The following is a 57,671-nucleotide window of genomic DNA, read 5'->3' as shown; positions in this document are numbered from 1 at the left end:
TCAATATCTCAAATAGTTTACTTAGCGAAGAATTAGGCATTGATAATAGCCCAGTTCGTACACTACTTGAGTCTTATGTTAATGCTGACAACACTATTGCAAAGGAATTGCTAGGCAAGTTAGAGGCTCTTGCAATAAAGCCTTTTAAAGCTCTAAGAACTGGTGACACTGCTATAGGTTTTACGCTAGAGACATTAATTGGTATCGAGGCTAATTCAAGCAAGTTACCAGATTATAAAGGCATTGAAATTAAAGCAGGTAGAGGAGGTAAGAATCGCTCGAACTTATTTGCACAAGTAGCTAAGTGGGATATTAGTCCTTGTAAGAAAAGTGCAGAAATCTTAGATAAATATGGTTATCAACGAGAAAATGATTTTAAACTTTATTGCACAGTTAGTACCCAAAAATCAAACTCCCAAGGTCTGCATTTTAAATATGATAAAGCAAATGATCAGCTTCAAGAGTGGCACGATAATGGAGAGTTAGTTGCTATATGGCCTGGTTACGTCCTTCGCGACCGATTACTTGAAAAGCATGCTGAAACTTTTTGGATTGAGGCAGAGAGCTTTTTTATCGAAGGTATAGAACACTTTCAGTTAAAAAGTGTCATTCATACAAAACAACCAATAGCCTCTCAGCTGTTACCACTGCTAGAAAGCGGTGTTATTACAATGGACCACCTAATAAAACGTAACGGTAAAACAAATAGAGTGAGTGAAAAAGGTCCATTATTTAAAATAGATAAGAAAAACCTTGCTCTTTTGTTCCCAGAGCCTCAAAAGTATTTTTTGGTAGATTAAAGGACAAAGTATATGACTTACGTAAAAATGGAAATAACACCTGAAATATTCGAAACTGCCATAGCGCGGGCAGTTAATCTCTCACCATATCAATTGAACTTCAAACAGCACTTGCAGGATAAAGATGGTGAGATTCAAGCAAAACTCGAAGGTACGATTGGTGAGGTAGTGGTTGAAGCATGGCTAAAGAGCAACAACATTTGGTTTGAAGATAATAGAAGCAATCATACCCACGATTACTCACTTCATAATGACACTCTTGAGGTTAAAACCAAAGTGCGAAAAGTTCCACCCTCATTAGGGTATGAGTGCTCTATACCTGAGTATACTATGGATATGCAAACTGCAAAAATCTATACATTTGTTTCATTAACTCAGGTAGAAGACAAGCAGCTATCTTTAGCTAAATACCCGGAAGCTTATATCGTGGGTGTTATATCGAAAGAGCGCTTCCGAAGCATAGCTAGACATTTCAAAAAAGGTGATTTTGATCCATCAAATAATTTCACTTTTAAGAAAAGTTGCTTCAACGTTTTTATAAATCAAATGACTAGCCCTGTAGAGTTTCCTGAAATCTACAAAAACTATATTAGTGCCAAAATTAACTAAAATATTCAAATATTCGTATAGGTTTAAATCATCTGCACTGCAATTTGTCCGTTCATATTAAAAAGTCATTTTGGAGCAGAATAAGAGTCTTAAATTTCCAGAGCTTTAATTGCTTGTTTACAATGATAATTATTAGTGAAATTATAGTTGTATGTAATATACACTATTGTGGGATCTCATAATCCCTAAGGTGGTAGTGGATAAACTGTTATGGCTCTTATATTTCAGCGAATCAATTCACTTAAGGATAAAAGTTTTCAATGGAGCGACATGAAGTTCTGAGTTACATCAGAGAAAAGTCATCTAAAGATATTTATTATGAGTATCTGATAGGGCAAAGAGTTTGGTATTTCGATAATTTTTCTAGTGATGTTGATTATGATGACTTTAAAAAGTACATATCAAGAAAACTAGATATACCATTTAATAATATCTCAATTGTAGGTAGCGCTAAAACAAAATTTAGTTTTTCACCATTGAAAAACTTTAAAGAGTTCAACGATGAATCAGACTTTGACTTGATTATCGTTTCTCAAAAAGATTTTACAAGTCTTTGGAGTGCCTACCGAGAAGTATCTCAGGAAACATACTTGCATGGGTTTAACGGGAAAAGTGCAAATATTTTTAATGGATTCATTAGCGTAAAAGATGATGATCAAACCTATGGAAATATAGTACTACAGTCATGGCAAAGAAAGATATTAGATTTTAAAGCAGAGCTTCAGCTCAAATTTAATATATCTCATGAAGTAAATTATAGGATTTATGCCGATTGGGAGTCTGTACAAGATTACCATATCAAAGGCATCGTAAAATTGAAGGACAGCGCAATTGAAACTAATTGAAGCAATAGATGTTCAGCCTCAAGATATAAAGTGGCTTAGAGATTTAGAGCAAAAAGGATTATTAACAGTTGATAATTCCTTTCAGCGAAATTATGTTTGGACTAAAAAGAATCAAGTCCAACTAATAGAATCTATTTTGATGGGCTTTCCAGTACCTGAAATATACTTGTGGAAAACCGGAACAGATGAAGATACCGGTGATACTATGTATTCAATAGTTGACGGACAGCAAAGGTGTGGGGCAATATTTCAATATATTTCCAACCAATTTAAACTAAATTCTGGTTATTTAAATGAGTCTTATGAATCCTTTGAACGTATTAAAGGCACTAACTTTCGAGATTTAGAAGCTGAAGACAAAAAAGCTATTTGGTCATATATTTTTTCCGTACGTTTAATTAGAAATAGTGTTCAGCGACCTGACATCGTGAATATGTTCTTACGATTAAATAGCAATAACCTTACTCTAAACCCTCAGGAATTGAGAAATGCTGAATTTGATGGGGCATTTATTGAAGCTGTAGGAGAGTTGGCTGAATTAGAAATATGGGATAAGTACTCTTTGTTTGGGTTGTCAGATAGAAGAAGGATGAGAGATATTTCTTTTATAAGTACTTTGTTGGTTTTTATGAAACAAGGACTACAAGAAGATATTACAAATGATAATTTGAATCGTATTTATGATTTATACAATGATGAATACCCATCCAAAAATGATGATCTTGAAAAGTTTAAACAAGTATTAAACTCAATAGAATTAATCCTTGATAATAGTAAAGAAAGAGCTAGTGTTCTGAAAAGGCAGGTTCATCTATATACGTTGTTTACTGTTACTTATGAGTTGACTTTAGATAACGAGTTAACAATACAACAAATAGAGAATTATAGAAAATTCATTGATAATTATGACAATGAAGAGAACCTTACAAAGTATTTCCCTGAAATGGTATCGGAATTACTTAGCTATAAAGCATTGTCAAAAGAAGGAACTCGTCAAAAATCTAACCGTGTTGAAAGACATAGAGTAATCAAAGAAATAATAAATATAAAAACCAGTTGATAGTGAAATTAAAAATTAAAGTTGACCGTTAGTTCATGTTTGGCAAGGTTAAGCTTTACGTTGCTATTACGTTGATTGGGTTTGCTGAACTTACTGCAAAAATATACGACTGACTGTCAGATTGGAATTACTAGAATTCAATCTGACAGTTTAATTTAACCTTTTTAAATTAAACAGAAATAACTTTAAGTCTTTGTAATTTTCACAGCAGAAAAACTCTTCAATATTAATCTCACAATAAACCTCAGGTTTATCCATAGACCCTTCATTTACTCCCTTGGTAATCATATATCTAGGCGTATCTTCCTCTCTTTGCTCTATGTCAGCATAATCAACCCATAGTACATAATACTGCTCGCCTACTTTAAAATAGAAGCTAGGGCAAAGATCGTTGTGCCAACTCTTATCTATTAAGGAAGGGTGATTTTTTAAGTCAAAGCCTAGGTCAAAGTTTTGACCAAACTCCTGTTTATATAACTCCATTTTTTACTCCTAAAAATAAATACTAAAGCAGGTGCGTTTGCACCTGCTTCTATGCCGGTTAGTTATAGTGGAAAGCCTAAATCTTTTTCTGTGAGATAATAGCAATTATCTTCCTTGTTAAAGCCCACGGAGCTTGCGTATGCAGGAGCACCCTCGACAAAGTATATTTTTAGATGCGGAGCCGGGTTTTGGATGATCTCTATTTTAGCGTTACCTTGAATCAGCTGTCTGCTTGGTATATTCAAAAGCTTTGATACACTCCTTACTATAGTTACGTTGTGCCCAAGTTCTTTAATAAACTTGTCGTTGTAAATTTCTAACTCTGCTCTAACTATGCCTTTCTTTTTCCAGTCCCTTAAAGGGCCTGACCATATATTTGCTAATAGTTTAGATTCACTGTTAAATTTACTGGCTTTCCAAATTTTTACTTTATGGGAACCATCTGCATAATGAATTACTATTTCAGCTTTCTGTACTTTGACTAACCTAGATTTAAATTCATCAGCATCTAATCCACTATAACCACCATCAAATTGCTCCGTAAATGTTAGTTCAGGCTTTAGCTCAGCTGTACTTTCTTTCGAGTTTTCTACTAAATCAAGAAGGCGATTAATAGCTCTGTCAGCTGTGTCATTAAATCCCGCAGCATGTTTTTCTAATCTTTCATAAGTACACTTAAAGATCGAGAAACTAACTAAATTACTATTCATATACAAAACCCATAAATTAAATCATACTTGATGCTTTTTATGATGCCTATGCAGAAACTCCCAGTCAATCATTATTTTTATCAAATATGATTGTAAATATGGTTTTGTTATAAAGTTATGCAATAGAGGTAGTAAATGCTGTAAACTTAGACCTATTAGTTGAGGTGATAAATCGAAATTATTCACCCAGTACCCCGCACAGTACCCCATGGTGTTATGGTTTGATATAAAAGGCTTGCAAATCAAATGAGTAGAGCAGGAATACAGTGGTTCCCTGGGCACATGAATAAAGCCCGCAATGAAATTAAAGAAATAATGCCACAAATGGATGTGATCATTGAAGTGCTTGATGCGCGCATTCCCTACAGTAGTGAAAACCCGATGGTGGCAACCTTGCGTGAAGGTAAGCCGGTCATCAAAATTTTGAACAAAGCTGATTTAGCTGATCCTAAAATGACTCAAATCTGGAAAGATTATTTTGAGCAAGAAAACGGTGTTAAAGCGATTTCTTTTGGGCATGATAAAGCAGCTGAAGTACACCGTATTAATGAGCTTTGTAAAAAGCTAGTGCCGCATAAAGTGGGTGCAGATAAGCAAATTAAAGCCATGATCATGGGTATTCCTAACGTGGGTAAATCTACGTTAATTAATGTATTGGCTGGGCGTATAGTTGCAAAAACAGGTAATGAACCTGCGGTAACCAAAGCACAACAACGCATTAAGCTTGAAGACGGTATTATGCTTTACGATACGCCAGGTATGTTGTGGCCAAAAGTAGAAAACGAAAACTCAGGTTATCGCTTAGGCGCCACCGGTGCCATTCGTGATACAGCACTTGAGTATGAAGAAGTAGCAAGTTACACAGCTGAGTACCTATTGCGTGCATACCCTGAGTTATTAAAAGCGCGTTATAAAATAGATGAATTACCACAAAGTGATTGGGAATTTGTTGAAATGGCGGGGAAAAAACGCGGCTGTATTCGTGGTGGTAATCAAATAGACACATATAAAATGTCTGAAATACTAATCAACGAATTACGCGACGGTATCATTGGCCGTATTACTATGGAAACTCCGCAAATGCGTGAGGAAGAAGAAGTAATGGTTGCTGGTTTACGCGCCGCTGCAGAAGCTAAAAAAGCAGCTAAAGAAGAAGAGAAAAAACAACGCCGAGCACGCGCTCGTAAAAACCGTCGTTAATTGATTTAGTTTAATTTAACCAACTAAATTACAGACATAAAAAAAGCCCGTAAGGGCTTTTTTAGTTTCATATCTACCGTCACCGATATGAGCAATGTAGCAAGTAAAATAGTAGGGCGGTTACTCATCATCAACATCAAGGGGCGTTGCGGTTCATAACAAGTAACCATAGCTGTTTACGTGCGCCACACGTTGTTTCAGGGTCGAGAAACAAATCAATTCATTCCTTAACAAGTGGTATGCAATCCGTCTTGTTGATATTGATTATCAGTTAGATCTAACTATCTGTCAATATCTAAATGCAAATAATTCTTATTATTGGTGAGTTTGTTTTTTATTCATATATAAATCGGCTAGTTAGCACTGACATTTAATAAAAATACTTACTTTGGTTGAACAATTAAGAATAAAAAATAGATGCTTAATACTTATTAAATAATTTGATATGGATTTTTATTATAAAAGCATTGCTTGTAAAACCTTAGCCCCTAAAGATCAACAGCCTTTAATTTATGGCTAAAAATATTCGTACTTAACTGGATATTTTAAGCCACTAACGCACTTTATTTGCTGTTATACGTAAATTAATCTGCTCCACTAGTACTTTATCCTGCTTGTTTAGACGCCCTACAATGAGCAAGAAATCACTACCGTCAGTTTTTATTACTTTAATGCTTGTGTTATCAAGTTTGGTTTTACCGTATGTGGTTTCTATTTTTTCTATGTCTTTAAAGTGACTAAGATCTGATTCAAGCTTACCGTCATCGTTTTTGTAGTAACTAAAAACATAGTTCTCGGTTATTCCGTTACCGTCTTCTCGGTAATCAAATACTGCATCGCTATAAAAATAAAGTATTTCTTCGTTTTCAGGTGTTAGGCGATTACGTTTTAAAAAGTGTACTTGGTAAGGCCATAAACTATCGCCTTTTATAATTGCAGCATTGGGTAAAATATTTACTTCTTGAAGTACGCCTAGAAATAATAGAGGTGCAAACGCAAGCGAGATTAAATACTGTCTAATTCGCCAGTATGAGTTGTAATGTAGGGCTTCTTTACTTATATCGGTTTGCTCAATGTAACTAACTAGGGGCAACCATAAAAATGGCATTATACAAATCACTATGGTTGCGTATTCGTCCATACGATAAGCAAAGGCGCTGGCAAGTACCATTAGCCAGAGTGTTAAGGCAGTCCAGTTAGGCATTACTCTATTTTTGTTTAACTGTTGTTGGCTGTGCTGTGCAAGTGCGAGATACAAAGGGTAATACCATAAAAATGCAAATATACCTCGAGCAATAGGCATAATACTTGAGTTATCGCGCTCTTTAATGGCCTTAAAGTTACGATAACTCCAGTAGTTAACAAATATGCCTAAACTTAAAATACTGTAAATAATAAACTTACTTACAGATACAGCATAAAATGGACTATCTTCAAATTTAACTTTTTTTGCTGACTCTAATCGCCAATCGGCGAAGAAGAATATGAGCACTAAAATATAGCCAGCCAACACATATTTAAGCCAGCTATAACCAAAGCTATCTAGCACATCAGCTGTTGTTTGAGGCGTTTCGCTCGCCTTTGCATATTTTAGAATAGGGTAATGGGTTGCTGATATTAACTTTTTACGCTGTGCTAAATAATCATCTATTTGATCCGCTTTAATATGATCTTGTTTTGCGTAATAGTTATAGCTCAGTGTTAAAACATTATCATTAAATTCAGTAGTTGTTTTTAGATTGAAGTAGTCGTTGTCAATTTCTTCTTGATCGCTATCAAATCCCCAACCTTTTTCTGCAAAATGTAGTTTTATTGTGGTGTTAATTATATTGGGGTAGTCAAAGTAAAGTGGGTCGGTACGATTTACCTGCTTTGGTTCGTAAACGCTATTTTGTATTTCACTCGCATAAAAACTAGCTTCGTAGCCTTCGTCTGTTTTTTCCCAAAATTCACTAATTAAATACGATTCTTTGGTTATTAGATTCCCCGTTTTTTCTTGCTCACTAATTGCCATTGCTTCATTGATTGATAAGCCATTTAAAAAACCTTGGTAATACTCGAAGTAAGATTTAGCAACGCTATTTAGACCACTGCTGGCTATATTGTTTCTTCGGTTAATTGCTTCAAATTCAGCATAAGTGTACTGGGTTTCAAAACGTGATGACTCAGATACTTTTTCAGCAATAAAAAAGTTATCCTCTACAGATACATTTGTATGTACAGGTTTTTGCGCCATTGAAGTTAAAGCGCTTTCACCTTTATCAATAATTAGGGCATAGCCATAATCAGGCTGTGCTAAATATTCGAGAGTACCTCGCTGGTAGCTAACCGTAGGATCGAGCCAGTAGCGTTTTCCGTTTTGTTTAAGCGTAACAATAACGTGATTAAATACACTTGCAGAAGGTGGAAGTTCTTTTAAACGTTTGGTTTCCTCTGTATCAACTAGCGCAGGGAAGGCTTCTATATCCATCGCTTTTAATAACGAGATAAGCAGTACTGTTTTATCTTTGCAATCGCCGTATCGTAGCGAAAGCGTTTCTGAAGCTGACGTTGGTTGATGCGAGTTAGTGCCCATTTCAAGCCCTAAATATCGAACTTCGTCTTGGCTAAAGCGCAGTGCTGCTGCAATTTTATCTGATGTTTTTGTGTGTTTTGCTTTTATTTTTTTAGCTATATCCAAAATGCTGCTTGGGGTTTCTATGGCTGATTGATAAAGCGGATATGCCCAGTTAACTACCTGACCCCAATCGTCAAACTCAGAAAAGTAAACTTGTGTATATGGGTCGTACCACGTTGGGGTTTGAGAATTCTGCTCCAGTAAAGGTTCTTCAAAAAGAGTTATAGAATAATCTTTGCCATATTTATTAAGCGTTTCTTGAATATCTGCTGTGCCGTTTATTGTATTTATATGTAGAGGTGTTTGTTTACCCCAAAGTACACGCATATTTTGTTGCACTACGGGTACCGACCAGTTCAGCGTGCGTCTTGTACTAAACTTATTAGCATATATAGGGTTGCTGCCTGTCACTGTGTAGCTGTAATCGAGTATGTCGCCACTGCGCATATCATCAATAATAATATTGAGTGATAAGCTACCATTATAAATACGCTCAGCTAATTCAGATTCACTCTGTATAACCGTCATTCTCGCGCTATCAAGCTTATCAATGTGCTCATTATTTCTGATAATCGTTAAGCTATTTAGTGTTAGCGACTCGTAACTTGGATCAAAATCAAGACTAAGCTGGCTTATATAATCAACACCACTTTGATTTAAAGCTTTCATAACCAAACGCGTATAGCGTTGCTGTTTTTGTCTGCTCGGTATATAGGATTGGTTATCGAGTAACAAATAAAGTGTGCCGTCACGTACCTTGGTTATGTCGGAATGTTTGGGTTGCTCAATAATATGTGTATTAACCCAATTAGCTGGTTTATCTATTTTATATTGCTGCGCAAAAATATTATGAGAGAAAATTAATAAGGTAAGTGCAATTAGCCAAGAGCTGAGTCGAAGGAAGTTCCATTTCATTGTAGGGTCTTATAGTTGTTTTTATAAATACTATTGAAGGAATAATGTACCAAATTCAGGCTTTTTTGACAATGTGATGTTAACAAATTCATTGTTGAGCAGTTAATTAATAGTATATAAATAAACTGCTATGGTAAGTGCGAAACGCTTAACCCCCTCAAATGTTCCTAAAATGATTTTCTAGTTGTATTGCTAAATCATAATTAGCTAAGCCTACTTTATTGTGGGCTTTATTAGAGCTGCAAAAATCCTATCTATTTATTCGTACGGTAATCATTCAAACCTTTAAAAGTGTTTATAAATCAAAATATAACAGTAACTGTTTTTGCTCTTTTTGTTCATGAACTTTATGAGCAAAAAGCATATAACGATCATCAATGCACCTTACCTTCTAAATATTTAGTTAATTTCACGTTAACAATAAGCTGCGAGTTAGATAGCAGTTTGTCGTCGCTTATCTACCTGACAATAAATACATACACAAGCGTGGAGAAAATAATGAAAGCAAGTAACACACAACTCGCTTTGGCAGTTGCTGCAGCATTAGCAAGTACATCCGTTTTAGCCGATAACGATACGCAAAAACTACAAGAGGAATTAGATGCGTTACAAAAAGAAGTAAGTGCACTAAAAACAACCAGTGGTTTTAATTTAGAGTTTGGTGGACGGGTTCAGCTCGACTACAACTATTTTGATGGTGCTTACAATGCTGATAACGAGGGCTCTGGCGGGAGCAATTTTTTCCCTCGTCGTATTCGTACTTACGTTGAAAGTGAGCACGGAAATTGGGATCACAAGTTGTTACTCGAGTTTGCCGAAGGCACTGCTGAAATAGTGATGGCGCGTGTTCGCTATGCGTTTGATAACGGACTTAAAGTTAAAGCAGGTAAAATTCGCGAAGATATATCGCTAAATGCATTAACCAGTTCAAAGCACATTAATACAATTGAGCGTAGTTCGCTTGCCAATACTTTCTCCCCATTTTTTCGTTGGGGCGCTTCTGCCTATCAATATTTTAAAGACTCTGGCTTTCGTTACGCGATAGGCGTTTATAAAAATGATGCATTTGGTGCAACAGGTAGCGATGAAAACGATAAGCTTACTCTTGCTATTACTGGGCGTGCTACATGGTCGAGTACATCACCTGGCGATGTAATTCATTTAGGCGTGTGGCATTCATATCGCGATATGGGTGGCAATGAATTAGGCGCACGTTTTGCGCGTGGTGAAGTGCGCGAGACTAATACTCGCCTTGTTGATTATGCTGCTGGTGGTGTAACAAGCCCACTTGATAGTTTATCGCAAACCGGTCTTGAGTTTGCTTATCAGGCGGATTCTTTAACACTTGAGGCTGAATATGCAAGCCGCTCACTTGATGCCGCTAATAGTGCTGATTTTTTAGATGGCGAGCGCTTTGATGCTTTTCATGTATCGGCAAGTTACTTTTTAGGTGGAGAACAGCGCCAATACAAAGCGAGCTCTGCATTATTTGTACAACCTAAAAATATTAAAGATGCATGGGAGTTGGTGGCACGTGTTTCAGAAGTAGATGCTACAAGTAGCTTACAAGGCACAAAAGCGACAACTTATACATTAGGTACATCTTATTACGTAAGTAGTGATATTAAGTTTATGGGTAATCTAATTTACAGCGATGTAGAAGGTGCCGGTACTACTGCGCTGGTTGGCGACGAAGACTCTGGTATGGGCTTTAGTGCACGTATGCAGTATTTATTTTAAAGGGACACACAATGAAATTATTTAAATCATTACAAACGACCATACTTGCAGCATCGTTAGTACTTAGCAGCCCAATGGCAATGGCCGACACTCACTTTTTAATCCCTGGCGGACCTGGTGGTGGTTGGGATACAACAGCCCGTGGTATAGGCGAAGGTTTAGTTAAGTCAGGCATTGAAAATAATGCATCTTTTCAAAATATGTCTGGTGGTGGAGGCGGTCGTGCTATTGCGTATTTAATTGAGTCGGGCACTAAAAAGGGCGATATTTTAATGGTTAACTCAACGCCTATCGTATTGCGCGCGTTAAGTGGCCGAATTCCTTATAGCTATCGCGATTTAACACCTGTAGCCAGTATGATTGCAGATTATGGCGCGTTTGTAGTGCGTAACGATTCTCCATTTAAAACTTGGGAGGATGTTATTAAATCAATAAAAGAAGATCCAAGTTCGGTAAAAGTAGCGGGCGGTTCTGCTCGCGGCAGTATGGATCACTTAGTGGCGGCTCAAGCTGTTAAAGCTGCGGGTATAGATGGTCGACGCCTACGTTATATTCCTTACGATGCAGGCGGTAAAGCTAAGGCTGGGTTGCTTTCAGGCGAAGTGAATTTACTTTCTACTGGCTTAAGTGAAGCGCTTGAAGTAGCTAACGGTGGTCAAGCACGTATTTTAGCGGTTACATCGGGTGAGCCCTTACCTGATTACCCAAAAATACCCACACTTAAGTCACTAGGTTACGATATGGAATTTGTTAATTGGCGTGGTCTTTTTGCTGCACCTAATTTACCCGCTGAAAAGTTAGCACAGTACACAAAAAAACTACGTGAGTTGCAAAGTACACCTGAGTGGGAAGCTGTACGAGCTCGTAACGGTTGGCTAAATCTTTTTCAAGAAAAAGATGAGTTTATTAAGTCACTAGAAGCACAAGAAGTGCAGCTTAGAGCTGTAATGGAAGAGCTTGGCTTTATCCGCACATTGCCGTAATCGAGGTTTTAAAATGACGAATCGAGAATTAATAGGGCCAAGTTTATTCTTGGCGCTATTTACTTTATACGCTGTGGTTGCATGGCAAATTCCGCTACTACCGTTTGAAGAATACGAAACGGTTACCTCAGCGACACTTCCTAAAGTATATGCCGGGTTTGGTATTGTGGTGTGCTTACTTTCTATTGGTTCAACATTGCTTAAACCAAGAGAGAAAACTAATACTGATGATGTTCTTGAAAAGTCACACGTACTGCGCACCTTTGGTTTATTAATATTAATGGTAATTTATAGCGCGGCACTGGAGCCAATTGGTTTTTTAATTTCTACTAGTGCGTTTTTGCTTGCGGGCTTTTTTGTGATGGGCGAAAGACGTAAGGGAATTTTGCTATTTGCATCGATACCGGTTGCGGTGGTTTTTTGGTTTTTGATGACTCAAGTATTGGGTATTTACTTGGTTCCGGGCGATTTGTGGAGTTAAGTTATGTTTGATGGAATTATGCTTGGTTTGTCGACCGTGCTCGACTTTAATAATTTAATGTACGTTATAGCTGGCTGCTTGGTAGGTACTTTTATAGGTATGTTACCAGGATTGGGGCCAATTACCGCAATTGCCTTGATGATCCCAATTACTTACAGCATTGGCGCCGATTCGGGCATGATTTTAATGGCGGGTGTTTATTACGGCGCTATTTTTGGTGGCTCTACGTCATCTATTTTAATTAATGCGCCTGGCGTGGCGGGTACGGTAGCTTCCTCCTTTGATGGCTACCCGCTTGCTAAACAAGGGCATGCAGGTAAAGCATTGGCAATTGCTGCTTATTCCTCCTTTATAGGCGGAACGATTGGCGCCATATTATTAATGGTAGCTGCACCTTTATTAGCAAAAGTGTCATTGAGTTTTCAATCCCCTGATTATGTTGTGTTGATGTTTTTAGGCTTAACAGCTATTGCAGCATTTTCAAATAAAGGGCAATTTTTAAAAGCAATGATGATGACTGTGTTTGGCTTGATGCTAGCAACGGTTGGTATTGATCCATCATCAGGGACTGACCGATTTACCTTTGGGCAACCTGATTTACTCGACGGAATAAGCTTTTTACTGGTTGCTATGGCAACGTTTGCATTAGCCGAGGCGCTTGTAAATGTTGTAAAACCAGAGAAAAAAGATGCTAAAAACATTAATGACTCAGACACACCGCAAATAGGTTCAACCAAGTTAAGTAAAGCCGAGATTAAAGAGATAGCACCAGTGATTGGTCGCTCGTCTATTTTAGGTTTTATAGTGGGGGTGTTACCGGGTGCTGGTGCAACTATTGCAAGCTTTATGGCTTATGCAACAGAGCGAAATTTAGCGCCAAAAGGTTTGAAAGAAAAGTTTGGTAAAGGCTCATTACGTGGTTTAGCTGCGCCAGAGTCGGCAAATAATGCGGCGTGTACAGGATCGTTTGTTCCACTGTTAACGCTTGGTATTCCGGGCTCAGGTACTACGGCAATTATGCTAGGTGCTTTGATTGCTTACGGCATTCAACCAGGTCCAATGCTTATGCAAGAAAACCCAAGTGTATTTTGGGCGGTTATTGTAAGTATGTACTTTGGTAATATTGTACTGCTTATTTTAAATTTGCCGCTTATTCCTTACTTTGCAAAAGTATTAGCAATGCCTAAGTCGGTACTCACCGTGATGATATTGTTCTTTAGCTTAATTGGTGTTTACTTAGTGTCCTTCAATACCTTCGACTTATTTATGATGGTAGGATTTGCGGTGGTTGCGCTAGTATTGCGATTACTGTCATTTCCTATGGCACCACTATTATTAGGTTTTATATTAGGAGATATGATTGAGCGAAACTTCCGTCGTTCAATGATGATTTCTGATGGCTCATTAAGCTTTTTATGGGATCGTCCGCTAACATTGAGCATATTTGTAATTTCAATTTTAGTGCTGTTGTTTCCGTTAAAAGATTATTTAATGCAACGCCGTGCAGACAAAGTAAATGCATAATTGAGAATGAAATGAAAAACACCAACAAGCTAAATCCATTGCAAAACATGGTCACAAAACCTAAGCGATTAGAAACACGATTAATTATTTGGGTAACAGGATTGTGTGTATTGCAGGCTTTATTATTTGGCGCGTTGGTGTATCAACTTACAGCGCAAAGCTTACATAACCATATTGGTGATAAAGCATTAGCTGTGGCAAGCAGTATTGCCACACGTGCTGATGTAATTAATGCACTGAAAATACCTAGTGACTTAACCGCTATTAACATGAAAATTGAAGATTTACGACAGCTTGTAGGTGCTGATTTTATTGTTGTTGGCGATGAAAATGCGCTTCGTATTGTGCATCCAGATGAAGATAAAATTGGCAAAAAAATGGTCGGAGGCGATAGCAAAGCTGCATTAAAAGGTGAACGCTATATTTCGGTGGCCCATGGTAGCTTAGGTGAATCAATTCGTGGCAAAGTGCCGGTGTACGCAGGTAATAATGAAATAGTAGGCGTTGTATCGGTTGGTTTTTTAGTACAATCAATCGATCCGCTTATTCTCTCTCGCAGTAGTGAAATTTTAATATGGGGCTTAATACTTGTAGGTTTAAGTATACTGGCGGCTATTTATATTGGACAGCGTGTCAGAAATGCTATTTTTGGCCTGCAGCCAGATGAAATTGCACGTTTGTTTTCAGAACAAGATGCAATTTTAAATACGGTACGCAGCGGTATTATTGCACTCGACCCGGACGGAAAAGTACGAAAACTCAATCAACGCGCCTGCGAAATATTAGATAAACCAACTTCAATTCTTAATCAGAACCTCAGCTTAAACGATTTATTACCTGAACATGCAGAATTTTTATTGCGTAATCAGCGACGTAAAATAGTGGGTTTTGAATTATTTGCCGCCGATAAACGCCTTATATTATCGAGATTTTCTTTGCAAGTGCAAGGGCAGGCGGATGGTATTTTACTGAGTATGCGCCCCTCTGATGAACTTGAGTATTTAAGCCAACAACTTACTAAAGTTCAGGCTTTTGCAGAGCTTTTAAGGGTACAAACTCATGACTATTCTAATAAGCTCAACTTAATTGGTGCGTTAGTGCAAATGGGCAAAAACGAACAAGCTATAGAAATAATAGGGCAAGAAAGCCAGGGCTCTCAGGCACAAATTCATAACTTGTTAGAGCGCATACAAGACCCTGTGCTTGCTGGTTTGTTGGTGGGTAAATATCATAAAGCAAGAGAATTAAATGTTGCGCTTGAGCTTAACCCCGACAGCCTACTTGGTGTTATTGCACGTAAAGATATGCTCGAGCGAGTTGTGTCTATTTTAGGTAATCTTATAGATAATGCGATTGAGGCTGCTATTAGGTCATCGAACTCTCGCTCTGCAAAAGTACGGGTAACCGTTGATGAAACCAGCCAAACTCTCTTATTTGATGTAGAAGATACAGGCTTTGGGTTAGGTTCTGACCATGATGTTATTTTTACCCCTCAGTACAGCTCTAAATCAGGAGCAGAGCATGGTATTGGTTTATATTTAGTAAAAACAAATTTAGACTCATGCGGTGGCACGTTAGAAATTGGTGAGTCAGACCTACTTGGTGCAAGACTAAGTGTTTACATTCCAAAATAATAAGAGCATTAAACATGACGTATTCAGTAGTAATAATTGAAGACGAAGTAGAGGTAGCACAGCTATTAGCGCAGTACTTGTTATTACCAAATGGTGTCGCAGGTAGTCAAACGCCAAAGCAAAGTTTAAGGCAAGCACAGTATCAGGTAGTGGGCATTGCAGGTAATTTAAGCACGGCAACAGCCTTACTGCATGCAATTGAACCCGATTTGATTTTACTCGATATACATTTACCTGATGGTAACGGACTTGATTTATTGACCGACTTACGACGTCGAACGATTAAAAGTGAGGTTATGCTGCTCACTGCTGCAAAAGAGGTCGAAACCCTTGAAAAAGCAATGCAGTTAGGTGCATGCGACTTTTTAGTAAAACCATTAATGTTAAACCGACTTGATCAAGCACTCGCACGTTTTGAATCACGTCAGCAATGTTTTTCTGATGCAAGTGAAGTAACGCAGTCAATGGTTGATATGTTATTTGGTTCAAAGCAGCAAACCAACACGTCTGTTCGTTTACCAAAAGGGGTCGATCAACTTACCCTGCAAAAAATACATGATGCTTTTGTAGAGCACGCAACCACTGCATTTACTGCTCAGCAAATGGGCGATTTGGTCGGTGTGAGTCGCTCTACAGCACGCCGTTACTTAGAGTATTTGCTTGAATCAGGTAAGTTAACAGCGGATCAAAGTTATGGCAGTATTGGCCGTCCTGAACGTTGCTATAAAATAGCGAAGTAACTTGGTGTATCTGAAACTTAAGTATTAAACGCTATTAATTTCAATGTCTTGCGTTTTTTTTGTTATGTTTGATATTTAATAGATTCTGACGATAAAAAAAATATGTTGAATTGATTGCATTTTAAGCGGCTTGTATGGTGATGTTCGCATTAAGTGATGTTATACTCCTGCCGAATAATTTATCGACTTTATTAAGAGTAAAATTAATGGCAGATTTATCGAAGTACAGAAACATTGGTATTTTCGCGCACGTTGATGCGGGTAAAACCACGACTACTGAGCGTATCCTAAAGCTTACTGGTCAAATCCATAAAACAGGTGAGGTTCATGATGGTGAATCTACTACTGACTTCATGGAACAAGAAGCTGAGCGCGGTATTACTATCCAGTCTGCGGCTGTAAGCTGTTTCTGGAAAGATCACCGTTTTAACGTTATCGATACTCCTGGACACGTTGACTTCACAGTTGAAGTATACCGTTCACTTAAAGTATTAGATGGCGGTGTTGGTGTATTCTGTGGTTCTGGTGGTGTTGAACCACAATCAGAAACTAACTGGCGCTATGCTAACGAATCAGAAGTTGCACGTATTATCTTTGTAAATAAATTAGACCGTATGGGTGCTGATTTTTACCGTGTAACTGAGCAAGTACGTAAAGTACTTGGCGCAACTCCACTAATCATGACTTTACCAATCGGTATCGAAGATGAGTTTGTTGGTGTTGTAGATGTTTTAACTAAAAAAGCGTACGTATGGGATGACACTGGTCTTCCAGAAAACTACGAAATCACTGACGTTCCTGCAGACATGGTAGAAAAAACTGATGAATACCATGAAATGCTTATCGAAACTGCTGTAGAGCAAGACGATGACCTTATGGAAGCGTACATGGAAGGTGAAGTACCTTCTATCGAAGATATCAAGCGTTGTATCCGTAAAGGTACTCGTGACCTTGCTTTCTTCCCTACGTTCTGTGGTTCTGCTTTCAAAAACAAAGGCATGCAACTAATCCTTGATGCTGTTGTTGACTACTTACCTGCTCCAACAGAAGTTGATCCTCAACCTCTTATGGATGAAGAAGGTAACGAAAATGGCGAATTCGCAATCGTATCTGCTGACGAACCTTTCAAGGCGCTAGCATTTAAGATAATGGATGACCGTTTTGGTGCATTAACTTTCGTACGTATCTACTCAGGTAAGCTTAATAAGGGTGACACTATCCTAAATGCGTTTACTGGTAAAACTGAGCGTGTTGGCCGTATGGTTGAGATGCAAGCAGATGACCGTAACGAATTAACTAGCGCACAAGCTGGTGACATCATTGCTATCGTAGGCATGAAAAATGTGCAAACTGGTCACACTCTATGTGATCCTAAGCACCCAGTAACACTTGAGCCAATGGTATTCCCAACTCCAGTAATCTCGATTGCTGTACAGCCTAAAGATAAAGGCGGTAATGAGAAAATGGGTGTTGCTATCGGTAAAATGGTTGCAGAAGATCCATCTTTCCAAGTTGAGACTGATGAAGATTCAGGCGAAACTATCCTTAAAGGTATGGGTGAGCTTCACTTAGATATCAAAGTTGATATCCTTAAGCGTACTTACGGTGTAGACCTTATCGTTGGTCAACCACAGGTTGCTTACCGTGAAACTATCACTCGTGAAATCGAAGATAGCTACACGCATAAGAAACAATCTGGTGGTTCTGGTCAGTTCGGTAAAATCGACTACCGCATCAAGCCAGGCGAAGTTGCTTCAGGCTTCACGTTTAAATCATCAGTTGTTGGTGGTAACGTACCTAAAGAATTCTGGCCTGCAGTTGAGAAAGGCTTTAAGTCAATGATGGGCGAAGGTGTTCTAGCTGGCTTCCCAGTATTAGACGTTGAAGTTGAACTTTTTGACGGTGGTTTCCATGCCGTGGATTCATCTGCAATCGCGTTCGAAATCGCTGCTAAAGGTGCTTTCCGCCAATCGATCCCTAAAGCGGGCGCACAACTTCTTGAGCCAATCATGAAAGTTGACGTGTTCACTCCAGAAGATCACGTTGGTGATGTAATCGGTGACCTTAACCGTCGTCGTGGTATGCTAAGCGACCAAGAAGCTGGTTTAACTGGCGTTCGCATTAAAGCTGACGTTCCGTTATCAGAAATGTTCGGTTACATTGGTTCACTACGTACAATGACATCTGGTCGTGGTCAGTTCTCTATGGAGTTCTCACACTACGCACCATGTCCACAAAACGTAGCTGACACAGTAATCGCTGCAGAAAAAGAGAAAAAAGCTGCTAAGTAATTAGTTTCTTAACTCTTTAAAAAAACCCGCACATGTTGCGGGTTTTTTATTGCCTATAATTTGGTTTTATTTTTTTAGTTATTTATAACTACTTTTTATTATTAATTAGTCCTATATAACTAATTAATAAAAAGGTACTAGAGAGTAATTTATTTATATTGTTACAAAGCAGGGATTTGTTATACACGTCTATGCACAGAGCGTTATATCAATAGTGAGGAAATTACTGTTGTATCATTTAGCTCGTTTTTTCTTTTCACTATTTTTAAGTAGAACTGGAGAATGGTAAGGTTTTTCATTTTTATAACTGGCAACTTGATGATGAAACGCAATCAGTTATTTCTAAAATGTACTGTAATAAGTTAGCTAGAAAAATAGAAAATATTAGCGGCAAATGCAGCGCATGATTTTTTAATTTAGATAGAAAAAAGGAGCAATTAATTGCTCCTTTTTTGTTTTTATTTTATAACGCGCTAATTAAACTTTTTTATAGCCTTAGCTTTTAGCGCTCTCATCTTTAGCCTGCGTGGCTTTTTAAAAGATTGTATAGGCATTGATACCATATGCTCTTGTGGCAGTGCCGGAATTGTTTGTGGGTAAGTTCCTTCCTCTGGCACGGAAATCTCTTTTAGATGTACTTTAAGCGCCTCTAGAGTTGAGTCGTTATCAACTTCACTAGGGCAAATAAATATACCTAACTTTCTTAGTTGTACGCCGAGTTTGATACTACTGGTATAACGGATAATTGGAGCACCTAATACTAAGCCTAATAATATAGGTGATAGCCACCAAAAGAAGACAGGTGTGAAGTAGTAGGCTGTGCTACCCCATGCTATAGCCACAATAGTAGAGAATAACGTATAACCAAACGCTTCTTTCCACGGAACCATACGACCTTCGCGCGGTTGTGCATCCCACTTCACTTTTTTACCTAAAAATACGCAAAGTACAAAGTAAGCATGAAATACCATCATTAATGGTGCAACAATAATAGCAAATACAGTTTCAATAATTGAACCTAGGATTAACTTAATTGAACCACCAAAGCGTTTGTTTCTATGTATTAGGGTGACTATTACGCCCATTAATTTAGGCATTAATAAAATAACAATAGTTAAATACAAGAGTGAATCAATAAGATCGGTTTTAGCTATTTGCCATGTAGGAAATAATTGATAAACACGGTTAAAGTACACATCACTATTTAATGCGCGCGTTACTGCATCAATAGTACTTAGCGCTAGCATTGAGAGCCAAATTAGTGATGAAATATAAGCGGTTGCACCTAATAGAAAGTGCAGCTTACTCATTAATTTTAATTTAGATGACGATAGTAAACCTAAGTGCTGAATATTACCCTGTACCCAGCGTCTATCGCGTACAGCATAATCGAGAATATTACTTGGTACTTCTTCGTAGCTACCTTCAATATCTGATAGTAATAGTACGTCCCAACCTGCACTATGAAGTAGTGATGCTTCTACAAAGTCATGACTTAAAATCTCACCGCCAAAAGGTGCGTTACCTTTGAGTGTTGGCAAGCCACAGCACGTTATAAATGCTTCAACTCTAATGATTGCATTATGACCCCAGTAGTTGGCTTTATCTGTTTGCCAAAATGCTGAGCCAGTAGCGAGCATTGGGCTATATAGCACTGATGCAAACTGTAAAAAACGACCAAAAAAGGTATCTTGACGAACAGGTATTGGAATCGTTTGGATCAGGCCTGCTTGTGGGTTGTTTAGCATGCTTGTAGTAAGTTCTAACATACATTTACCGGTCATTACGCTATCTGCATCAAGCACAATCATATGGTCGTAATTACTTCCCCAGCGCTCACAAAAGTCGGTTAGGTTACCTACTTTGCGGTGTTTGTTATCTTCGCGACGACGATAAAAAACATGCTTTGCTGTATCCCCTAAACGTTCGCACAATGCATGCCATGCACTTAGCTCGTTTTTAACTATTTGAGGGTCTTGTGTATCGCTTAATAAATAAAAATCAAAATTATCAAGCTGACCAGTTTCTTTTAACGATTGTAGACTTACTTCAAAGCCCGCGATAACACGGTGGGTATCTTCGTTATAAATAGGCATTACAACGGCGGTTTTCTGAGCGTTAATTGCCTCGTTATTGAACTCAATTGGTTTAATACGTTTTAACGTAAGCGGGTCAATTCGAAACAACTGTAGTACAAAGCCGATTGTGCCACTACAAAAGGCCGTTACAATCCAAGCAAATGTGATTGAGAATAATACTAAAAGAGCATACTCAAGTAGTGTCATACCGTTTGAGCTTAAAATCTCAAACATAATAGATATGCCGTAGCCAGATGTGCCAAGTGCCGCAATGGCAAATAACCATACTCTTAGTGTTTTGAATGGCATTGGAGTGCCCCTACCTTTATTACTTGATGTCATTTGGGTACCAAACATAGCTCCATACCTCGCTAATTTCTTTGTCACGTAGTTTTAACGATAAACGCATATCAACGGGTTGATCGTCCTGTGGTGCAATTTTAAAGGCTACACGCCATCCACGTGAATCCGGAAGTTTTTGTACATTCACGTCGGTTACTTCGCCTGTTGTAAGTTGAATGTCGGCATCTAGTTTTAACTGTTTAGACAGTTGATTTATTTCTGATCCAGTAAAATCAACAGTAAATTGGCGGTGGCTTTTTGGTGGTGGGTTGTCCTCACCAGGTAAAGCGGCGCTACCAATTCTTGTACGTAGTACACGTGCTTTCTCGTGCTGAGTTAAAACTGAATTAAAGGTCGTCATTTTGTAGCTTAATTTTAATGAATCTCCGGCCTTCATTGGTTTTTCTGGTACCCAGTAACTTACGATATTGTCGTTAGTTTCTGTATCAGTCGGTATTTCTACAAGCTCTACACGACCATTTCCCCACTCACCTTGTGGTTCAATCCATAGGCTAGGGCGGTCGTGGTAATGTGCTTCTGTGTCTAGATAGTTATTAAAGTCACGGTCTCGTTGAGCTAACCCAAAACCTTTTGGGTTATTGTACGAAAATGAAGTAACGCTGAGTTGTGATGGGTTGTTAAGAGGGCGCCATACCCACTTGTCATCAGCAGATTGAGTTAATAGGCCATCCGAGTCATGAACTTCAGGGCGATAGTCATCAAAAAATTTGGTGCTGTTTTCGCCGTGATAAAACATACTCGTTAATGGTGCCACACCTAGTTTTTTAATATCTTTACGCGCAAAAATCTGCATATCAACATCAACTAGCATGTTAGTTGTAGGGTCGACGCTAAATTTGTACGCACCAGAAATAGATGGACTATCCAACAATGCAAAAATGGTGATTTGTGTTTGCTCTGCCTTTGGTTTAACTAACCAAAACTCTTTGAACATTGGAAATTCTTCACCCGAATTCTCAGCAGTATCAATGGCAAGGCCTCTTGCTGATAAGCCATAAACTTGTTGAGGGCCAACGACTCTAAAATACGATGCTCCCTGAAATACCATTACTTCGTCTTTATACTCGTTAGTATTTAATGGGTAATGTAAGCGAAATCCAGCATGGCCTAGTTGAGTGCCCGCCACACTTTTAGCTATTTCTTCTTGTAGTGGTGCAGCAGTGCCATCGTATTGGTAAAAGTCGGTGCTGAAAGGTAAGCGGCTACGTTTAGAGTCGCTATCAACAGTATTTATTGTTACAGGTGTTTTATATAAAAAACCAGGGTGGAATAATTGCAGCTCGTACAGGCCTTCATCTTTCCACACCGCTTTGTCTTTTTTAAATCGAATTGAACGGTAGTCTTGATAATCAATATTATTTAGTGCTTCAAGCTCGATGTTTTTAGGTGCCACATATTCTTCGCTTGCTAACTTTTTAGCGCGAGCGCTAATTACATCAAATAAGCTACTTTGTGGAATTGCTACATCAACAGTTGCAGCAATCGCTTGGTTGCTATTGCCCCAAGTCGAAAAAATAATAAGTAGACCCAGTAGTGGTGCTGACTTTTTTTGCCATTTAGGCAAGTTTTGGGTTAGTTGTTTCATTCTCATTCCTTTATAAAAACACGACTTATTTTTACGTTTAGGGTAAATATTGATTTTGTTTTGTAAGTATCTTCTAATTTACTTAAAGCAAAATGTGAACCCTTATAAAAGTTCATATTTTTCAATAGGAAAACCAATATACGTAACTCATTGAGGTTTTTGCTGTGTAAAATTCACTCAACCTTATGTAGTTGTTACTGATTAATTACTAGAAGACTCACTAATCGTATGAACATATTACGGGGAGTTTAATGAAGCTTGTCTGAATTACATTTGTATAAAATAAAAAAGCCGCAAAAGCGGCTTTTTATATGTTTAGATTTTACTTAATTATTTCTTTTTAAATCGACGCACTATTGATAGTGGTGCTAAAAGAAGTGATAACCATAATAATGAACCTGCATCATTATCATCATCTGAGCGTAAGTTATTTACCTTAACGGCTACTTTTTCAATGTTTGATAAGTTACCAGCACTATCTTGAGCTTGTACTGTTAAAGTAATACGATTTTCGAATTCGTAATCAATCTCTCCAGCAACAATTAACTGCCCCTCATTGTTAATAGAAACGCTGTCATTATCAGATGTAATAAATTTAACAACAGGTGATTCATCGGCATTTGGATCACTAAAATCGAGCGTGCCGATAATTGTGCCAATTGCGCTGTTTTCATCGATTGCAAAAACTTGATCGGCTGCAATTACAGGTGTTTGCTCTTCAGGCGTTAAAGTAATTTCAGATTTAATGTCAATAATTACAGGGTCATGGTCTGATGCGCGGTATGCACTTTCAGAGTACAAGCTAGATTGTTGACCTTCGCTTTTAAACTCTACATTGTAATCAAGTGAAATAGGTTCATCTGCGTTGATATGCCAATCTGTTGCAGCGACAACTTTGCTAAGTAATGATTGTGTAGCTACTGCATGGTCTAAACTTCCTGCACGACCAGAAAAGCTATAAGAATAACCAAGTGTATCACCATCAATTTCAGCAACTACATTTTTGTAGCCTTTATCAGCAAATGCACGTATTGGATCTTCCATTGCGTAAGCATTCATATCGCCGACTAAAATAGTATCTTCGTCATCAACACCGGTTGGTTTGCTATCAAGCCAATCTGCGAATGCATTAGCACCTTGCGTGCGTATTTCATTCCAACAGCCTTGGCCATCACCTAAATCTGCATTATTTCCAGAAGCACTACCACAGCTTTTAGATTTAAGATGTGACACAGCAACAGTAAATACTTCATCAGTTTCTATTGATTTAAAGCTTTGTGCAATTGGAGCACGGTTACTAAAATCAAATGGAGCCTCAGTTGTAATGGCAGCAGTGCCTACTTCTTCTACTTTGTTAGCACGATAGATAAGTGCGGTAGTAATTGCATCGGTACCAATTTGATCTACGTTAAAATCAACAAATGCATAGTTGTTAGCACTATCTGCATCATTTAATGCATCTACTAAGCTAGCAATTGCACTAAATTCGCCAAAGCCATCATTCTCAATTTCCATTAAACCAACAACATCGGCCTCAATAGCGCTAATAGCACTTACAATTTTAGCTTCTTGACGAATAAATTCAGCTTCAGTATCTGCACCTCGAGATGTAGGGAACCCTCCGCCTTGGCCATCACCATTGAAGTAATTAAGTACGTTAAAGCTAGCTACACGTAAATCTGCTTCAGCATTAAGTTCAGGCGCATCTTCACGTGCATTTGTTGCAATAAACGAAGGCGCTAAAGTTGGGTGAATTCGGTAAAGACCGAAGCTATAAGCAAGTGCCCCTGTAACAGTATTAACAGTATCGCCAGTTCGTAATGTATTTTCTGCCGATAAGCCTGGAGTTGGATAAGCTGTAGGGTCTAAGTTTTGTACTGTAGAGCCATCATCTATTAAAATCTTTTTAAGTAGATTTTCAGTTTCAACTGCATTAGCAGCATCGCCAGGTAACGCAACCTGAGTACCTTGGTACAAGCGCTCTGTTGCTAATTCAACTTCACCATATCGACCAAGACCAAAGTTATTAGTCACTACTAATGGTTGCTCTAATGTGACTAACATACCTTCAAAAGCTTCTAAATCAGTTGTATTAGCTAAAGGTAAAGTGATTTTTGTAGCTGCTGCAGCTAAACCAGTGCCACACACCGCAACTTGGCTAACACTGCCAATTTGTGTTGCATCAAAATATTCTTCAACAGTACCTTGTACACGTACATGGTCGCCTACATTCACGTCAGTATCTGCAAAATATACAAATACACCTTCAGAGGTAAGTGGATTTGCATCTATATCAGCAGCCAGTGAGTTAACAAAAAAGCCTTTTAATTGTTCATCACCTTGAAAATCGGCGCTTACAACACCTTCAAGTTCTACTAATGTACCTACAAGTGGGCTAGCAGAGCCGTCACCTTGAATAGCATTTATTAGTGTTTTTTCTGCACCACAAACTAGTGGTTCAAGTGGTTCTGGCTCAGGGTCTGGCACAGGAGCGGTACCGCCGTTTCCTGTGTGTGAACCTAATCCATCAAAGGTGTCAATATCAAACTGTTCCCATTCTTCGCTAGGATCAAAAATGGCTGTCGAGTCAGTTCGGCCTGTGGTAATGCTATCTTTTCTTCGCAGCGTTTTGTTAACCGTAGTTACACCCCCTTCAGACCACTCTGAACCCGGATCAACACCAACTTGACCAAAACTATCAACAATTACACCGTCTTTAGTTAAAACAAGGGCATCATCACCGTTATAGTAGGTTACTGTGCTGGTTTCATCTGCAATATCAAGTATTGCAGCTGCTGCACTGGGGTTTGAAATAATGTAGGTGGTATTGGCGGCCAATGTTCCGGTTAAATCAATCGAGTTGCCAATCGAACTGCTACCATTTGAATAGAGTCCTAAAGTATAACCTTCAAGAGAAAGCTCCGTATCAGCATTATTATAAAGCTCGATTGCTTTATTATTACTGCTTCCCTCTATATATTCTGAAATGATTAGATCAGCGGATGCTGGTGCACTGAGACTTGCTATAACAAGTGCGAGTGGTGTTATTTTTGTTTTAAACATTTTTTTATTATTCCCGTGTATTAATCCCAAAATGGGACACCAGTTTAGAGAATAAATATGACGAAAATAATACAAAAATGTAAATGAATGTAAACAAAAGGCGGTTTAACCGCCTTTTAATAAAAAATTACTTTTTAGCTAGATATTTTGCGGCTTGCTTAGCAAAGTAGGTTAATATTCCATCGGCTCCTGCACGCTTAAATGCAAGTAAAGATTCCATTATTGTAGCCTCTTCACTTAACCAACCGTTATCAATTGCTGCTTTGTGCATTGCATACTCGCCACTTACCTGATATGCGAAAGTAGGTACACCAAATTCGTCTTTAACACGCCGTACAATATCTAAATAAGGCATACCGGGCTTTACCATAACCATATCAGCGCCTTCTTGTAAGTCTAATGCGACTTCACGTATTGCTTCATCAGAGTTTGCTGGATCCATTTGGTAAGTTTTTTTATCAGCACCTTTTAAGTTACCAGCAGAGCCTACAGCATCTCTAAATGGGCCATAGTAGCTAGATGCGTATTTAGCTGAGTAGGCCATAATTCGAGTATGAATAAACCCATCAGCTTCAAGTGCTTCGCGAATAGCGCCAATACGACCATCCATCATATCAGAAGGGGCAACAACATCAGCACCAGCTTCTGCATGGGAAAGTGCTTGTTTAACTAAAATTTCAGTAGTGACATCATTAATAACATAACCTGAATCATCAATAATACCGTCTTGGCCATGCGTAGTGAAAGGGTCAAGTGCTACATCAGTAATCACACCCAACTCAGGAAAAGCTTCTTTTAACGCTCTTACGGTGCGTTGTGCTAAGCCATCATCGTTATATGCTTCTTCGGCAAATAATGATTTTTTATCCGCAGGCGTTACTGGAAAAATAGCAACGGCAGGTACGCCAAGTTCAACGAGTTCTTTTGCTTCAACAAGCAGTAAATCAATTGATAGGCGCTCAATACCAGGCATTGATTCAATTACCTCGCGGCGATTTTTACCATCAAGTACAAATACAGGGTAAATTAAATCATTTACGCTAAGCTGGTTTTCAGCCATTAAGCGGCGAGAAAAGTCGCTGCGGCGCATTCTGCGCATGCGAGTATATGGGAAAAGGTCTAATCCTGATTGGGCCATGTTAATATGCTCCTACTGTGGTAATGGAAAAGTAATTACTTGATTACGGCCATGCTGCTTTGCGTAATAAAGTGCTTTGTCGGCGCACTCAGTAAAAATTTGAGGGTTGCTAACATCATCAGCAATACTGGTGTATACACCAGCGCTAATAGTAAATTGAATATCATTATTGGCAACCGTTACTGTACTTACTGAGATATCAGCTCGTATTTTTTCAGCTATGTCTTGTGCGCCTTCACTAGGGGTATTAGGTAATAGCACAACAAATTCTTCACCGCCATAACGGGCAACTTCATCGAGTGGTCGTTTTAAATGGTCTTTCATAAGGTCAGACACTGCTTTAATAACTTGATCGCCAATGATATGGCCGTACGTGTCGTTGATATTTTTAAATCGATCTATATCAAGCATAACAATGCTAAGCGGCGTTTGTTCTCGACGAGAGCGACGAAGCTCCATTACCAGTTTTTTATCAAAAAAGCGTCTGTTTTTTATTCCAGTCAATGCGTCTTCAGTATTTAGTAACTCAAGTGAGCGGTTTTTTTCTTCAAGCTCTCTAAGCGTCACTTGTAATTCAAAGGTGCGCTCGTCCACCTGAGATTCAAGTTCTTGGCGAGTTTTTTCTTGTAATTTTAAGCGCTCTTTAAGTAGTGTATCTTGTGCTGTGTTTTCAGCAATCAAGGTTTGTTGAGCAATCACTTCTTCATCGCGTTGTAAAATAAATAACTTCATTACGCTGTAGCATAAGCAAAAAGTGCAACCAAAAAAGCATGCAAATACAAATGCGAGCGTACTTCTGTCAAAGGCGTATAGGCCCATTACTGCAACAGTAAAATAAAGCATTACCACCAAGAAAAAAACCAATACAAGTAATAGTGCTTTGTTTGGTTTAGAGGGCGTTAAACGCACGCACATAAACGTAGTTACAATATAAAAGCCTAAAACGATTGGAGTAGTGATTAAACAAAATAATGTAACTATGTTGTTTGGAAGTAGCCAAATAAATAATAACGAAATGGCTAAAGCGTTAACTACAACTTTTTGAATAGTTAGCAGAAGAGAGGGCCTGGGATGGCAAACTTGCTTCTGCAAAGGCAAAAACAATAAAGTGATAAGCATAAGTAATATAGGGGTCATAACTTGCTGTAATGCAGGCAAATTAGGATGAACGTACCTTAAGCCAAAACCACAAAGGTAGGCTAATACACTACCTAATGTGAGAGATATAACCCCAGCATAAACAAAATAACCTTTACGTGAAAAACCATATAAAACTATGCAACTCACACCCAAAGAAAATATAAAACCAATCAATAAGCCATAGAGTAAATTGATTTTTCCTTTGTGTGCCAAATAAGCTTCTGGTTGCCACAGTGTTAAAGGGACTCGCAAGCCTGAACTATTCGCCACTTTCATTATAATAAGCGTTTCGCTATTTGCAGGGCTGAGCAGTTTAACTAATAAAGATTCACTTTTAATTGTGCGCTTATATAAGGGGTAGGCATCACCAATTTGAGTATAAGAAAGTAATTGCGAGTTATGTAATTGATATACTTGAGCGTCGTTTAGCAAAGGGTTGTTTAGTGACAATATTTGCTCAGTATTATAACTAAGTGTGTTTTTTATTTTAAATTTTATCCATACAGGACGCTGCTCTAGTCCTAAATTAAGGGGTTTTGCTGTGTTTTTTTGCCACTGTATATGGCTACTTTGTTGTGCACTTAATAGCGACGTTGGTTCAAAAGAGTAATACAGGTTATTAATGTTTTGAGAGTTAAAATCGTGTTTTATTATTACTGGGTTTGCGAAACAGCAAAAAGTGCAAAGGAATACTAATAGGCTTAAAAGTGCCTTTGCATAGGCCATTAACGATCTTCTAAACCAAAAACACGGTGAAAGTTTTCTGTAGTTTTACGGGCCACAACTTCTTCATCTATTTGATAAAGTTGTGCAACCGTTTGACAGATATAAGGAAGCAGGGCAGGTTCATTTTTACGTGATTTAGGTTTTGGTTTAACTGTTCGTGGAATTAAAAATGGTGCATCAGTTTCTATTAATAATCGATCTAGAGGAATGCTAGGCACTAGCTGTTGTAAATCTTTTCCACGCCTTTCATCACATACCCAACCCGTTATACCAATATATAGACCTAAATCTAAATATTGCTTTAGAGCTGCTGAGTTACCCGTAAAGCAGTGGAGTACACCGCGAATACTAAACTCTTTTAAAATACTTAGCATGTCGTCACTTGCATCACGTTCATGCAAGTAAACAGGTAAATCTAATTTCTCTGCAAGTGCTAATTGGCGCCTAAAAACACTACGCTGTACATCGCGAGGCGAAAAGTCGCGGTTATAATCAAGGCCACATTCACCAATAGCAATAACATGCTTATTATTTGCAAGTACAGTTAGTTGTGCTTCTAGTTCATTAGTGGCTGATTTTGCATCATGTGGGTGGATACCCGCCGTAGAATATTGAAGATGCTTTGTTGCAAGTTCAAGTGATTGCTGACTGCTTGCAATATCACAACCAATAATAAGCATATTTGTAACACCCGCCTCATTGGCACGGGTAATTACATCGTGATGCTGCTCATCAAATTGATGATTAGTTAAGTTAACTCCAGCATCAATTAATGTATATGACATTACTTAGTACGTTTAACGCGAATAGAGCGGTTTTCACCGTCAATTTTAAGTAAAAATGAGTTAAAAACACCACGGCTAATTACAATCGTATCGTTCTTTTTCAAGCGCATGCTGTCAGAGCCAATTTGACGCCATTGTTGACCGTTATCTAGCGAAATAATTAACTCGCCGTAAGCAGCTTCTTCAACTGAAGCAACCATCGCTTTAATTTCAGCGTCTTTTTCTGTCTGTGATTTTTTGTACTCTAACCCAAACTCATCAGCTGTTTTTTTCACTTCTGTTGGTGTTGTGGCTACTGCCTGAGGTACATTATTAGCTGTTGGTGGTGTGAGCGTTTTTGTTACTGATGGCTTAACCAGTGACTTACCCGCGATGGTATTATCGTAACAAAGTAAGCGGTTAAAATCGTTTTCAATAAAGCTACATGCTTGTAACGCTTGAGTATTAAACTCTGTTTGCGCAGCAAAAGTCGGTGCGCTTAATAAAACCAATAGTGAGAGTAGTTGTTTTTTCATTTTATTCCTCAGATTCTTTTTGTGGTTTAGCGGTATAAAACTTTGCTAAAATTAGACCTAGTTCAAACAGAAGAAGCATCGGAAATGCTAGCAATGTTTGTGATAATACATCAGGCGGTGTTAAAAACATCGCGACTACAAAAACACCCACGACGATATAAGGGCGCTTTTCTTTTAAGCTTTTTGTTGTTGTTGCGCCACTCCAGCATAGCAACATAATAGCCACTGGAATTTCGAAAGCGACGCCAAATGCAAAAAACAACTTTAATACAAATCCTAGATAACTACTTATGTCAGGTGCAAGGGTCATCATTTCGGGACCGGTACTTGTAAAAAATCCTAAAATAATTGGCAGGACTACAAAGTAACAAAAGGCTATACCGCCATAAAATAATATTATACTTGAGGCGAGAATAGGCATGAGCATTTTCTTTTCGTGCTGATATAAACCCGGCGCTATAAACCCCCAAACTTGATGCAATATCCATGGAATCGACGCAAATAAAGCGACAAATAAAGTAAGTTTGAAAGGTGCAAAAAAGGGAGCTGTTACATCGGTTGCAATCATGGTTGCCGTACTTGGCAAATGCGAGACTAACGGCTGTGCAACAAAAGCATAAATATCATTTGCAAAATATACTATGGCAATAAAAATAACAAAAATGCTTAGTAGCGCTTTTATTAGCCGATCACGCAACTCAATTAAATGAGCTACAAACCCTGATTTTACTTCCTCAGCCATTATTTTTTATACCATGTAGTAAGTTGACCACAAAGTGAGAAATAAATTTCACTTTTTCTCATCAAGTTGTTGGTTATTTGATGTATCAGATTGTTGTTTCTTGTAGCTGTGAGTAACTGATTCAGCCGCTTTTTGTAGCTCTGTTAGTGAGCTTTGTAACTCAGGGCTTAAATCTTTTAATTCTTGCTGTTCTGCTTTTTTAAGGTTTTCGTGCAGCTCATGGATGCGAAGCTCTTCACTTACTTCGGCTTTTACTGAGTTGGCAAGTGATTTAGCGGTTTTAACCCATTTACTCACTGTTCTAATTGCAACAGGTAAGCGCTCAGGGCCGAGCACCACTAAACCAACAATAAAAATAACAACAAGTTCCCACATGCCCATACTAATTAAACCTTATTGTTATCTTTGTTTTTTTCAGTATCGGTTGAGTTGTCAGCAGTGTTTTTTTCTGATTGTTGAATTTGCTCGGATTTCTCTTTCTCGCTCATTTGATCATCTGACATTGCTTTTTTGAAGCCCTTTACAGCGCCCCCAATATCGCCACCCATACCGCGTAGTTTTTTTGTGCCAAAAAGTAAAACTATGATCGCTAAAACAATTAATAATTGCCAAATACTAATACCACCAAAACCCATGGTTTTCTCCAATATATAAAACGGTTAAATGTTTATTTTAAATACTAATTATACGCTCACTAGCGCAAATAGCACCCAGTTTATGCGCTGCGCCATGCCGCTATAAAGCTAATAGCCGATAAGCTTATTGCAAGACTTGCAGCTATTAAATCGTGCTGTAAATAACAAAGTGTTGCCATAATCATTGTAGCACTACCAAATAAACTCAATATTAAAGGTTTATGAGATACCTTTTGTTCTTGCGGTTGAATGTGTGGTGCACGCTTTAAATTTTGGTAAATTAGATCCGGTAACTCGGGCATTTTTTCAGCCCAAAATGGCAAGTTAGCATACATTTGCTTCAGTACTGATAGCGGTCCAACTTGTTGCTTTACCCAGTCTTCTAAAAAGGGCTTAGCTGTTTTCCATAAGTCGAGTTGTGGGTATAGCTGACGCCCCAATCCTTCAACGTATAATAAAGTTTTTTGTAGTAATACTAATTGCGGCTGTACCTGCATGTTAAAACGACGTGCAGTATTAAATAGATTTACGAGTACGTGCCCAAATGAAATTTCAGCCAAAGGTTTATTAAATATAGGCTCGCAAACTGTGCGAATCGCAAATTCAAATTCTTCAATGCTAGTATCTGGTGGTACCCAACCAGAATCAACGTGTAGTTGTGCAACTTGGCGATAATCACGATTAAAAAAGGCGATAAAGTTTTCAGCTAAATAGCGTTTATCTTCTTTGCTTAACGTACCAACAATACCGCAATCAATACCGATATACATTGGGTTTTCAGGGTGCTCTCGAGAGACGAAAATATTACCCGGATGCATGTCGGCATGAAAAAAACTGTCTCTAAACACCTGCGTAAAAAACACTTCTACGCCACGCTCAGCAAGTAATTTCATATTAGTGTTTTGCGCCATAAGTGCATCGGTATCAGAGACGGGTATGCCGTAAATACGCTCCATCACCAGCACATTGCTACGGCTGTAATCACTGTAAACTGCAGGGATGTATAATGAATCAGAGCCTTCAAAATTGCGTTTTAGTTGAATGCCGTTGGCACCTTCTCGCATTAAGTCGAGCTCGTCTAGGAGTGTTTTCTTATATTCTTTAACTACTTCTACAGGACGCAGGCGTTTTGATTCGTTATGTACTTTTGCAAGTACCTTTGCGAGCTTTTCCATTAGCGCTAAATCAGCATTAATTTGCTCATAAATATTGGGTCTAATAACCTTAATTACGACATCTTGCTCAATACTCTGCTCATCAATAAGTTTTGCTGTATGTACTTGCGCTATAGATGCAGAGGCCAGTGGAGTTTGTGAAAACTCACTAAATAATTCACTTATATCGTTAATTTCGAGCGCTTTTTCTATTATTTTTTGTGCAAGTTCGCCTTCAAATGGTTGAACTTGATCTTGCAAAAACGCAAGCTCTAAAGCGATATCATGAGGGAGTAAATCACGACGAGTAGAGAGCATTTGACCAAATTTGATCCAAACAGGACCCAGCTCTTGCAATGCTAAACGTAAACGTAGCCCCGCCGGTTTTTCTTTGTGCTGATTACGCAGCCAAAATAAACTGCCACGGGCTACTTTACCAAACCAAGGTACTTTATGCTTTGGAATTAGCTCGTCTAGTCCATAGCTAAGTAACGTTTTGGTGATGTTATACAAACGTGCAGTCGACACAAAAAATCCTTAGCGGGTGTTTGAAGGTAAAAAAGAATTTAAGAGGGCGTTAATGCGTTGCTCAACGGCAGCGACTTGTCCTTTGAGTTCTCTATTTTTTTGTTTAAATTGCTCAAGTTCTAATGGATGAATAGTAATTGCGAGCTCATCTTGGCATAAACTTGTAAGCATGGTACTTATTTTAGTATTGGTTTTGCTGCTCTTTTGTTTTAGTTCTTTTAAGTGCAGGTATAACTGCTGAGCGGGTGCATCGCCAATGTATTTAGAAAGCTGTTCAGGCCAATCAATATCAATACCTGAAAATGCATTGCTATAAGTTTGCGCAATATTTAAATCGCCTTGTAAGTCGAGCTTATCTTGGCGAATTAACTGGGTAAGCATTGCAGGGTTTTTGAGCGCTAAAAGTGTGTCTATATCTGCGCTGATCATACAATCTGCGTTTTCATTGCTTTGAGCGCTGTACAAGTGTAATTGATCAGCACTATAAACGAGTTGGATGCTTTGTTGCCAATCTCTTATTTCAACCACTAAGCGCTTATGTTTAACGGCGTTTAGCTTTTGAGATAATTGTGGGTCAAGGCTAAGCGCTTGATTTAGTACACGCTCAATAAGCGAAAGTACAAAATTAGGTAACATAAAAAACTCAGATGACATTGCACCATTATTGCTTTTGGTTATTTTTTCAAGCGCCATAACTGCTAGCCTTAATATTTAAAACCACGATGCAGTGCAACAATTCCGCCTGTGAGGTTTTGGTATGTTGTTTGTTCAAAGCCCGCATCTTCCATCATCGCTTTTAATGTGTCTTGATCTGGATGCATACGAATAGACTCAGCTAAATACTTGTACGATTCACTGTCGTTAGCAACTAGCTTACCCATTGTTGGCAATAAATTAAATGAGTAAAAATCGTAAGCTTTACTAAGTACGTCATGCTCTGGTTTTGAAAACTCTAAAACAAGTAATCTGCCACCTGGCTTTAAAATACGGTACATAGAGCGTAATGCTTTGTCTTTATCGGTAACGTTACGTAAGCCAAAGGCAATAGTGATCACATCAAAGCTATTATCTGGAAATGGCAGCATTTCAGCATTCATTTGTACGTAGTCAATATTGCCTACTAAGCCAAGATTGTGTAGTTTTTCACGACCAACCTTAAGCATAGATGAATTTATATCGCCCAAAACAACTTGACCGGTCTCGCCAACTAGTTGACTAAATTTTGCCGTTAAGTCGCCAGTGCCGCCGGCTAAATCGAGTACATGATGGCCTTTACGAACACCTGAGCTTGCAATAGTTTGACGTTTCCATAAACGATGCACACCAAAAGACATTAAATCATTCATTACATCGTATTTTGCAGCTACTGAGTGAAATACATCAGCAACCATAGAAGCTTTATCGCCCTCGGCTACTGTTTTATAACCAAAATGCGTGGTCTTTTGTTCGGTTTCGTTCATGACTAATCTCTATCGTGACAATAGAGGTTAGTGTACTTTATTGTACGCAGTAGGTGCAATTTGAATATGATTTATCAGGTAATTTATTGCCCTGCAGTGTAGCTACTTTGCCCTAATGACCGCGCTTTAAAAGCCGCATGAGACGCTTTTTTAGCTAACTGGTTAAAATCATCTTCTTGTAGATGTTGAGCAATTCCTAGAGATAAGCCAATACTAGGTAACTTAATCCCTGTTTTTGAACTAACAAAGCGAAGCTTTTCGACTCCATTTCGGACTTTTTCAGCTATAACATTGGCTGTTTCTGGGTCTATATCGGCGAGTAAAACAGTAAATTGATCTTTAGCTGTGCGGCCAGGCAAGCCACTTTGAAAAACATATTTTTGGACTTGTTTAGCTACTTTATTCAAAATAACTTCACCAATTATATCACCGTAATTTTCAGTAAAGTGATCAAGGTTATCTATTTGAATCGCAATGGCGCAAATAGACTTTTTTTGATTAGTCCATACTTGAGTTTGTTGCGTTAAATAATGGCGTTTATAAAGCCCTGTTTGGCTATCAATAATATGTTGTTTACGAAGTTGATTTAGCTGCTTTTTTGTTTTTTCGTGTAGTTGTTTGGCTTTACTTAGTTCTTGCTTAAATTGCTTGTGTTGATTTAGTAATTCGGCGGTTTGATTATGAAGTACTTCAAGCGCTTGACGGCTTTGTTCTATGTTGTTCTCATCTAGTGAATGTACGCATTCGCTCACCTGACCCGCAAAGCGAATTATCTGTTTTTCAGTAGCTTGAGAGTTTTGAGAAAGTGAACTTATAACACCATCAACATTTTGAATCATGTTGACTTGCTCTGTGTGACCGGTATTTAAAAATTCAGCATGGAGCTGTTCAATTAAAACACTGTCTATATTATCTTCAACCGCAATAGCGCGGTCTAAGGCTTTGTTCAGCTCAAGGTTAGTTTGGCTAGTATAGGTATAAACAACTTGATAATTGAGCGGCGTAGGAGAAAGTGCATAGCGCTCTAAAAACACACACACTTTAGTCATCTTCTCTTGTGCAATAGCCATGGAATCATGGAACATCATTTTAAATACCAACTAAGTACGCATAAGTGCAAATTTTAAAATATCTCATTCCATGAGGCGGTTATGCGTCCGAGCTTTTTATTATTTTTTTATACAGTAATCATTATCCGCGCTATTTAAAAGCAAAAACGATAGTTAGGGAACTTAAATTTTACTTTAGCAGCCCAATCGCTGTTTTTCTCATCAATTCGGCTGGTTTTTACTTCTGTTAACGTATGTAGCATTATTTCAATATGCTAGTTTGTCTCATTTACTTGCTATTTCTTTAGCCTACGATAGTTTTATGCAATCTATTGCATCATCAAGTTAAATAATAATGAATCTTTTTTTACCAAAAACGCTTCGCCAAACGCTTCTTGGCATAACTGCTTTATGTTCGTTAAGTGCATGTCAAATAACCACACCCAATGCGGATGAGCAGTTTACTCAAGTAGCACAATCTATTGTTCAATATAGAGAAAGTATAAATCCTTATAGCAGTTCAAAAGGGGTTGATGGCTATTTACTTGCCAATTTATCGCTAGAATTTTTAGCAAAGCAGTACAAAAGTAATACTCAATTATTAGCAGACTTAGATGCCGTAGATGCAACTAAGCTTAGTGACGAAAATCAAATTAACTTAAGTATTATTCGTGCTCAGGTGCAAAATAGCGTTGACGAATATGTGTTTAATGCGCATTACATGCCGCTTACATCTGAGTATGGTTTTCACTCCGGTCTGTCGTACATCGTTAACAGTTCTCAATATAAAAAAGAGCAAGATTTAGAGACATACCTTGCACGTTTAGCACAAATCCCCCGCTTTTTTGGGCAAAATATATATTGGATGAAAAAAGGGCTCGAAACAGGTCTCACCCAACCAAAAGCAGTGTTAGAAGGATACGAAGACTCCATAAGTACTTATATTGTTGATGATGTAACTCAATCAGAATTTTATAAACCGTTTTTAGCTAACACTGCCAGTTTAAGTGAGAGTGACTTTTATGCACTTCAACAGCGAGCTAAAGTTGTTTTAAAAAATAAAGTAATACCAGCATATAAAAGCTACTTAACGTTTTTTACTGAGCAATACCAACCGGGCGCCCGCACAAGTATTGGTATTTCAGAAACCCCTAATGGCAAAGCTTTTTATAAAAACCGTGCTAAGCATTACACTACTACCGACATGACACCAAAAGAGATCCACGAGCTAGGCTTAAAAGAAGTTGCTCGCATTCGAGGTGAAATGGAAGCTGTAATAAAAGAAGTTGGTTTTAAAGGCTCATTTGCTGAGTTTATTCACTTTTTACGTACCGACCCACAGTTTTACGCAACAACACCTGAGCAACTTTTAAAAGAAGCATCTTACATTGCTAAAAAAATGGATGCACAGCTGCCTAAGTTATTTCATACCTTACCGCGTAAACCTTATGGCGTGGCACCGGTACCCGCAAGTATTGCCCCTAAATACACAACAGGTCGGTATTCTGGCTCTAATCGAGATGATGAAGCTGGATACTACTGGGTAAATACTTACGCTTTAGATAAGCGCCCTCTGTATGTTTTAGAAGCATTAACGTTGCACGAAGCAGTGCCAGGTCATCATTTACAAATATCACTTAATGCAGAGCTTGAAAATTTGCCGAGCTATCGTCGTGATGCTTACCTTTCGGCATTTGGCGAAGGTTGGGGGCTTTACTCTGAATATTTAGGTTTAGAGGCAGGCTTTTATCAAGACCCATATAGCCGTTTTGGTCGCTTAACTTATGAAATGTGGCGAGCAGCACGTTTGGTTGTTGATACAGGGATGCACATGTATGGCTGGAGCCGCGAGCGAGCTATGAACTTTATGAGCGAGAACACCGCGCTTTCGCTGCATAATGTTAAAACAGAAACTGACCGTTATATATCTTGGCCAGCTCAGGCACTGTCATACAAAATTGGTGAGTTAACTATTAAACGTTTACGTGTTGAAGCAGAGCAAGCGCTTGGACCAAATTTTGATATTCGCGAATTTCACCATCAGGTTCTTCGCCATGGTTCAGTGCCCTTGTCAGTATTAGAAACACAGGTACGTTTATATATAAAAAATGAGTTAACTAAGCTGCAAAATTAGCTTTGTAGGGCTTATAAACCTTGAACAAACAAAGGTGTTGTGTCATTTTGACCGCAACACCTTTTTTATACCACAGACCTAGTAATGTAGTTTATTTTAGCGACTCCAATCGTCAAAATATTCACATACTACGCAATAGGTATTATCTAAAAATATAGCCATCAAGGGGCCTTAGATGAGCAATTTCATTATGTTTAGTATTGACGTATTTGCGAGTATTTTTATTATCGCACTTGGGTTAATTGTGCTTACTGTTATTATTTTTTACTTTCGCGATATAACACAAACAAAACATGCTATTAGGCGTAACTACCCAGTAATTGGCCGCTTTCGATATTTTTTTGAACGCCAAGGTGAATTTTTCAGACAATACTTTTTTGCTCTCGATCGAGAAGAAATGCCATTTAACCGCGCTGAGCGCAGTTGGGTTTACCGCGCAGCAAAAGATGTCGATCGCACCGCTGCATTTGGTTCAACACAAAGCTTAGAAGTGACGGGTACGGTTATGTTTATGAACTGTGCTTTTCCTACTTTAGATGAAGAAGCACTCGACCCGAGTAATGTTACTTTAGGTCCGTATTGTAAAACACCTTACACCACTAATTCGTTATTTAATGTGTCGGGCATGAGCTTTGGTGCGCTTTCAAAGCCTGCTGTGCGCGCTTTATCAAAAGGTGCTAAATTAGCGGGTTGCTGGATGAACACAGGTGAAGGGGGCTTAAGCCCTTACCACCTTGAAGGTGGCGCCGATTTGGTATTTCAAATTGGTACAGCTAAATATGGTGCCCGAGACGAGCATGGAAACTTAAGCACCGAAAAACTTAAAGAAATAGCAGCTCACGAACAAGTCAAAATGTTCGAGCTAAAAATGAGCCAAGGTGCAAAACCAGGTAAAGGCGGTATGTTACCAGGGCGCAAAGTTAACGCCGAAATAGCTAAAATTAGGGGTATTCCAGAAGGGCAAGATTCGATTAGCCCAAATGGACACCCTGAAATAAAAAACCCAGCCGATATTCTCGATATGATTGCCACTGTGCGTAATACCACAGGAAAACCAACAGGCTTTAAAGCCGTTATTGGTGATTACACCTGGTTAGAAACGTTATTTGCAGAAATTAATCATCGTGGCATTGAGTCGGCACCCGATTTTATAACAATTGATAGTGCTGATGGTGGTACGGGGGCTGCACCGCAGCCGCTTATGGATTCGGTGGGTTTACCTCTTCGCGAAAGCTTGCCGCTTGTAGTTAATATGCTTGAAAAGCACGGGCTTCGAGATCGCGTGAAAATTATTGCATCGGGTAAATTAATCGTTCCTTCAAAGGTTGCATGGGCATTGGCGCTCGGTGCTGATTTTGTTGTATCGGCTCGTGGTCATATGTTTGCACTGGGCTGTATTCAGGCAATGCAATGTAATAAAGATACCTGTCCAACCGGGATCACTACGCATAACGAGCGTTTGCAACGCGGCTTAAATGTAGCTGATAAAGCGCAACGAGTAGCTAACTATAATAAATATATTCATTACGGAGCCGGTTTAATTGCTCACTCATGCGGTGTAACAAGTGCACGTGAGTTGGCTCGTAAGCATGTACGTATAGTGCAAGAAAGTGGGCTTTCAGAGCCGCTTGATAAAATTTATGAAAACTACAAGTAAGCTTTAACTAACTAGAAGGCGCTTATAGCGCCTTTTTTAATGCTTGTTAGTTTAATTGGCTTATTAATAAACTAAAGAATGCTTCTTTGTTGTTGCATGTTTGTGCATTTAAAATAAGTTGCTCGCCTAGTGCTAATGTTTGTTTTTGCACTGTAAGGCGCGCATTGTCATCACTAATACTATCTATATCGCTTACGTGCGCAAGCCCAATAGTGCGCCTAATTAACTCAGCACCACAGTAACCAACAGCATCTTGCAATACGTTTTTCATAAAGTATTGCGCATAGCTTACTGGCGCTAGTGATTCATCTGTTGTTTTAGTGCGTATTAATTCAAGCCATTGCTGCTCAAATAAACTATAGGTGTCTACGATACAGCTAAGTAAATGTGTTTGGTAATTACGACGTGCTACAAAGTCATCAATATGCCCTGCTTGTGCGCAGTAATTCAATAGCAAATTACCAATAAAAGAGCCAATATCGAACCCAATAGGCCCAAAAAAGCCAAACTCTGGGTCAATCATCTTTGTATTATTACAATCAACAAAAATGCTACCGCTGTGCATATCACCATGAAGTAATGTTTGCGGGTTAGATAAAAAATTAGCTTTTAGTTTTGCTATTTCTAACTTCAATGCGTTGTTTTTTTGTATTGCGTCAACTTCGTTTTGTAGTTGCTTTGGGTAGTTATTGCGTTCGTGCTCAATGTACGGATCGCTAAAAAATAAGTCTTCAGTGATTTGGCAAAGCTCAGGATTAGTAAATTGGCTAACGAGTGCTTTTTTAGTTTGCGCGGTTAAGTAAAAATCTGAATTATAAAAGCCGGTGTGGCTTAAGTAGGTCGCTACGTGCTGCGCTAATTTAGGGAATTGCTCTGCATTATTTTGTGCAGTACGCAATATTTGTAAATTACCTAAATCTTCTAAAATAGTCAGCGCTTGCATTTCACTATAATGTAAAACATTAGCAGTATAAGTAGGGCAAATAGCACCATGGTTAAGTAAAACTTGTGCTTCTATACGGGCTCTATCAAGCGTTAATGGCCACGACTCACCCACGCAACGCGCGTAAGGCAGAGCTTGCTTTAAAATAACACTATTGTTTTGCTCATCAGTAATTCTAAATACTAAATTAAGATTGCCATCACCAAACTCATATGCCGATAAGGTTTGTCCGGAATCAAAAAAATTACATTGTTTAGATTCAATTAATGTCGATACGTAATCGATAGCGCGCTGTGCATTAAAAGCAACATAGTTAGTCATGGTTTAAATCTCAAAAATCAGCTTTTAAGCATTCTATACTTTTAAATGTTTAGATGTCTACAAGTCTAACTTGAGAGTTATTCAAAGTGGTGTAAAATAACGTTACGCATTTTTAATACCTTAAGCATTATGCAAAACTTAATCGCAAGCAGTTTAAAATATGAAAACGGGTCGCTTAGTGTGCTCGACCAATATTTACTACCTCACCAGCAGGTATGGCATCAGTGCCATGATGTAGAAACCATGAAAGAGCTGATCATTAACTTAAAAGTGCGTGGAGCCCCACTTATTGGTTTAGGCGCGAGCTTGTTAGTGGCGTATTTAGCTGAGCAAGGGGTAGTGAAAAGTGAGCTTGAAAAAGCAATCAATGAACTAGAAGCCACTCGTCCAACGGCGGTTAATTTAATGCATTGTATGGCGGCATTGCGAAAAGCTTTAACGCAAAGCGATTATGTTGCCGGTATTGTTAGTACTGCTGAGCGGTTGTTTATTGAAGATATTGAGCTGTGTGAACGAATGGCAAATCGTGGTGCCGAGCTTATAAATAGTGGCGACAACATATTAACTCATTGTAATACAGGGGCGCTTGCAACCGCTGGTATTGGTACTGCACTGGGTGTTATTTACAAAGCGCAGCAAAAACATGGCAACGTACATGTGTGGGTTGATGAAACACGACCATTATTACAAGGCGGCCGCTTAACGGCCTTTGAGCTTGAGCGCTGGGAAATACCGTACACATTAATTTGCGATAATATGGCGGCAAGTTTAATGGCTGCAGGTAAGGTGGATAAAATAGTAGTAGGCGCTGATCGTATTGCTGCCAATGGTGATTTTGCTAATAAAGTGGGCACCTATAATTTAGCCGTACTTGCGTATTTTCATAACATTCCATTTTATGTAGTTGCGCCTATTACCACGCTTGATACCAACACCGCGTGTGGTAATGATATAGAAATAGAGCAACGTAATCCTCAAGAAGTGCGCGGAGTTAGCGGTAGCTTTGGTGAGGCTTTATGGGCACCCACCAATGCTAATGTATATAACCCTGCATTTGATATAACGCCGGCAAAACTGGTCACAGGGTGGGTGTTAGATACAGGTGTGTATAACCAAAGTCAGGTAGAAAATGGCGATCTCATAAAGCTTAAGTAACTTCGCAATATTTTTGGTCCACGTTATGTTTATTAGTGTGGACCAAGGTTTTGAATGAATAACTTACGATAATAGCGGAAATTGCTCTGCAATAGACGAGTCAGTGCTTTTTGCTACCCAGCCCTCTTTATTGTTAAATAAGCGAATGGCGGTAAACTCAGGATCGCTTCCCATATCAAACCAATGCGGGGTAAGTTCAGGCACTGAAATTAAATCGCCTTGTTGGCAAAGTACCTGGTAAACCTTATTGCCTAAATGCAGGCAAAATAGCCCTTGGCCTTTTACAAAAAAACGCACTTCGTCTTCACTATGAGTATGTTCAAATAAAAACTTTTTGCGCAGCTCTGATGCGCCAAGACTACCTTTAGCTAGAGATATAACGTCTACTGTTTGATAGCCATTTTCGGTTTTTAACCGATCTATATCGTTTTTGTACGCACTAATAATTTGCTCGTGGGTGGTGTGCTCATTAATATTTGCATTTGCTTGCCATTGTTCAAAACGTACGTTTACTTTAGCTAGTTGCTTTGTAATATCATCAGCATTTGATGTGCTTACAAGTGCTTTGCTTGCATCGTTGTCAGCATATATTGTTAATTGACTCATACTAATTGCTCCAATTTAAATTGGCTAAAGTCATTAATATAAGGGTGTGCTTTAGTGCTTGCTTGCCCATCACGAATTAAATGTAGTGTTTTTAAGCCTGCAGCTTGCGCGGCATCAAGCTCGCCGGCTACATCACTTAAAAAGAGTATTTCTGCTGCTTTAAACGGTAACAGCTCAACAATGGTGTTATAGGCTATTTGCTCTTGTTTTGCGCCAACTTTGGTGTCAAAAAAGTCAGTAAACAAGCTGCGAATGTCACCATAATCACTGTATTTAAAAAGTAGCTGCTGCGCTTTTACTGACCCTGACGAGTACACATATAAAGCTATATCGTTGTTGTACTGAGCTTGTAAAAAATCAAATGCATCTGGGTATAAATGACCCTTAAAATCACCGTGTTCATACCCTGTTTGCCAAATTAAGCCTTGTAACTGCTTAAGTGGAGTGATTTTTTTATCTTCATCAATCCAGGTAAGTAAAGTGCTAATGACCTCTTCAATATCGGCGTTTGGTTTTTCGATAAGGGCTTTTACGGCACTAATTTGCTCAGCTACATCTGGCTTATTAGCATTGGCACGTACAAAGGTAGGTAACTGTTTTGCTGCGTAAGGAAACAACACCTCTTTAACAAACGAGATACGGGTTATTGTGCCTTCGATGTCGGTTAAAATGGCTTTAATCATTTAGTTACTCCCGCTTGAATACCTATTATTTTTAGGCGCTCTAGTTCGCAGCGAAATAAAAACTCTAAGGCTTCTAGGTGGCGACGAACTTCATCAATATTACGTCCTACTGCATATAAACCATGACCACGTATCAGTACGCCATGCTCTATAGGCGTGTGTAAATGATGGTCACTGACCAGTAGGCTTAATCGGTCAATATCTTGATCGTTATCGAAAATAGGAATGCTCAGCGTTTCTAAATGCGAAGTAAAGCCGCTCAGTGCTTTTTGCATTTCATAGCCTGTTAAATCAAGCTGATGCCCTTGGGTAATTTGCGACAGTACGGTAGCGGCTACAGAGTGAGTATGCAAAACACACTGCGCATCAGGTATAAGCTGATACAAACTTAGATGTAATTGTGTTTCTGCCGATGGTTTTACAGCTCCTGCTAGGCGCTCGCCTTGATGATCTAATTGCAAAAAATGCTCTTGCGTCAGTGAGCCTTTATCGTGCCCACTAGCTGTAACAACAAAGCCAGTGCTAGTACGAGCTGAAAAGTTTCCGCCTGTTGCGGGTACCCAGCCTTTTTGGCTAACCCATTTTCCGGCTTCAATAAGTTGTGAAATAGCGGTATTGTTTTGCATACATTCCTCACTAATGAGCGTAAAGTTAATTGTTTTTAGACGGCTATACTTCTGTTTTAAGCAATGATAGCATCGCTTTAAGCGCAAAACCATCATTAAGGGCATCACGTGTTTGAAAGTAAATTACCAAATTTAGGCGTTAGTATATTTAGCCAAATGAGCGGGTTGGCTAATGAGTTTTCGGCAATTAATCTCTCTCAAGGCTTTCCTGAGTTTGATGCTCCTGATCTTTTAAAAACGCAGTTAAATTATTATGTGCAGCAGGGCGTTAATCAATATTCACCTTCAAGTGGTGTACCACGATTACAGCAACAAATTGCTGATTTAGCAAAGCGCAAATATGCAGCTGATATAAACGCAGCTGATCAAGTGACTGTTACCTCGGGTGCAACAGAGGCATTGTTTGTGGCTATTCAAACAATTGTACGCCCAAATGATGAAGTGATTGTATTTGACCCTGCATATGACTCTTACCAACCGGCAATTGAACTCGCTGGTGGAAAGTCGGTACACATTGCTTTAAGTGCGCCAAATTACACTATTGATTGGCAAGTAGTAAGCCAAGCTATTACTAAAAATACCCGTGCAATTATTATTAATACGCCTCATAACCCAAGCGGTAAAATATTACAGCCACAAGATATAAAAGCGCTTAAAGAGTTAGTTGGTACTCACAATTTGTATGTAATAAGCGATGAGGTATATGAGCACATTACGTTTGATGAACAACCGCATTTAAGCGTATTACGCGATGATGAATTATTTGCCAAAAGCTTTGTTGTATCGAGTTTTGGTAAAACGTTTCACAGCACGGGCTGGAAAATGGGGTACTGTATTGCACCTGCCGATTTAGCTGTCGAATTTAGAAAAATTCATCAGTACGTTACGTTTTCAAGTTTTACCCCCGCACAGCATGCGCTTGCCGATATGCTCGAGCAGCAAGGTGAGCATATAGATGAGCTAAGCGGGTTTTATCAGCAAAAACGCGACTTATTAGCGAGTCATTTAAGTAACAGCCGTTTTAAAATTTTACCTAGCCAAGGCACTTACTTTTTATTGTTAGATTACAGCGATGTATCGGATTTAAACGATGTTGAATTTTGCCATTGGTTAGTTGAGCAAGCCGGTGTTGCGGCTATTCCGTTAAGTGTTTTTTATCAAAATCCACCAACCGACAAAGTAATTCGTTTATGCTTTGCTAAAAACGACAACACTCTCATAGAGGCTGCGCAAATATTATGTCAACTTTAACCATTACAGCATTGCAAAGCTCGCTTTATTGGCTTGATAAAGATGCTAATTTAGCCATGTTTAATAAGCAGCTTGAAGCAATTACGCATCAGCCCGATCTTATTTTATTGCCCGAAACATTCTCGACTGGCTTTGCCATTAATTTAGATTGTGCAGAGCCTGAAAACGGTAAAGTACTGACGTGGTTAAAGGCGCAGGCTCATAAACATGATGCGGTTATTGCGGGTTCGGTACTTGTTGCACAAGGCGATAAAAAAGCGAATCGGTTTTATTGGGTAAAACCCGATGGTGAGGTGAGTTATTACGATAAGCGCCATTTATTTCGCTTAGGCAGCGAGGGCGATTATGTTGTAGCAGGGCAAGCGCGCAAAGTTTTTGAAATCAATGGTTTTAAACTATTACCGCAAGTATGCTATGACCTGCGCTTTCCGGTATTTCAACGTAATAATAACGACTACGATGTAATGATAAACGTAGCAAATTGGCCTGCTGTACGCCGCCATATTTGGGATACGTTACTTATGGCGCGTGCAATGGAAAACCTGTGTTACGTAGTAGGTGTTAATCGCGTGGGGGAAGACGGTAATGGTGTGGCGCACAATGGCGGTACCGCAGTATACGACTTCAAAGGCGATGCGTTAACTAAAGCGCAAGATAACACTGAGCAACTAGTTACTATAACACTTGAAAAAGCGCCACTGGATGAGTTTAAAGCAGCGTTTCCTGCCTATTTAGATGCAGACTCTTTTACATTAATATAAACACGTTAATTTAGCGCAGAGCCAATAAAGTGTTAAAATAGTCGCTGATATTTTTGTTGGCGGCTAATGTACATTATGAACACTTTAATCACTCCTGTAATTTTAGCAGGTGGCATAGGCTCTCGCTTGTGGCCGCTTTCTCGCCAAGCAATGCCTAAACAATTTTTACCACTACTAAATGAAAACATGTCATTGCTACAAAGTACGTTGGCGCGTGTTTCTAATGAGTTGTTTGATAATGCTATTTTAGTGTGTAACGAGCAGCACCGATTTATTGCCGCCGAGCAGGCTGAAAGCTCAATTCCTACTGCATTATTACTCGAACCTAAAGGTAAAAATACCGCGCCTGCCATCGCATTAGCCGCCCACTATGCGCTGCAAAATGGGATTACCGGCCCGCTATTAGTGATGCCTGCCGATCATCATATTAAAAACTTTGATGTATTAACGGCTAAGCTCCCTGAAGCAGTAAAACTTGCTGAGCAAGGAAAGCTAGTGACATTTTCGATTACTCCTACAGAGCCTCATACTGGCTATGGTTATATAAAACAAGGCGCGGCTATTGTTGGAACGGGTTGTTACGATGTTGCACAATTTAAAGAAAAGCCTGACGTAGATACAGCGAACCGCTATTTAGCTCAAGGTGGTTATAGCTGGAATAGCGGGATGTTTTTATTTACCCCTGCAGCCTATCTAAAAGAGCTCGAACGGTTTGCGCCAAAAATAGCAACGAGTGTCGCTGCAGCGGCGCAATTTACTAAAGATTTAGGGTTTACCCGCCCAAGCAACAGTGCGCTTGAACACTGCCCAAGCGATTCAATTGATTACGCCATTTTAGAGCGCAGTAATAACGCAGTTGTTATGCCTGTTGATTTAAAATGGAGTGATGTAGGTAGTTTTTCATCCCTTGATGCGCTTACAAAAAAAGACAAAAACGGTAATAGTTTAAACGCTAATTATATTGCTCAAAAAAGTATTAATAACTTAGTTATTAACGAGGCTGAACACACTCTTGCCACGCTTGGAGTAAGCAATTTAGCAATTATTCATACTCATGATGCCACGTTAATTGCAAACCAAAATGAGCTAGATTCTTTGCCTTTGTTGCTTAAGCAAATTGCTACAACACAGGCCGATAAACTTAATCATCATCAAGTGGTTTTTCGCCCATGGGGGAATTACCGTACTTTGGTTGAAGGCACAGGCTTTAAAGTTAAAAAAATTACTGTTAATAGCGGTGCTAAGCTTTCGACGCAGCGCCATCAGCATCGCGCTGAACATTGGGTGGTGGTTTCGGGTATTGCAAATGTATGTATTGATGAGCAAGCGTATACGCTAACGCATGACCAATCGTGTTATATCGCGGCTAAGCAAATTCATAGCTTGGCTAATAATCAAAAAGAGCCGTTAATTGTTATTGAAGTGCAAACCGGTGCTGTACTTGATGAAAGCGATATAGAGCGATTTGATGATAAATATGGAAGGGGTTAAAAATAAAATTCATGCCAAAAAGGACGTTTCAATATTAATGAGTAAAGTCATTTATAAAATCACACCTGACGTGAATCATTATCGAGTCATATTTCCTGATGATGAAACTTTATGTGAATCTGAGTTATGGAAACCTAATACTTCTACAAAAGAGTCTACACTGATAAATTTTAGTGCCCATTATAATAATGAAAAAGAGACGCCGATAGGTGATATGACAGCAATAAATTTACAGGGTCTTGCTATAAGGGATCATGTAGCAAATGAATTGGCAGAGATTTTTGAAGATTCGGGAGAGTTACTGCCTTTCCATGTCGGTGATGATAATTGGTACTTTTATAATGTCACTCGAAAAATAGAGGGTATATTAAATGTTGAGATGAGTACTTTTATGCTGCCAAGTTTAAATATCGGATTACAAAAAGCGGTGTTCAAAAAAGAAAAACTACCAAAGCTTAGCTGCATATTTAAAATGCCAGAAGACCGATTTGAAGGCACTTACGTTTTTGACTCTCGTGTAAATGATAAAGATATTACTTTAAACCTATTTTGTGCCTTGCAAGCCCATGGCTTTACTGGGCTTAGCTTTGAAGAGGTTGCGAGGTTTGATTAACCTAAAGTAAAATTTAAAAAACTTAAACGCTTTTTTAATTTCACTCTAACTGTCCTCGCACAAACTTTAAATATTGCTCTAAGCTGCGTTGCCACAGATCTAGCGCTTCATCAAGCATATCGTTATGTGGCTTTTTATCGAGTAAACGGCGCTCTATTTTTTTAAGCTCAATACCATAGCGATTAAAACCAAGTTGCAGAGCGGTACTTGCTTGGCGATGTAAAAGCTTAATGCATTGCTCTGGTTGTTGGTCAATAAGCTTTTGACAGCGAGTTAGCTTGTTGCGGGCTGAAAGCACAAATTCATTATAAATTGAAGACACTTCATCTTCACTAAATGAGCTGGTGAGTGTTTCGGCCGCTGTTTTGTCATACAAGGTATCAATAAGCTCTACTGCAATGCTCGCAGTTTGATTAGATTGAGAGTCACTAAGTGCTTGGCGAAGCTTTTCATGCTTAATAGGCTTGCCTACAATGTCTTTTATTCCTAATTCTAAATACTCTTTTACTTCGTCAGGGCTAAGGCTTGCAGTAAATGCGAGTACTGGCGTTCGTTGATTTTTATGATCAATGCGTTTTAGACGTTTAAGTACTTCTTGGCCTGTTAAATCAGGTAGGTTCATATCAAGCAAAACAACATCGAAGTGGTGAGCTTGCATGAGCTCTATGGCACTTTTCCCATCTTTTGCGAGCTTAATTTTGTGTTCATCGTCGGCCATAAATTCTATAGCAATTTTTTGATTTAAATCTAAATCTTCAACCAGTAATACATCAAGACCTGTTAAGTAATCTTTAGTTTGATGGCGCTGCTCTACAAGGCTTAATTCACCTAAAGTAAAAGTAACGGTAAAGCTAAATACACTACCAGTACCAAGCTGGCTGGCTATTTCGAGTCGGCTACTGAGCTTTTCAAGCAGGCGGCTAGTAATAGCTAAACCAAGGCCGGTTCCGCCTTTTTCTTTTCCTGCGCTACTTTGTACATAAGGTTCTGTTAAGTAGGCTATCTCGTCATTTTCTATACCTGGTCCTGAATCTTTGACACTAATTTTTATCGTGTGCTCAAGTTGTTTTTCTAATACTAAATCAACCTGAATTTTAACGGTTCCGTGATCTGTAAATTTAATAGCGTTACCGACTAAATTAATAATTATTTGTCTAAGTTTTTGTTGGTCGCAGTAATAACAGGCTTGCTCAGGAATATTATAGATAAGCTCAAATTTTAGCTGCTTTTGCTCGGCCATTGGGCTTAGTAATAAACATAAATTATTAAGCCATGTTTTAAATTCTACATCTTCTTCGTAAAGCGCTTCGTCACTCTGATCTAGGCTCGCGTAATCAAGGACCTTATCTACCAACAAGTTAAGTGATTCGGCAGAATTTATAATTGCCTCGCAATAGGCTTTATTGCGGGTATCACTTGTTTGGTTCATAACAAGTTGGGCACTGCCTAAAATACCGTTTAGTGGGGTGCGAATTTCGTGGCTTATTGTTGATAAAAAGAGCCCGCGAATTTCTAAATCTTTTTGTGCTTTATCGGCGAGTTTATTGAGGTGCTGCTCTCTGCGCTCATTACATAATAACGCCATACCTGCAGCATAAAACATGGGTGCAATTACGCCATTTAAAAATAGCAAAGAGCTAAACCAGCCGTTTACTAAAAGATTTTTTTGTTCAATGTTATCCATAAATAACGAGCGGCCAATAAAGCTCAAAGCAACAAGCGTTAAAATGGTTATGTATACAATGCTGCCATTAGGGTAGGGTTTGCGCGCGTACTTAATAAATATAAAGAGTAAAAAGCCGGCTTCTGCTATGTGCTGTATATCGGATGCAATCACTCTTTCGTGTAAAGATGGGTCAAAAAAGGTGTAATAGCCAAGCATTACAGTGCAAAAAGCAGTTACTGAGCAAAGTAATTTAAAACCAATACCGTGATAATTTAAAAACTGACTGAGCGATAAACAATGCACTATTGATGCGGCAAACATCATGCTACTAGCAGCGCTAATAATCACTAAATTATGTGTATCACCAACAAGCGTAAAACCAATAACAGAGCCTAATAGCAATATGGGATAGAAAATGCATAGCAGCGTGCCCGATATTTGTTTGTTTGTTCGCCATGTTAAAAAGTTAAGTAAGGTCATTACAACCATGATGGCGATGCTGGCAAAATAAAGAGTGAAAGAGTCGAGCATTAATATTCCAGCAAAGTAGTTTTAAACTAAGATTATCAAAAGTATACACTTATACCAATTATCAAAACAGATTACTTAGGCAATCAAATTGGTATTAAATAAGTGTGTAACACATACAAAAACAGACACCTAAGTGTCTGTTTTTAATTTTAAACTAAATATATGATTAACGAATTTCATCAGGGATATTTTGTTGTGCCCAAGATAGGAGCTCAATACGGTTACGACATTTAGTTTTTCTAAATGCGCTATATAAATGTGTTTTAACTGTGTGTGGACTGATACTTAAATCTTCAGCGATTTCTTTATTCTTCGAACCTTTACTCATTAGTGAGATTATTGCTTTTTCTCGCTTAGTAAGTTTAACAGGCTCAATATCCCCTTCGGTTAGTTTATGCAGCGCATCTTTATTAAATTGCAGCATACGATTTAATGCATTACACATAATATCGCGACGGTACCAAAGCTGATCTTCAAGTAGTAAACGAATACCTTTCATTAATACATCGGCGTTATCTGTTGTGTAAAATACGCCACGAATACCGCTCAACAATGCACGATTAGCAAGCTCAGGGTTCTCGTCTAGATTAAATAATATGATATCGCATTTAATACGTAGGTTTACTAGTTGTTCTTTTAGTTTTCCCCATGCATCCTTGCTAGATGTTTCGATAAACAAAAGTCGAGTCCCTTCAGGTATATCTAAAATATTAGTACCCGTGGTTACGTCAAGGCCTTGCGTTTTTAACAAAGGTTCTAAAACGTTAATACCAATAGTGTTAATTGGCTCTTGATCTAATAACAAAAAGGCTGAACTGCTCATGTTTTTATACTCTTTTATAAAGCTGACTGTTTAAGTTTATCACGACTTCCGCACCTTTTGTATTAGAAAGTCGCTGAAGCACTCAATAACAAATACGATTTTACGATTATTTAAACATAAAATGTTGCAAATAAGTAACTGTTTATTCTTTATAACCATGAAAAATCATAACATTTGTAACTAATTGGTTGAGCAGAATAGTTAGATAAAAATTTTTAATTAATTTACTTTTTTTACATTTTGGTAAGGTGGCCATCCCATTTCTTTACCGCCAAGCATATGTAAATGTATGTGATAAACGGTTTGTCCACCATGTTCGTTACAGTTCATGACCACGCGGTATCCGTCCTCAGCAAAATTGTGCTGCTTAGCTAATTTTGCCGCAACAACGTATAAATTGCCTACTAAATGTGAGTTTTCAGGATTTATATCATTTATAGTAGCAATTGCTTTTTTGGGGATAATTAACACATGAAATGGCGCTTGTGGATTTATATCTTTAAATGCGAGGGTGTCTTCATCTTCGTAGACAATGTCGGCCGGAATTTCACGATTAATTATTTTGGTAAAAATAGTCTCTTGGCTCATAGTGTGTTCCTAATTAAGTGTTATGAATTTTAAGCTCACTAATGACAAACTTTCAAAGCAGTGTCAAACTGAAATCAAATAAAGGAGTTAATATGCTTAAACCAATTTTAATAAGTAGTGCAGTTGCATTACTACTTAGTTTTTCGGCTAATGCTGAAAACATTCACTTTCCAGAAGAAATTGTACCACTACAAGTGGGCGATAAAATGCTAGAAAGCTCTTTGTTTAGCCGTATTGATGATGTAGAGCTTGCGCCAGGAACTTACCAGCTTAGGCTAAAATATACCGATTTATATGAAGATGATTATGACACGCATGAAGTTGTGGAGTCGGAACCATTTTGGGTAAGTGTAACTGTTGAAGCAGGTAAAGATTATACCTTAGTGTTTAATCGTGCTGAAAATGCAGTATCTGCAAAAGTATTTGCAGAAGCACCACAAGTTAGTTTAAAAGCAAAAAGTAGCGCTGTTGCTAAGCCTTTAAGTGTTATTTCTAACACGCAGCTAGCAAGCAATAAACCGGTAATGCAAAATACAATGCCTGCAGGACCTTCTCGTCCTAGTCAGCCAATAAAGCCGATAGCACCAATTACAGGTAAAGGCATGCCAAGTGCGCCGCAAATGCTTGATTTTTGGTGGCAACAAGCCACAACTGCAGAGCGTAAAGCTTTTTTAGAAAAAGTGACAAAGTAGAAAAATAGCAAAACAAAAGGGCCAAATTTGGCCCTTTTTAGTTTCTAGTTAACGCTATTTATTCAAATAATGCGTCAATAGTACCTTGTGCAAGAGGGTGGTAACCCGGGCGTGCTTTTAAGTACACGCTTTGTGCCCACTCTTTTTTACCGTTAGTGATAAGGGATTTATATAACGGTACAATTAACTTACGACGGCCAATGCCTGATAAGTGCTTATCAAGTGCAGGGTAAATTGGTTGATAACCATTTCCTACTGCTAGCATAAACCAAGCAAATGCACGTTCAGCATTAGTTGACTGTGTTAGGTTAAATTCTGAGTCAAGCTCTACCATGTGCTCTTGGCTTAAATCACGTGGTAAGTTATTTAAAAAGTGTAGCCACTCATGCACAGACCAATCAGCTGTTGGCAGTTGAGCTGCAGTTGTGTCGCCTTTTAGCCATGCTGCTGTTGCAGTATCTACTTTATCAAATGCATCAGAAGTAGGGTTTGGCGCATCATTTGGTAATCCAGGTTCAAAAATCCATTCGTTTACTTTATCCATGCTTACAACACCAGGATACTTTTCAATTAAGTTAGCTTTTAAGTAAGTAACAAATTGCGCGGTAGTAAGTGATTTAAACGAAAACTCTTTAAAGTACGCTTTTACAAACGGGTCAAACTTATCGCGACCATATTTGTTTTCTAGGTAAATTAAAAATAATTGACCTTTAGTGTAAGGCACTGAGCTGAATGCATCGTCTGGGTCGCGGCCGTTAAGTTTTAAATTAAGGCGTGTATCTGGTGCATCAATTGTTTTAAGTTGTGCGCGTAAAGACGCTGAATCAAGTGCTTGTTCCATAACCGCACGGTCACGGCCAAATACTTCTTCCATAATGCGGTTTTCAACGTACGAGGTAAAACCTTCGTTTAACCATAAATCTTCCCACGTTGCGTTAGTTACTAAGTTACCTGACCAAGAATGAGCAAGCTCATGAGCAATAAGGTTAACTAAGCTTTTATCACCGGCAACAACCGTTGGAGTAATAAATGATAAGCGTGGGTTTTCCATGCCACCAAACGGAAAACTTGGTGGTAGCATTAATAAGTCGTAGCGACCCCATGCATATTCGCCGTACATCGCGTTTGTTTTATCGATCATGGCTTGGGTGTCGTCAAATTCAGCAACTGAGGCATCTAAAATTGTCGGTTCAGCAAATATGCCTGTTTGATGCGACATTGCTTTAAATTCTAAGTTACCTGCGCCAATAGCAATTAGGTAAGGTGAAATTGCTTGTGGCATATCAAAAATGTAGTCGCCATCTTTATAAAGCGCATCTTTGTTATCGGCACTCATTACAGCACGTATATCTTTTGGTGTATGAATTCGTGCAGAGTAAGTTACACGCATTGCGGGTGTATCTTGCACTGGGATCCAACTACGTGCATGAATTGCTTGCGATTGGCTGTACATAAATGGATGCGTTTTACTTGCCGTTTGCTCTGGTGTTAACCATTGCAGGCCTGAAGCTTCTGGACGACTGTTGTAATAAATACGAACTACTTCAGCTTGGTTTTTAAACACAATAGTAAGCTTTGAACCTTTAACGTCATCTCGCTTAGCTAAATCAAAAGTCGCTTTTTTCCAGTTACCGCTTTGATCTTTGTACATTACTTTATCAATGTCTAAGTCGCGGGTATCAAGTACGAGAGTTCTACTTTTGCTGTTGTTCCACTGAAGAGTATGCTCTACAAAACCTTCTAATTGCTTGTCGGCAAAATCGACATCTAAATCAAGGTTTAAGTGAGTAGTAACAACATCATCAAGGTTAGCATACGAGTTTTGGTCAATCGCATTAGCCATTGCTTGCGAACACATACCCGCCATAGCGAGGCTTAAAAAAAGAGGTTTAATTTTCATCATTACTCTGAACACAAATAAAAAAGTGCTGGTTTTATATCACGATTGGCACGGTGGGTTGAGTGATTTTTACAATCTAGTGCCACATTTGCGACGATGAGGTAAACTATTGCGATTAGTTACCGGTATTTTTAGAGAGCTTTGTGGCGCATTCATTACACTCCTTACATACATTCGCATTAAACAGCCAATGCCAAAATTTTGTTGAAATTACTCAGCTTGAGCAACTTAAAACGCAAAGTTTTAGTACACCGTTTTGTTTGCTAGGCGAGGGCAGTAATACCGTATTTTTAAATGACTACATGGGTACGGTTATAAAAATAGCCTTAAAAGGGATTAAAATTACTGATCGTGAGAACGACACACTAATAACTATTGCCGCAGGCGAAAACTGGCATCAACTAGTCAGTTATTTATTAGAGAAAAATATACCAGGGCTTGAAAATCTAGCACTTATACCGGGCACAGTGGGTGCATCGCCGGTACAAAATATTGGTGCTTATGGCGTTGAGATAGCTAAATTTATTGAGTTGGTAGAATACTTTGATATAACCACTAAAACTATGCACTCACTAAATAACGAGCAATGTGAATTTGCTTACAGAGACTCAATATTTAAACATGCCCTTAAAAATAAAGCGGTGATCACGCAAGTGCATTTAGCGCTTCCAAAAAAGTGGCAACCAGTATTAAGTTATGGCCCCCTGCAGCAGCTCTCAAGCATTACCCCGCAAGCAGTATTCGATCAGGTTATAAAAACGCGCAATAGCAAATTACCTAACCCATATACACTTGCCAATGCGGGTAGCTTTTTTAAAAACCCAATAATTACTAACCAGCAGTTAGCTGAGCTATTAAAGCAGTTTGCAGATTTACCTCATTACGAATATGGGCAAAGCCATCACAAGGTCGCAGCAGGTTGGCTAATCGATAAAAGTGGTTTAAAAGGGCACCGCGAGGCCGGTGTAGAAGTGCATGAACAACAAGCGCTAGTGCTTGTTAATCACGGAAATAGTGAAGGTAGTGACCTAATAAAAATGATTAAACACATTCAGCAAGTGGTTTATATGCGCTACAACATTATGCTTGAGCACGAAGTACGTTTGATAGATTCGTGCAGCGAATGTCATATTAACGCGGAGCCTGAGCAATGAAAGCACCTGATGGAAACAAACTCGCTATTTTAAATGCACTCAACCAAGGAGGCTTTGTATCTGGGCAAGCCTTGGGTGAAAAGCTAGGAATTAGCCGAGCTGCGGTTAGTAAACATATTAAAACGTTACAAGAAATGGGCTTGGATATTTTTAAAGTGACTGGCAAAGGCTATTGTTTGAATAGTCAGGTGGGCCTTTTAAATAAAACGCAAATTGATCAACACTACAAAGCGCTAGGTGATAATACGGCCAATGTAGAAGTACACCCTATTATAGATTCGACCAACAGTGAGCTTATGCGCCGTATACAGGCTAAAACAGCGCTTGAGTCTGGCACTGTTATTGTTGCTGAAATGCAGCAAGCAGGGCGCGGCCGACGCGGCCGTGTTTGGCAATCCCCATTCGGCGCTAATTTGTATTACAGTTACTTTTGGCGTTTAGATGACGGGCTTCAAGCTGCAATGGGTGTATCAATTGCAGTAGGCCTTGCAGTTTATGATGCAATTAAAGCTTTATACCAAATTGAGGTAGAGCTTAAATGGCCTAACGATATTTATATAAATAAGCAAAAGCTTGCAGGTGTATTAGTTGAGCTCGACGGACAGCCGCAAGGTCCTTGTCAGCTTGTGATTGGTATAGGTATCAACTTACAAATGCCAGACAGCTTTAGCCAACATATAGATCAAGCGTGGACCGACTTAAATCAACATACTCAAAAGCTTGATAAAAACCAACTTGTGGCTTCTCTTACTCATCATTTGGAGCAGCGTTTAGCGCAGTATCGTCAAACGGGTTTGCAAGCTATGTATGAGCAATGGAATTCGCTCAATGCGTTTGCTGGTGAATATGTTGAACTAAACACAGGGCACCGAAGTTGGCGTGGAATATGTGAAGGTATTGACGCACAAGGTGGAATACGAATTCGCCAAGACGGGGAAGTAAAAAGTTATTACGGCGGGGAAGTCTCCCTTAGAAAGGCGCAATTATGAGATTATTGATCGACGTAGGAAATACATCATTAAAAGCTGTGTTGTGGCATAACGAGCAAGCACAACCGGCAGATATAAATAACCTGCCTTGGTTACAAATAACCGAAGTGATTTATGCATGTGTAGGGCGCAGTGATTTACTAAACGATATTCTCGCGCAAGCGGCTAGCAATAATATTATTTGTTTTGAAGCCAAGGTAACCAAAACGCTTGGAGATCTTGTATGCGCTTACGAGCATGTAGCTAACTTAGGCATAGACAGGTGGCTTGCGCTTATTGCTGGATTTACGTTATATCCAAACACAGCATGCATTGTTGTTGATGCGGGAACTGCGACAACAATTGATGTGCTTAGTAGTGAAGGGTTGCATTTAGGTGGCTGGATTTTACCTGGGCTTGATTTAATGACCTCATCACTTACACAAAATACTCAACGTGTTTTTGATGATGGTAAAACTCCATTTACCAATGAACTGGGTAAAAATACGCCTAATGGTTTAAAAAATGGTGCTTTAGTGGCAACCATTGGAGCAATTGAGCAAGCTAAGTTGCACTTAACGGATAAAAAAACAGAGCAAAAAGTACAAATAATTTTTGCTGGTGGCTATGGCTTGCTTTTACAACAGCAATTTGAGGGAAGTATTTTTGATTCATTACTCGTAATGAAGGGGTTAAATTACTGGCACCAGCTAAGCAAAACAACATAAAAAAGTGCAAAAAACGTGTTTTCGCGTGAATATTGAGCATTTAAACTAAAAATTTACACTTTTTTTAATTTTATAGTTGCATCCCAATAAACCTTACTCTAATATCTCGCCCCGTACTAAAGCAGTGCCGACTTAGCTCAGCTGGTAGAGCAACTGACTTGTAATCAGTAGGTCAACCGTTCGACTCGGTTAGTCGGCACCACTTTCCTTTTACCGGAAGTGAATTAGTAGAGAATTATCGTGGAGGGGTTCCCGAGCGGCCAAAGGGATCAGACTGTAAATCTGACGGCTCAGCCTTCGCTGGTTCGAATCCAGCTCCCTCCACCACTTTATTCTTGACGGTTAGAGGTAGTTTAAGAACAGATTTTTATGCGGGCATCGTATAATGGCTATTACCTCAGCCTTCCAAGCTGATGATGCGGGTTCGATTCCCGCTGCCCGCTCCAGTTCTTGTGTTGCTGATATAGCTCAGTTGGTAGAGCGCACCCTTGGTAAGGGTGAGGTCGGCAGTTCGACTCTGCCTATCAGCACCAGTCCTAAGAATCTCCTTGATTACTTCCTTTATCTGTCAGAAAATACTATTTGAAAAAGATTAACTTAATCTACCTTTGGTGGATTATTTTCATATGTAATTTAGATACACAAAACTGATAGGTTCCGTCATGGCAAAAGAAAAGTTTGAACGCGTAAAACCGCACGTAAACGTTGGTACAATCGGCCACGTTGACCACGGTAAAACTACACTAACTGCAGCAATCACTAACGTACTTGCAAAAGTATACGGCGG

Annotated in this window: 49 protein-coding genes and 4 tRNA genes (1 of these 53 running past the window's edge); 28 read left to right on the top strand and 25 right to left on the bottom strand. The window is 38.8% G+C overall.

Going from position 1 to position 57,671, the window contains the following annotated elements; genetic code table 11:
* The 4 genes from H5116_RS14425 to H5116_RS14410 all read left to right on the top strand — a co-directional run.
* Positions 1-800, top strand: partial view of an MvaI/BcnI family restriction endonuclease gene (locus H5116_RS14425; protein ID WP_182716488.1) — the 3' portion only. Its footprint begins 643 nt before the window's first position; the window shows 800 of its 1,443 coding nt (coding positions 644-1,443); its start codon lies beyond the left edge, outside the window; the stop codon is at positions 798-800.
* A 12-nt stretch (positions 801-812) separates the two neighbouring features.
* Positions 813-1,409, top strand: a complete 597-nt coding sequence (locus H5116_RS14420; protein WP_182716487.1) for a hypothetical protein — start codon at positions 813-815, stop codon at positions 1,407-1,409.
* Between the two features lie 260 nt (positions 1,410-1,669).
* Positions 1,670-2,254: a hypothetical protein gene (locus H5116_RS14415; RefSeq protein WP_182716486.1), complete on the top strand. Its 585-nt coding sequence runs from the start codon at positions 1,670-1,672 to the stop codon at positions 2,252-2,254.
* The gene (locus H5116_RS14410; protein WP_182716485.1) at positions 2,241-3,314 is read left to right on the top strand and encodes a DUF262 domain-containing protein; all 1,074 of its coding nucleotides are present in this window, start codon (positions 2,241-2,243) and stop codon (positions 3,312-3,314) included. Before H5116_RS14415 ends, H5116_RS14410 begins: the two co-directional genes overlap by 14 nt.
* A 150-nt stretch (positions 3,315-3,464) precedes the next feature.
* Here the strand turns inward: H5116_RS14410 and H5116_RS14405 are convergent, their stop codons facing one another.
* A complete protein-coding gene (locus H5116_RS14405; protein WP_182716484.1) occupies positions 3,465-3,797 on the bottom strand; it encodes a hypothetical protein in 333 nt (110 codons plus the stop codon).
* A 62-nt stretch (positions 3,798-3,859) separates the two neighbouring features.
* Positions 3,860-4,507 carry a hypothetical protein gene (locus H5116_RS14400; RefSeq protein ID WP_182716483.1) on the bottom strand — a complete coding sequence of 216 codons (648 nt, stop codon included), beginning with the start codon at positions 4,505-4,507 and terminating at the stop codon, positions 3,860-3,862.
* A gap of 246 nt (positions 4,508-4,753) precedes the next feature.
* Between H5116_RS14400 and ylqF the strand changes: the two genes are divergently transcribed.
* Complete coding sequence (gene ylqF, locus H5116_RS14395) at positions 4,754-5,707, top strand: ribosome biogenesis GTPase YlqF (RefSeq protein WP_024595146.1); 954 nt, start codon at positions 4,754-4,756, stop codon at positions 5,705-5,707.
* 553 nt (positions 5,708-6,260) lie between these two features.
* On the opposite strand, the gene H5116_RS14390 is transcribed toward ylqF, so the two are convergent.
* Positions 6,261-9,239, bottom strand: a complete 2,979-nt coding sequence (locus H5116_RS14390; protein ID WP_182716482.1) for a DUF3857 domain-containing transglutaminase family protein — start codon at positions 9,237-9,239, stop codon at positions 6,261-6,263.
* Between the two features lie 498 nt (positions 9,240-9,737).
* On the opposite strand from H5116_RS14390, the gene H5116_RS14385 reads away from it, so the two are divergent.
* The 7 genes from H5116_RS14385 to fusA all read left to right on the top strand — a co-directional run bounded on the left by H5116_RS14385 (position 9,738) and on the right by fusA (position 18,632).
* Positions 9,738-10,979 (top strand): OprO/OprP family phosphate-selective porin, encoded by a 1,242-nt coding sequence (locus H5116_RS14385; protein ID WP_182716481.1) that lies wholly within the window; start codon positions 9,738-9,740, stop codon positions 10,977-10,979.
* 11 nt (positions 10,980-10,990) lie between these two features.
* Positions 10,991-11,962, top strand: coding sequence for a tripartite tricarboxylate transporter substrate binding protein (locus tag H5116_RS14380; RefSeq protein ID WP_008136527.1), 972 nt, complete (start codon positions 10,991-10,993; stop codon positions 11,960-11,962).
* Positions 11,963-11,975: 13 nt separating this feature from the next.
* Positions 11,976-12,443: a tripartite tricarboxylate transporter TctB family protein gene (locus H5116_RS14375; RefSeq protein ID WP_008136528.1), complete on the top strand. Its 468-nt coding sequence runs from the start codon at positions 11,976-11,978 to the stop codon at positions 12,441-12,443.
* A 3-nt stretch (positions 12,444-12,446) separates the two neighbouring features.
* The gene (locus H5116_RS14370) at positions 12,447-13,967 is read left to right on the top strand and encodes a tripartite tricarboxylate transporter permease (protein ID WP_008136529.1); all 1,521 of its coding nucleotides are present in this window, start codon (positions 12,447-12,449) and stop codon (positions 13,965-13,967) included.
* Between the two features lie 11 nt (positions 13,968-13,978).
* Positions 13,979-15,601, top strand: a complete 1,623-nt coding sequence (locus tag H5116_RS14365) for a sensor histidine kinase (RefSeq protein ID WP_024597083.1) — start codon at positions 13,979-13,981, stop codon at positions 15,599-15,601.
* Between the two features lie 14 nt (positions 15,602-15,615).
* Positions 15,616-16,341 (top strand): response regulator, encoded by a 726-nt coding sequence (locus H5116_RS14360; RefSeq protein ID WP_008136531.1) that lies wholly within the window; start codon positions 15,616-15,618, stop codon positions 16,339-16,341.
* Between the two features lie 206 nt (positions 16,342-16,547).
* Entirely contained in the window at positions 16,548-18,632 is a 2,085-nt protein-coding gene (gene fusA / locus H5116_RS14355) for an elongation factor G (protein WP_004334977.1), read from the top strand.
* 473 nt (positions 18,633-19,105) lie between these two features.
* On the opposite strand, the gene mdoH is transcribed toward fusA, so the two are convergent.
* The 14 genes from mdoH to H5116_RS14285 all read right to left on the bottom strand — a co-directional run bounded on the left by mdoH (position 19,106) and on the right by H5116_RS14285 (position 35,614).
* Positions 19,106-21,067: a glucans biosynthesis glucosyltransferase MdoH gene (mdoH, locus tag H5116_RS14350; RefSeq protein WP_182716480.1), complete on the bottom strand. Its 1,962-nt coding sequence runs from the start codon at positions 21,065-21,067 to the stop codon at positions 19,106-19,108.
* Entirely contained in the window at positions 21,039-22,658 is a 1,620-nt protein-coding gene (locus H5116_RS14345; RefSeq protein WP_182693856.1) for a glucan biosynthesis protein, read from the bottom strand. Before H5116_RS14345 ends, mdoH begins: the two co-directional genes overlap by 29 nt.
* 330 nt (positions 22,659-22,988) lie before the next feature.
* Entirely contained in the window at positions 22,989-25,721 is a 2,733-nt protein-coding gene (locus tag H5116_RS14340; protein ID WP_182716479.1) for an ExeM/NucH family extracellular endonuclease, read from the bottom strand.
* A 127-nt stretch (positions 25,722-25,848) separates the two neighbouring features.
* Positions 25,849-26,859, bottom strand: coding sequence for a porphobilinogen synthase (hemB, locus tag H5116_RS14335; RefSeq protein ID WP_024597079.1), 1,011 nt, complete (start codon positions 26,857-26,859; stop codon positions 25,849-25,851).
* 12 nt (positions 26,860-26,871) lie between these two features.
* Positions 26,872-28,725: a diguanylate cyclase gene (locus H5116_RS14330; RefSeq protein ID WP_182716478.1), complete on the bottom strand. Its 1,854-nt coding sequence runs from the start codon at positions 28,723-28,725 to the stop codon at positions 26,872-26,874.
* Positions 28,725-29,510 carry a TatD family hydrolase gene (locus H5116_RS14325; protein WP_154903832.1) on the bottom strand — a complete coding sequence of 262 codons (786 nt, stop codon included), beginning with the start codon at positions 29,508-29,510 and terminating at the stop codon, positions 28,725-28,727. The genes H5116_RS14330 and H5116_RS14325 overlap by 1 nt, the downstream gene beginning before the upstream one ends.
* Entirely contained in the window at positions 29,510-30,025 is a 516-nt protein-coding gene (locus H5116_RS14320; protein ID WP_138489908.1) for a hypothetical protein, read from the bottom strand. Before H5116_RS14320 ends, H5116_RS14325 begins: the two co-directional genes overlap by 1 nt.
* Position 30,026: 1 nt before the next feature.
* Positions 30,027-30,767: a twin-arginine translocase subunit TatC gene (gene tatC, locus H5116_RS14315; protein WP_004334958.1), complete on the bottom strand. Its 741-nt coding sequence runs from the start codon at positions 30,765-30,767 to the stop codon at positions 30,027-30,029.
* Positions 30,768-30,815: 48 nt separating this feature from the next.
* A complete protein-coding gene (gene tatB, locus H5116_RS14310; protein ID WP_024597077.1) occupies positions 30,816-31,148 on the bottom strand; it encodes a Sec-independent protein translocase protein TatB in 333 nt (110 codons plus the stop codon).
* Positions 31,149-31,153: 5 nt separating this feature from the next.
* Positions 31,154-31,402 (bottom strand): Sec-independent protein translocase subunit TatA, encoded by a 249-nt coding sequence (tatA, locus tag H5116_RS14305; protein ID WP_004334954.1) that lies wholly within the window; start codon positions 31,400-31,402, stop codon positions 31,154-31,156.
* 80 nt (positions 31,403-31,482) lie between these two features.
* On the bottom strand, positions 31,483-33,084 hold the full coding sequence (ubiB, locus tag H5116_RS14300; RefSeq protein ID WP_165744800.1) for a ubiquinone biosynthesis regulatory protein kinase UbiB: 1,602 nt from the start codon (positions 33,082-33,084) through the stop codon (positions 31,483-31,485).
* Between the two features lie 9 nt (positions 33,085-33,093).
* On the bottom strand, positions 33,094-33,777 hold the full coding sequence (locus tag H5116_RS14295) for an SCP2 domain-containing protein (protein ID WP_182716477.1): 684 nt from the start codon (positions 33,775-33,777) through the stop codon (positions 33,094-33,096).
* Between the two features lie 11 nt (positions 33,778-33,788).
* The gene (gene ubiE / locus H5116_RS14290; RefSeq protein ID WP_024597074.1) at positions 33,789-34,544 is read right to left on the bottom strand and encodes a bifunctional demethylmenaquinone methyltransferase/2-methoxy-6-polyprenyl-1,4-benzoquinol methylase UbiE; all 756 of its coding nucleotides are present in this window, start codon (positions 34,542-34,544) and stop codon (positions 33,789-33,791) included.
* A gap of 83 nt (positions 34,545-34,627) precedes the next feature.
* Positions 34,628-35,614, bottom strand: coding sequence for a GGDEF domain-containing protein (locus H5116_RS14285; protein ID WP_004334947.1), 987 nt, complete (start codon positions 35,612-35,614; stop codon positions 34,628-34,630).
* A 334-nt stretch (positions 35,615-35,948) separates the two neighbouring features.
* Between H5116_RS14285 and H5116_RS14280 the strand changes: the two genes are divergently transcribed.
* Complete coding sequence (locus H5116_RS14280; RefSeq protein WP_182716476.1) at positions 35,949-37,727, top strand: DUF885 family protein; 1,779 nt, start codon at positions 35,949-35,951, stop codon at positions 37,725-37,727.
* 175 nt (positions 37,728-37,902) lie between these two features.
* Positions 37,903-39,384, top strand: coding sequence for an FMN-binding glutamate synthase family protein (locus H5116_RS14275; protein ID WP_024597071.1), 1,482 nt, complete (start codon positions 37,903-37,905; stop codon positions 39,382-39,384).
* Between the two features lie 46 nt (positions 39,385-39,430).
* Here the strand turns inward: H5116_RS14275 and mtnK are convergent, their stop codons facing one another.
* Entirely contained in the window at positions 39,431-40,648 is a 1,218-nt protein-coding gene (gene mtnK / locus H5116_RS14270) for an S-methyl-5-thioribose kinase (RefSeq protein ID WP_182716475.1), read from the bottom strand.
* 129 nt (positions 40,649-40,777) lie between these two features.
* On the opposite strand from mtnK, the gene mtnA reads away from it, so the two are divergent.
* Positions 40,778-41,803 (top strand): S-methyl-5-thioribose-1-phosphate isomerase, encoded by a 1,026-nt coding sequence (mtnA, locus tag H5116_RS14265; RefSeq protein WP_182716474.1) that lies wholly within the window; start codon positions 40,778-40,780, stop codon positions 41,801-41,803.
* A gap of 63 nt (positions 41,804-41,866) precedes the next feature.
* Here mtnA and H5116_RS14260 read toward each other — a convergent pair whose 3' ends face one another.
* The 3 genes from H5116_RS14260 to H5116_RS14250 are packed head-to-tail and all read right to left on the bottom strand — an operon-like array spanning position 41,867 to position 43,718.
* A complete protein-coding gene (locus H5116_RS14260; protein WP_182716473.1) occupies positions 41,867-42,409 on the bottom strand; it encodes an acireductone dioxygenase in 543 nt (180 codons plus the stop codon).
* Positions 42,406-43,092 carry an acireductone synthase gene (gene mtnC, locus H5116_RS14255; RefSeq protein ID WP_182694156.1) on the bottom strand — a complete coding sequence of 229 codons (687 nt, stop codon included), beginning with the start codon at positions 43,090-43,092 and terminating at the stop codon, positions 42,406-42,408. Before mtnC ends, H5116_RS14260 begins: the two co-directional genes overlap by 4 nt.
* Positions 43,089-43,718: a methylthioribulose 1-phosphate dehydratase gene (locus H5116_RS14250; RefSeq protein WP_024597067.1), complete on the bottom strand. Its 630-nt coding sequence runs from the start codon at positions 43,716-43,718 to the stop codon at positions 43,089-43,091. Before H5116_RS14250 ends, mtnC begins: the two co-directional genes overlap by 4 nt.
* Positions 43,719-43,826: 108 nt before the next feature.
* Between H5116_RS14250 and H5116_RS14245 the strand changes: the two genes are divergently transcribed.
* From H5116_RS14245 to H5116_RS14230, 4 genes are all read left to right on the top strand, one after another.
* Complete coding sequence (locus H5116_RS14245; protein WP_182672410.1) at positions 43,827-44,969, top strand: methionine aminotransferase; 1,143 nt, start codon at positions 43,827-43,829, stop codon at positions 44,967-44,969.
* Positions 44,957-45,730 (top strand): amidohydrolase, encoded by a 774-nt coding sequence (locus H5116_RS14240; protein ID WP_182716472.1) that lies wholly within the window; start codon positions 44,957-44,959, stop codon positions 45,728-45,730. Before H5116_RS14245 ends, H5116_RS14240 begins: the two co-directional genes overlap by 13 nt.
* A gap of 75 nt (positions 45,731-45,805) precedes the next feature.
* Entirely contained in the window at positions 45,806-47,221 is a 1,416-nt protein-coding gene (locus H5116_RS14235) for a mannose-1-phosphate guanylyltransferase/mannose-6-phosphate isomerase (protein WP_182716471.1), read from the top strand.
* Positions 47,199-47,834 (top strand): hypothetical protein, encoded by a 636-nt coding sequence (locus H5116_RS14230; protein ID WP_259395907.1) that lies wholly within the window; start codon positions 47,199-47,201, stop codon positions 47,832-47,834. Before H5116_RS14235 ends, H5116_RS14230 begins: the two co-directional genes overlap by 23 nt.
* Before the next feature lie 40 nt (positions 47,835-47,874).
* Here H5116_RS14230 and H5116_RS14225 read toward each other — a convergent pair whose 3' ends face one another.
* The 3 genes from H5116_RS14225 to H5116_RS14215 form a co-directional block, all read right to left on the bottom strand.
* Positions 47,875-50,031 carry a response regulator gene (locus H5116_RS14225; RefSeq protein ID WP_154903838.1) on the bottom strand — a complete coding sequence of 719 codons (2,157 nt, stop codon included), beginning with the start codon at positions 50,029-50,031 and terminating at the stop codon, positions 47,875-47,877.
* 166 nt (positions 50,032-50,197) lie between these two features.
* A complete protein-coding gene (locus H5116_RS14220; RefSeq protein WP_004334929.1) occupies positions 50,198-50,854 on the bottom strand; it encodes a response regulator transcription factor in 657 nt (218 codons plus the stop codon).
* 219 nt (positions 50,855-51,073) lie between these two features.
* The gene (locus tag H5116_RS14215; RefSeq protein ID WP_004334923.1) at positions 51,074-51,442 is read right to left on the bottom strand and encodes a histidine triad nucleotide-binding protein; all 369 of its coding nucleotides are present in this window, start codon (positions 51,440-51,442) and stop codon (positions 51,074-51,076) included.
* A gap of 92 nt (positions 51,443-51,534) precedes the next feature.
* Between H5116_RS14215 and H5116_RS14210 the strand changes: the two genes are divergently transcribed.
* A complete protein-coding gene (locus tag H5116_RS14210) occupies positions 51,535-52,134 on the top strand; it encodes a DUF2057 domain-containing protein (RefSeq protein ID WP_004334921.1) in 600 nt (199 codons plus the stop codon).
* Between the two features lie 58 nt (positions 52,135-52,192).
* Here H5116_RS14210 and H5116_RS14205 read toward each other — a convergent pair whose 3' ends face one another.
* Positions 52,193-54,034: a M1 family metallopeptidase gene (locus H5116_RS14205; RefSeq protein ID WP_182675545.1), complete on the bottom strand. Its 1,842-nt coding sequence runs from the start codon at positions 54,032-54,034 to the stop codon at positions 52,193-52,195.
* Positions 54,035-54,177: 143 nt separating this feature from the next.
* Here H5116_RS14205 and murB point away from each other — a divergent pair, with 143 nt between their 5' ends.
* From murB to H5116_RS14165, 8 genes are all read left to right on the top strand, one after another.
* Positions 54,178-55,188, top strand: a complete 1,011-nt coding sequence (gene murB, locus H5116_RS14200) for a UDP-N-acetylmuramate dehydrogenase (RefSeq protein WP_024599731.1) — start codon at positions 54,178-54,180, stop codon at positions 55,186-55,188.
* Positions 55,185-56,177, top strand: a complete 993-nt coding sequence (gene birA / locus H5116_RS14195; protein WP_182716470.1) for a bifunctional biotin--[acetyl-CoA-carboxylase] ligase/biotin operon repressor BirA — start codon at positions 55,185-55,187, stop codon at positions 56,175-56,177. Before murB ends, birA begins: the two co-directional genes overlap by 4 nt.
* Positions 56,174-56,884 (top strand): type III pantothenate kinase, encoded by a 711-nt coding sequence (locus H5116_RS14190; protein WP_182716469.1) that lies wholly within the window; start codon positions 56,174-56,176, stop codon positions 56,882-56,884. Before birA ends, H5116_RS14190 begins: the two co-directional genes overlap by 4 nt.
* Positions 56,885-57,010: 126 nt before the next feature.
* Positions 57,011-57,086, top strand: a tRNA-Thr gene (locus H5116_RS14185).
* A 40-nt stretch (positions 57,087-57,126) separates the two neighbouring features.
* Positions 57,127-57,211 (top strand) — tRNA-Tyr (locus H5116_RS14180).
* A gap of 44 nt (positions 57,212-57,255) precedes the next feature.
* Positions 57,256-57,330 (top strand) — tRNA-Gly (locus H5116_RS14175).
* 11 nt (positions 57,331-57,341) lie between these two features.
* A tRNA-Thr gene (locus H5116_RS14170) sits at positions 57,342-57,417 on the top strand.
* Positions 57,418-57,546: 129 nt separating this feature from the next.
* A partial coding sequence (locus H5116_RS14165) for a GTP-binding protein (protein ID WP_033023824.1) occupies positions 57,547-57,671 on the top strand: 125 nt, incomplete at its 3' end.

It is taken from the genome of Pseudoalteromonas sp. SG45-2 (assembly GCF_014164115.1).
GTDB lineage: Bacteria > Pseudomonadota > Gammaproteobacteria > Enterobacterales > Alteromonadaceae > Pseudoalteromonas > Pseudoalteromonas distincta.
The sequence above is the reverse complement of the archived record's forward strand: the minus strand, read 5'-3'. Positions and strand labels throughout refer to the sequence as shown.

What these genes read in the sequence shown, in the direction of transcription:
- fusA (WP_004334977.1), top strand. Translation starts at nt 16,548, where the DNA reads ATGGCAGATTTATCGAAGTACAGAAACATTGGTATTTTCGCGCACGTT.
- H5116_RS14400 (WP_182716483.1), bottom strand. Translation starts at nt 4,507, where the DNA reads ATGAATAGTAATTTAGTTAGTTTCTCGATCTTTAAGTGTACTTATGAA.
- tatB (WP_024597077.1), bottom strand. Translation starts at nt 31,148, where the DNA reads ATGGGCATGTGGGAACTTGTTGTTATTTTTATTGTTGGTTTAGTGGTG.
- H5116_RS14210 (WP_004334921.1), top strand. Translation starts at nt 51,535, where the DNA reads ATGCTTAAACCAATTTTAATAAGTAGTGCAGTTGCATTACTACTTAGT.
- ubiE (WP_024597074.1), bottom strand. Translation starts at nt 34,544, where the DNA reads ATGAACGAAACCGAACAAAAGACCACGCATTTTGGTTATAAAACAGTA.
- H5116_RS14240 (WP_182716472.1), top strand. Translation starts at nt 44,957, where the DNA reads ATGTCAACTTTAACCATTACAGCATTGCAAAGCTCGCTTTATTGGCTT.
- H5116_RS14370 (WP_008136529.1), top strand. Translation starts at nt 12,447, where the DNA reads ATGTTTGATGGAATTATGCTTGGTTTGTCGACCGTGCTCGACTTTAAT.
- H5116_RS14215 (WP_004334923.1), bottom strand. Translation starts at nt 51,442, where the DNA reads ATGAGCCAAGAGACTATTTTTACCAAAATAATTAATCGTGAAATTCCG.
- H5116_RS14325 (WP_154903832.1), bottom strand. Translation starts at nt 29,510, where the DNA reads ATGTCATATACATTAATTGATGCTGGAGTTAACTTAACTAATCATCAA.
- H5116_RS14230 (WP_259395907.1), top strand. Translation starts at nt 47,199, where the DNA reads ATGATAAATATGGAAGGGGTTAAAAATAAAATTCATGCCAAAAAGGAC.
- H5116_RS14330 (WP_182716478.1), bottom strand. Translation starts at nt 28,725, where the DNA reads ATGGCCTATGCAAAGGCACTTTTAAGCCTATTAGTATTCCTTTGCACT.
- H5116_RS14380 (WP_008136527.1), top strand. Translation starts at nt 10,991, where the DNA reads ATGAAATTATTTAAATCATTACAAACGACCATACTTGCAGCATCGTTA.
- H5116_RS14275 (WP_024597071.1), top strand. Translation starts at nt 37,903, where the DNA reads ATGAGCAATTTCATTATGTTTAGTATTGACGTATTTGCGAGTATTTTT.
- birA (WP_182716470.1), top strand. Translation starts at nt 55,185, where the DNA reads ATGAAAGCACCTGATGGAAACAAACTCGCTATTTTAAATGCACTCAAC.
- ylqF (WP_024595146.1), top strand. Translation starts at nt 4,754, where the DNA reads ATGAGTAGAGCAGGAATACAGTGGTTCCCTGGGCACATGAATAAAGCC.
- H5116_RS14365 (WP_024597083.1), top strand. Translation starts at nt 13,979, where the DNA reads ATGAAAAACACCAACAAGCTAAATCCATTGCAAAACATGGTCACAAAA.
- H5116_RS14390 (WP_182716482.1), bottom strand. Translation starts at nt 9,239, where the DNA reads ATGAAATGGAACTTCCTTCGACTCAGCTCTTGGCTAATTGCACTTACC.
- H5116_RS14235 (WP_182716471.1), top strand. Translation starts at nt 45,806, where the DNA reads ATGAACACTTTAATCACTCCTGTAATTTTAGCAGGTGGCATAGGCTCT.
- H5116_RS14280 (WP_182716476.1), top strand. Translation starts at nt 35,949, where the DNA reads ATGAATCTTTTTTTACCAAAAACGCTTCGCCAAACGCTTCTTGGCATA.
- H5116_RS14375 (WP_008136528.1), top strand. Translation starts at nt 11,976, where the DNA reads ATGACGAATCGAGAATTAATAGGGCCAAGTTTATTCTTGGCGCTATTT.
- H5116_RS14360 (WP_008136531.1), top strand. Translation starts at nt 15,616, where the DNA reads ATGACGTATTCAGTAGTAATAATTGAAGACGAAGTAGAGGTAGCACAG.
- H5116_RS14420 (WP_182716487.1), top strand. Translation starts at nt 813, where the DNA reads ATGACTTACGTAAAAATGGAAATAACACCTGAAATATTCGAAACTGCC.
- H5116_RS14385 (WP_182716481.1), top strand. Translation starts at nt 9,738, where the DNA reads ATGAAAGCAAGTAACACACAACTCGCTTTGGCAGTTGCTGCAGCATTA.
- H5116_RS14190 (WP_182716469.1), top strand. Translation starts at nt 56,174, where the DNA reads ATGAGATTATTGATCGACGTAGGAAATACATCATTAAAAGCTGTGTTG.
- H5116_RS14260 (WP_182716473.1), bottom strand. Translation starts at nt 42,409, where the DNA reads ATGAGTCAATTAACAATATATGCTGACAACGATGCAAGCAAAGCACTT.
- mtnA (WP_182716474.1), top strand. Translation starts at nt 40,778, where the DNA reads ATGCAAAACTTAATCGCAAGCAGTTTAAAATATGAAAACGGGTCGCTT.
- H5116_RS14340 (WP_182716479.1), bottom strand. Translation starts at nt 25,721, where the DNA reads ATGTTTAAAACAAAAATAACACCACTCGCACTTGTTATAGCAAGTCTC.
- H5116_RS14250 (WP_024597067.1), bottom strand. Translation starts at nt 43,718, where the DNA reads ATGCAAAACAATACCGCTATTTCACAACTTATTGAAGCCGGAAAATGG.
- mtnC (WP_182694156.1), bottom strand. Translation starts at nt 43,092, where the DNA reads ATGATTAAAGCCATTTTAACCGACATCGAAGGCACAATAACCCGTATC.
- H5116_RS14320 (WP_138489908.1), bottom strand. Translation starts at nt 30,025, where the DNA reads ATGAAAAAACAACTACTCTCACTATTGGTTTTATTAAGCGCACCGACT.
- H5116_RS14295 (WP_182716477.1), bottom strand. Translation starts at nt 33,777, where the DNA reads ATGGCGCTTGAAAAAATAACCAAAAGCAATAATGGTGCAATGTCATCT.
- hemB (WP_024597079.1), bottom strand. Translation starts at nt 26,859, where the DNA reads ATGGCCCAATCAGGATTAGACCTTTTCCCATATACTCGCATGCGCAGA.
- H5116_RS14405 (WP_182716484.1), bottom strand. Translation starts at nt 3,797, where the DNA reads ATGGAGTTATATAAACAGGAGTTTGGTCAAAACTTTGACCTAGGCTTT.
- mdoH (WP_182716480.1), bottom strand. Translation starts at nt 21,067, where the DNA reads ATGTTTGGTACCCAAATGACATCAAGTAATAAAGGTAGGGGCACTCCA.
- H5116_RS14415 (WP_182716486.1), top strand. Translation starts at nt 1,670, where the DNA reads ATGGAGCGACATGAAGTTCTGAGTTACATCAGAGAAAAGTCATCTAAA.
- H5116_RS14225 (WP_154903838.1), bottom strand. Translation starts at nt 50,031, where the DNA reads ATGCTCGACTCTTTCACTCTTTATTTTGCCAGCATCGCCATCATGGTT.
- H5116_RS14220 (WP_004334929.1), bottom strand. Translation starts at nt 50,854, where the DNA reads ATGAGCAGTTCAGCCTTTTTGTTATTAGATCAAGAGCCAATTAACACT.
- H5116_RS14345 (WP_182693856.1), bottom strand. Translation starts at nt 22,658, where the DNA reads ATGAAACAACTAACCCAAAACTTGCCTAAATGGCAAAAAAAGTCAGCA.
- mtnK (WP_182716475.1), bottom strand. Translation starts at nt 40,648, where the DNA reads ATGACTAACTATGTTGCTTTTAATGCACAGCGCGCTATCGATTACGTA.
- H5116_RS14205 (WP_182675545.1), bottom strand. Translation starts at nt 54,034, where the DNA reads ATGAAAATTAAACCTCTTTTTTTAAGCCTCGCTATGGCGGGTATGTGT.
- tatA (WP_004334954.1), bottom strand. Translation starts at nt 31,402, where the DNA reads ATGGGTTTTGGTGGTATTAGTATTTGGCAATTATTAATTGTTTTAGCG.
- tatC (WP_004334958.1), bottom strand. Translation starts at nt 30,767, where the DNA reads ATGGCTGAGGAAGTAAAATCAGGGTTTGTAGCTCATTTAATTGAGTTG.
- H5116_RS14285 (WP_004334947.1), bottom strand. Translation starts at nt 35,614, where the DNA reads ATGGCTATTGCACAAGAGAAGATGACTAAAGTGTGTGTGTTTTTAGAG.